Here is a 57,671-nt window from a genome sequence, read left to right as displayed (position 1 = left end):
CGGCGGAGCGAGCGGGGCGAGCCGAGGGACCCCTTCGATACAACTGTGGTACCCGAGGAGTCCTTCGGCTCGCCCGCCATCCGGGAGACAGCGGCGGTAGGAAGGGGTCGCTAGAGCCGGTTCGGGGACCCTGGCGAACGGGCTCTAGCGACCTGTCAGTGCGCGCATGTGCCCGACGGCCTCGTCCACAGGCACCTCGGTGCGTTCACCGGTCGCGCGATCCTTGATTTCGACCATACCCTTCTGCAGGCCCTTACCAACCACCACGATCGAAGGAACTCCCACGAGCTCGGCATCGGCGAACTTCACGCCGGGACTGGCCGTACGGTCGTCCAGGATCACCCGTACTCCCGCGCCGTCCAGCTCGGCGGTCAGGCGCTCGGCGGCCTCGGCGATCGAGTCGTCCTTACCTGCGACGACGATGTGCACGTCGGCCGGAGCGACCTCACGCGGCCACACCAGCCCCAGCTCGTCGTGATGCTGCTCGGCGATCGCCGCGATCAGGCGCGAGATACCGATGCCGTACGAGCCCATGGTGATCCGCGCGGGCTTGCCGTCGGCACCGAGCGCGTCCACCTCGAACGCATCGGTGTACTTGGTTCCGAGCTGGAAGATGTGCCCGATCTCGATACCGCGCGCCGCCACCAGCGGTCCGGAGCCGTCCGGAGCGGGGTCACCCTCCCGGACCTCAGCGGCCTCGATCGTGCCGTCCGGCACGAAGTCGCGACCGCACACCAGATCGACGACGTGATGGTCGGGCTTGTCGGCGCCGGTCACCCAGGCCGTGCCTGTGACGATGCGGGGATCCACAAGCAGCCGCACACCGTTGTCCTGCAGTGCATTCGGCCCGATATACCCCTTGACCAGGAACGCGTGCCGCTCGAAGTCCGCTTCCTCCAGCACGGCGACCTCGGCGGGCTCCAGGGACGCCTCCAGGCGCTTCATGTCCACGTCCCGGTCGCCGGGCACACCGACGGCCAGTAACTGCCAGTCCTGCTCGCCCGGCCTGCGCACCTTGACCATCACGTTCTTCAGCGTGTCGGCCGCCGTGAACGACCGGCCCAGCTCGGCTTGCGCGTTGAGGAAGTCGACCAGCGACTCGATGGTCGGCGTGTCCGGGGTGTAGTGCACATGCGCGGGCGGGAGCTCTTCCACGCGCTTCTCCTCGCCGGCCGGGGTGGACACCGCCTCGACATTGGCGGCGTAGCCCGAGGCCGTGCTGCGCACGTAGGTGTCCTCCCCCGTCGCGGAGTCGGCGAGGAACTCCTCGGAGGCCGACCCGCCCATCGCACCCGATGTGGCAGCCACGATCACGTAGCTCAGCCCGAGCCGTTCGAAGATGCGCTGGTAGGCGTCCCTGTGCAGCCGGTACGACCGATCGAGGCCCGCCTGGTCGAGGTCGAACGAGTACGAGTCCTTCATCACGAACTCGCGGCCGCGCAACAGCCCTGCCCTGGGGCGCGCCTCGTCCCGGTACTTGGACTGGACCTGGTACAGCATCACCGGGTAGTCGCGATAGGAACTGAACTCCCCCTTCACGGTGAGCGCGAACAGCTCCTCGTGGGTCGGGCCGAGCAGGAAGTCCGCGCCCTTGCGGTCCTTGAGCCGGAACACGTTCGGGCCGTACTCGGTCCACCGCCCGGTGGCCTCGTACGGCTCACGGGGAAGGAGCGCGGGGAACTGGATCTCCTGCGCGCCGATCGCGTTCATCTCCTCGCGCACCACGTTCTCGATGTTGCGCAGCACCGCGAGGCCGAGCGGCAGCCAGGTGAACCCGCCCGGTGCCACGCGCCGGATATACCCGGCGCGCACCAGCAGCTTGTGGCTGGGAACCTCCGCCTCGGCGGGGTCCTCGCGCAGCGTGCGCAAGAACAGCGTGGACATCCGGGTAATCACGTGCTCAGCTCCTCGTGACGGGCGCCTTCAGCCGGTGGTGCACAAGGGTATTGCACGCTCCCGCACGCGATGTGAGCAGGCCCGTGAGCCGGCTCGCACCGGCTTGCTCGCGGTCCCCGCCTTCCGCCCCGTCAGCCGCGCACCTCCTCGACGATCCTGGCGATGCGGCGCCGGCGGATCTCGTCAGTCGCGGCGTCGGCGACCCACTTGGTCAGGCTCTCCTGGCGGGCGCCGGGCAATGCGTCCCACCGGGCCCGGGCGTCTCCCAACGCCAGCAGGAGGTCGTCCGGTGGCGGGACGTGGTGCCGGTGGCTCACGAGCTCGAGTGTCATGGCGACGGTGTCTCCCGCGGCGACCCCGGCCATCTCGCAGTTCGCCCTGTTCAGTGGGATGTAGCGCTCCGTATCGGAGACCACGACCGCCGACCGGAACTCGTGGTCGTTCACCGTGACCCGCAACCACGGGCGCTCGTCGCCGAACACCCCGGCCACGTCCAGTTCGAGGGGCGCGAAGGCCGAGGACGCGGCACCTTCGAGTGGCTGGAGCGTCACCTCGACGGTCACGGGATCCATGCAGGCGATGATACGCGCCCACCGGCCCGCTCAGCGGTGCGTCGACCCGCCCGGGCACGCCCGGTGTACCGGCCTTTAAGGTGCCTGACGTGCTCGTACTGTTACCCCCTTCGGAGACCAAGGCCCACGGCGGCGACGGGCCTCCGCTGGACCTCGCGGCGCTGTCCTTCCCGGAGCTCACCGACACCCGCAAGCGGGTCGTCGACTCCCTCGTCGACCTGGCCGGTGATGTCGAGGCCAGCCGCGCCACGCTGGGACTGTCCGAACGGCAGGACGCGGAGATCGAGCGCAACGCGGCGCTGTGGTCGTCCCCGACGATGCCTGCGCTGTCCCGCTACACCGGTGTGCTCTACGACGCTATGGGACTCGACACGTTCGGCCCGGCCGAGCGGGCGCGCGCACGGGAACGGCTCGCCGTGGCCTCCGCGTTGTTCGGTCTCGTGGGAGCCGAGGACCCGATCCCGGCGTACCGGCTCTCCGGCGGATCCAGCGTTCCCGGCCTCGGCTCGCTGCGCGGCCTGTGGCGCCCGAACCTCGAACCGGTACTCGCAGGCCTCGGCAGCAGCGTGCTCGTCGACCTGCGATCAGGCCCGTACGCTGCGCTTGCCCGCGTCCCGTCTGCCGTGACTGTGCGGGTGGTCACCGACGACGGCACGGGAGCGCGCACCACCGTCAGCCACCACAACAAGGCGTACAAGGGGCGCCTCGCCGGCGCACTCGTGCGGGCGAGACAGGACGCGAGCACCGTCGACGACGTGGTCGGCATCGCCGCGGCGGCGGGCGTCAAGATCGAGCAGACGGGTGAGCGCACCCTCGAGGTACTCACCGACTGACGCACGGGAACGACCCTGCGCGGGACGGGACGGTCCGGCAATGCAGCCTGCCGAGCCGCGTTCCGGGCTCCCGGCGCCGTGCGGCCACGCGTTCTCGCGTACAGTGTCGAGAAGGCACGCTGAGACGGCCTCGGACAGAGCGGTCCGAACATACCTAGCCGGCGTGCGCGCACTATCCATCGACGACGCAAAGCGCGTCGGGTTCGTCCGGTGCATCAGCCCTTTCTCATCGATCGACTTCCTCGACGGTGTCCACGCGAGACGTGGCGGATCAGGGCCGCACGTGACGTGCCACTCCGGAAAGGTATCCGTGACCATTACTGCTGAGGCGCCGAACGCGCCTACCCCCGAAACCGACGACCGTTCGCACGACTCCGCCGAGACGTCCTCGTCGTTCGCCGACTTCGCCCTTCCCAAGCCGTTACTCGAGACGCTGCGGCGCACCGGCATCGAGAGCCCGTTCCCGATCCAGACGGCGACCCTGCCGGACGCACTCGCCGGGCGCGACGTGCTCGGGCGGGCACAGACCGGGTCGGGCAAGACCCTGGCCTTCGGGCTGGCGCTGCTCACCCGCCTGCACCAGGCCAGGCAGCGGGACGGCAGGCCGGGCAAACGTAGCCCGCGTGGGCTCGTGCTCGTGCCGACCCGGGAGCTGGCCATGCAGGTCTCCGAAGCGCTCCAGCCGCTCGGCAAGGCCGCCGGCCTGCACTGCGCGACGATCGTGGGAGGCATGTCGTTCCAGCGTCAGTCCCTCGCATTGGAGCGCGGTGCCGACCTGGTGATCGCCACCCCCGGCCGGCTGGCCGACCACACGCGGCAGGGCACGTGCTCGCTGTCCGAGGTCGCGTTCGTCACCCTCGACGAGGCCGACCAGATGGCCGACATGGGCTTCCTCCCGCAGGTCACCGAGATCCTCCGGATGACCCCGTCGGACGGTCAGCGCATGCTGTTCTCCGCCAGCCTCGACGGCGAGGTCGCCACCCTGGTGCGTGACCATCTCAGCAACCCGCGCGAGCACTCGGTCGCTCCGGCCACCGCGGGCGTGACCACCATGGAGCACCACGTGTTCACCGTGGAGCAGCGCGACAAGCACGCGGTCACTTCCCAGATCGCCGCGCGGGACGGGCGCACGATCATGTTCGTGCGCACCAAGCACCACGCCGACCGGGTGGCCGAGAAGCTGCGAAGTGACGGTGTCCCGGCCGTGGCGCTGCACGGCGGGAAGACGCAGGGCCAGCGCAACCGGGTACTGGCCGCGTTCCGTGCAGGCGCTGCGACCACGCTGGTCGCCACCGATGTCGCCGCGCGTGGCATCCACGTCGACAACGTGAGCCTCGTGCTGCACATCGACCCGCCCGGCGACGCCAAGGACTACCTGCACCGTGCGGGGAGGACGGCACGAGCAGGCGAGTCGGGCACCGTCGCCACCCTGGTCACACCGCAGCAGCGGCGCGCGGCACGGCGCATCATCAGCGGTGCGGGCGTGCAGCCCAAGGCGGCCTCGGTCCAGCCGGGCGACACCACGCTGGCCAGCGTCACCGGCGCCCGCAGGCCCACCGGTACCGCGGTTCCCGAGCCCCAGGTCGAGCAGAGCGGGCGCTCGCGCCCGAAGCCGGGCCGCGGGGTCGACGGGCGCGGGCACGGCGGGCATGGTGGCAAGGACCGCCGTGACACCCGGCACTCGCGCGGCCGGAACAACCGCAGCGGCGAGCGCGCCCGGCGCTGACCTCGAGATGTGATGCCGGCGCCGGGCAGGCGCCGGCATCACATTTCGATCAGCTCGAACGAGCAGGCGAGCTCGCACCCGAAGATCTTGCCGACACTCTCGGCCATGGTGCGCAGGAACGTGTCCGGGTCTGCCATCACGCCGCGCAACCCGGCGAGGTACGTTTCGTGCGCCTGCAGCGACTCCACAGCCTTGTCGAACGTGTCGGTGATGTCCACCGCGTGCGAGGCGTTCGGCGAGCTGTTCGCCGCCACCCAGCGCACCCCGTCCCAGGGTTCGAGCTCCTGCTCGAGCAGCTCGGGAAACACCCACCGGTTGCCCGCGTCCCGGACCGCGTCGATCGTCGCGGCCCCCACGTTGCGGTGGTCGGCCATGTTCTGGAACCCGCCCGGCCAGGTCTCCCGGTGATTGGTCGTGATCACCAGCTCCGGCTGATGACGCCTGATCGCCGTGGCGATGTCCTTGCGCAGCTCGAGGGAGTGCTCGATCACCCCGTCCGGGTGTTCGAGGAACTCGACCTTGTCGACGCCGACGACGGCCGCACTGGCCAGCTGCTCCCGCTCACGTAGCGGGCCTGCCTCGGACGGTTCCATGCTGTCGATCCCCGCCTCACCCCGCGTCGCCAGCAGGTAGACGACCTCGCGCCCCTCCTCGGTCCAGCGAGCGATCGCGCCGGAGGCCCCGTACTCGAGGTCGTCCGGGTGTGCGACGACGGCCAGCGCCTTGTTCCAGTCCGTCGGCATCGCGGCAAGTTCGGTCACGTACGGCCACCTCCATGACATCGGCACCGGTTCCCGGTGCGACACTGCACATCGACGAGTATGTCAGGCGCCCGATCGGACCGTGTGGCTGACAACGACTTCCCGCCGCCCGGCCCGACCTGGCCCCGAACCGGCCCGAATCGCCCCCTACCGACACTGCCGCCGAGATGCCGAGACGAGGAGTGTGCCGCCGTGAACGACCCGGCCGGCCAGCCGGAGCCCGCAGACCCGACACACCCTGCGGAGCACGTCTTCGCCTGGCTCGACGACGAGGCGGAGCGCCGCTCGCAGGCCGGCCTGGTTCGCCGCCTACGCCCCCGTTCGGCCACGGCGGAGGAGATCGATCTCGCCGGGAACGACTATCTCGGGCTCGCACGGGACAAGCGGGTCACCAGCGCGGCCGCGGCCGCCGCTCTGCGCTGGGGCGCAGGCGCCACCGGGTCGCGGCTGGTGACCGGTACCACCGAGCTGCACGCCGAGCTGGAACACGCGCTCGCCCGGTTCTGCGGTGCGGAGGCGGCCCTGGTGTTCTCCTCAGGGTTCACCGCCAACCTCGGCGCCATCACCACGCTCTCCGGCCGCGAGTCGGCCATCGTGACAGACAACTACATCCACGCCTCACTCATCGAGGGCTGCCGCCTCTCCCGCGCGGATGTCGCCGCCGTGGCGCACAGCGATCCCGAAGCGGTCGCGCACGCGCTGCGCACCCGGCGACACTCCCGCGCGATGGTGGTGACCGACTCGGTGTTCTCCGTGGACGGGGACAAGGCACCGTTGCCCGAGCTCTCCGCCGCCTGCCGGGAGCACGGCGCCGGGATGATCGTCGACGACGCGCACGGTATCGGCGTGCTCGGCGAGGGTGGTCGTGGCGCGGTGCACGAGGCCGGGCTGACCGCGGAGCCGGACGTCGTCACCACGATCACGCTGTCCAAGGCGCTCGGCGCACAAGGTGGCGCGGTGCTGGGGCCGCGTCGCGTCATCCGGCACCTCGTCGACACCGCGCGCAGCTTCATCTTCGACACCGGCCTGGCGCCGTCCAGCGCCGGAGCCGCGCTTGCGGCCCTGGGAATCCTGCGCGACGAACCTCAGCGCGCCACCCGTGTCCTGGACGTCGCCGCCGAGCTCGTCACCCGCCTGCGTGCCGCAGGCCTGAGCACGAGCGACCCCGACGCGGCAGTCGTCTCGGTACACGCACCATCACCCGAGCACGCCGTCGCCTGGGCCACGCGCTGCGCCGAGAAGGGTGTCCGCGTCGGCTGCTTCCGGCCCCCCTCCGTTCCCGACGGCGTCTCCCGGCTGCGCCTGACCGCACGTGCCGACCTCACCAGCACCGACCTGGACGCGTGCGTCGATGCCATCACGATGACCGCTCCCCAGGACGCCGCATCGTGATGTGCGGGATGCCGTCCTCGTCGTAGGGCTCACCCTCGGCGACGAACCCGAACCTTGCGTAGAAGCCGGTGGCGTACCGCTGCGACGACAGCACCACATCGACGGGGCCGACGTGATCGAGTGCAGCGGCAGTCAACCGCGCACCGACGCCCTCGCCCCGGGCATCCCGGCGCGTGCACACCCGGCCGATCCGCCACTGCCCGCCGTCCTCGAGGACGCGAAGGCAGCCGCGTACGCCGTCGTCGTCTGCGACCCAGAAGTGTGTCGTGCCCGGCAGCAGGTCCTTGCCATCCAGCTCGGCATAGGCGCACTCCTGTTCGACGACGAACACGTTCACGCGCAAGGACAGCAACTCGTAGAGGCGCGCGGCATCCAGGTCCGGTCCCGCGGCGCACTGCGGCTCGCTCATGCCACGTTCGTAGCAGAGTGGCACTCACCCACCGAGAATCGGTAGACCCCCCGGCTCGTGGTCGTCGTTGCGGCCACTGCCCTCGATGGCGTCGGTGAACGCGCTCACGTCGGTGTACACGCCCGGCTTGCCTGAGCGACCGCAACCCTCACCCCAGGAGACGATCCCGATCAGCGTGTCATCGACCATCAGCGGTCCCCCCGAGTCGCCCTGGCAGGCATCCACCCCACCCTCGGGATAGCCCGCACAGACCATGGTCTCCGGGTCGTAGTCGTCGTAGGCCTCGTCGCATGCGCTGTCCGGACGCACCGGAACCTCCGCGCTACGCAGATCCGTCGACCTGGTCCCGCCTTCGCTGGTACGCCCCCAGCCGTAGACCTCGGCTATCGTGCCTTCCGAGTAGACGTCGTGCTGGCCGGACCGCGCCACACGCGCCGACTCGTACGGAATCCGCCGCTCCAGCGTCAGCACGGCGATATCGGAGCCTTCCCGCACGGACCGGTAGTCCTCCGGGATCCACACGCGCTCGACGTCGCTGTCCATCCCGTTGCTGTCACGGGTGTCCTGCCGGCCTGCCACCACCGAGTACCTGTGGCGCGGCACGTTCGCCACGCAGTGCGCTGCCGTCAGTACCGTTCGATCGTCGATCAGCGTTCCACCGCAGTACTGCGTTCCGCCACTGTCCTCGAGGTAGACCACGTACGGGTGATCAGACACGCTGGCCCTGTCACCGCCCACAATGAACGGTTGCGCTCCGGCGTGATTCGCCGTCGCCGACGCGGTCGTCCCTCCGAACGCACCGAACACGCCGACGGTTCCGAGTACTGCGGCAGCGATCATGCTGGATACGAGCTTGCTTCTTGCCCGCACGACATCTCCTCGAACTGGATTCGCACTCCTGTTGCGGCCGGCCACACGCACCGGAGCCCGCCCTCGTGCACACGGCGACCGCCCGATGACCCTATCGACTCATACCCCGTTCCGCTGTCACTGAACTGGGTGTACTTGGGTGCCGTTCGCGCGGGGACACCATTGTCCCGCGCAGCACCACGAGCGGCGAGGCCGGACGGCGCACCTTCCCCGGCGTGTCGCTGCGGGTGGTCGAACGTGTGTGCGATATCATGGTGGTGTGTCGGAGTTCGTGCAGGTGGTTGGTCCGGCTGGGGTGATGTTCGTCCCGGCCGGGCAGGCGCCTGCGGTCGCGTTCACTCCCGAGGAGCAGGCCGAGATCCGGTGCCGCACCTTCACCGGGCAGCAGGTCGCCGACCTGGATGCCGAGCAGGTGATCGAGACGCTGGCCGCGGCCCGCCGGATCCGGGCGCACACCGATGCGATCGAGGCCCACGCCCTGGCCCGCCTCGACCAGCTGCGCGGTAGTGACCGGTACGTGGCCGATGAGGCCGCGCTCGAACTGCGGGTCTCGCGGCATACGGCGGCGCTGCGGCTGCACCGGGCGCGCCAGCTCACCGCCCGCATGCCGCGGGTGTTGGCGGCGATGGAAGCCGGCCAGATCGAAGCCCACGCCGCGGGACGCATCACCGAGGCGACCGACACGGTGGAGGACGAGCAGGCCCGCGCAGTGGACGAGCAGCTCGCCGAGAAACTCGAATCCGGGCGGGTGAGCCCCACGAATCCGGCCAACCTGGCCCGCGCCGCCCGCAGGCTCGTCGAACAGGCCGACCCCGACGGGCAGGCCGCCCGCGCCCGGCAGGCCCGTGCAGGCCGGAAGGTCGAGTTGCTGCCCGGGGAGGACGGGTTATCCACCCTGACGGCGGAGTTGCCTGCCGAGGTGGCGGCTTCGGCGTATGCCCGCATCGACGCGCTCGCCCGCAAGCAACGTCACCGGGGCGATGCGCGCACCCTGGACCAGCTGCGCGCCGACATCCACGCCAACCTCCTGCTGGGCCACGACCCCGAGGTGAGTGTGCCGGAGGCGGCGGCGACCGTGTTCCTGCACATGCCCATCGACACCGCACTCGGCATCAGCGACACCGGCTGCGACCTCTCCGGCTACGGCCCCCTCCCCGCACCCATCGCCCGCCACATCCTGGCCAGCGAGAACAGCGTGTGGCGCAAAGTCCTCACCGACCCCGCCAACGGCGCCGTGCTCGACGTGGGCCGCAGGCGCTACCGGCCCACCACCGCCATCCGCGACCTGGTGGCCGTCCGCGACACAGAATGCACCACACCCGGCTGCCACCGGCCCGCCCAGCACAGCGACTACGACCACCTGCACAGCTGGCACCACAACGGAACCACCACCCACACCAACGGCGGAGCCAAATGCCGCCGACACCACCGGCTGAAGGATCACCCCCAGTGGACCCTCCACCACAACCCCACCACCGGCACCAGCAGCATCACCACCCCCACCCGACGGCACTACACCGAGCACCGGCGCCCACCCGCCGCACCACCCGAACCAACCCCATCGGACACCCCCACCGACCGCACAACCAGCGGCACCGACCCACCCGGCGACCCACCCTTCTGACAACCGCGCGCAGTCGCGAAGCACAGGCCCGTGCACCGAGCTGATTACCCAGCGTTCGCCGGACGGGCACCGGACGCTACGGCAGCTTCCAGTCGAGAGGGTCGGCACCCTGCTCCTCGAGCAGCGCGTTCGTCCGGCTGAACGGGCGGGAGCCGAAGAAGCCGTAGTGCGCGGACATCGGGCTCGGGTGCGGCGACTCGACGCACCTGACCGCACTCGACTCCTGCTGGAGCAACGGTTTCAGGTTGCGGGCGTTGCGCCCCCACAGGATCGCCACCAGCGGCTTGTCCCGGGCGGCGAGCGCCCGGATGGCCTGCTCGGTGACCTCCTCCCAGCCCTTGCCCTGGTGCGAGTTCGGCTTGCCCGCACGCACCGTCAACGCCCTGTTCAGCAGCAGCACGCCCCGCTCGGACCACGGCGAGAGATCGCCCGTGCTCGGCGTCGGGTAGCCCAGATCGTCACGGTACTCCTGGAAGATGTTGACCAGGCTCTTCGGCAGGGGCCGGACATCCGGCGCGACCGAGAACGACAGACCCACCGGGTGGCCCGGCGTGGGGTACGGATCCTGGCCGACGATCAGTGCGCGCACGTCCTCGAACGGCTGCTGGAAGGCGCGGAGCACGTTCTCCCCCGCTGGGAGGTACTCGCGTCCCTGCGCGATCTCGGTACGCAGGAACTCGCCCATCGCCGCGATACGGTCGGCCACCGGAGCGAGCGCCTCAGCCCATCCTGCTTCCACGATCTCGGGTAACGGTCGCGCTGACATGGCTACGCAGCCTAGCGCCTTCACTCGACCACGAGAGGAACCACCGGCGATTCCTCACCGGACAGCGGTATCTGGTGCCGCTGCACCAGGTACGAGGCCACGTCCCTGAACAGCGGTGCCGCGGAGCTGCCCTCCGGCAACGTCGTGTCCGGCGCGTCCAGCATGATCGCGATCACGAACTGGGGGTCGTCCGCGGGGACGATACCGGCGAAGTTGATGTTGTACTTCGAGTCCGAGTACGACCCGGTCGCCGGGTCGACCTGTTGTGCCGAACCAGTCTTGCCGGAGATCTGATACCCGTCGATGTCCGCCTTCGGTGCCGTACCGCTGTTCTGACCGTCGCCCTCCTGGACCGTGGCACGCAGCATGTCCACCACCGTCTCGGCGGTGTCCGCGCTGACGACCCGGCTGGACTCCGGGTCCGGTTCCGGGACGCGCGTGCCGTCCGGCTTCTCGGTGGCCCGCACGATGCTCGGCTCCACACGGATGCCGTCGTTGGCCAACGCCTGGTACATACTCGCCATCTGCACGACCGTCATGGACAGGCCCTGACCGATCGGCAAGTTGCCGAAGGTGGTGCCGGACCACTGCTCGCGTGGCGGCACGTAACCGGCGCTCTCCCCCGGCAGGCCGATCCCGGTCCGCTGTCCCAGGCCGAATCGCTCCACGGTCTCTGCGAAGACGTCCGGGCCGAGCTCCCGGGCGAGCAGCAGTGTCCCGACGTTGGACGACTTGGCGAAGATCCCCGTCGTGGTCATGCCGAGCGTGCCGTGCGACCACGCGTCCCGCACCGTGTGATCGGCGACCCGGATCGACCCGGGAACGGAATGGACATCGTCGGGGTCGGTGATGCCGTTCTCGATCGCGGCCGCGGCTGTGACGACCTTGTTGACCGACCCCGGTTCGAACGGTATCGTCACCGCGTCGTTGCGCAGCTGGTCCTCGCTGACGTCGCCGAACTCGTTGGGGTCGAAGGTGGAGTCGTTGGCCAGCGCGTACACTTCGGCCGTCTCGGCGTCCATGATGACCGCGCTGCCACCGTCGGCTTTCGTACGCGAGACGTAGTCGGACAGTCGCTGCTGCAGGTCGTGTTGCACATCGGAGTCCAGGGTCAGGTGCAGGTCCGATCCCGGGACGGCGGGCCGCACGTCCCGCTCGCTGCCGGGGATCACCACCGCACGATCCCCCTGCCGGGTGTCCACGACCTGCTGGCCGGGCCGGCCCGCGAGGTCGTTGTCCCGCGCGCTCTCCAACCCGACCAGCCCGCGCAGGTTGTGCTTGGAGACGTCCTCGTCCTCCATGCGCCAGTTGGCGTACCCGATCACGTTCGAACCGAGACGACCGCCCGGGTATTCCCGGTGGGCCCGCTTCTCCTCGGCGATCTCCGGGTAGCGTTCGGTGATCTCGTCGGCTACCGACGGCGGGACCTTGTCGACGAGGTAGGTGAAGTCGGCGGGCTTGCGGAACCGGGCGAGCAGCTCCTGCTCGGATGTCAGCTCCGGCACCTGCTCGGCGATGTACTCCGAGATCTCCTCGATACGCGCGTCGAAGTCCATATCGGACTCGGGGTTGTCCCTGAGATGCTCGGTCCATTCCCGCCGCATGTTCCGGAGGTTGACCTGCAGGGTCCGCGTCTCGACGCTGAAGGCGAGCTCGATCCCGTCCCTGTCGTAGATCGCACCCCGCTCCGCTGGGATGTCCATCACGGTGGTGCGCTGACGCTCGGCCCGCGCGGAAAGCGCCTCGGCTTCGAAGGCCTGCACGTGTACCAGCTTCAACCCCGCGAAGCTGAGCACGACGACCAGGAGGATGCTCACCCCCTGGAAGCGGCTCATACTCCCCACCCGGGACGCACCCGAACCGACGCGACGTCGCAGCGGGACACGGCGGGACCGCGAGCGCGTACCGCCGACCCGCTTGGTCGTCACCTTCCTGGGTGCGTTTTTGGCGCGGCCGCTCCGCGCACCGCGGCCTCGCGCTCCACCCGGGCTCCTGCCGCCACGCATCATTACCCTCCGGTCCCGCCTTGCTGGGCCGCTCCACCCCCGGAGGAGTCCACGACTTCGGGATCACCGAACAGCCGGGTCTCGCCGTCCGGCTCCACGATGATGCGCGCCGGGTCACCGGACGGCACCATGCCCAGCTCGCGGGCGCGTTCGGCGAGCGAGGCGGCGGACTCCTGCCGGGTCACCTCACGTTGCAGTCGCTCGACGCGCTCCGCGAGACTCGCGTTCTCGGCCCGCACGGTCTCGAGCCGGTAGGAGTCCGCGATGGCCTGTGTGGACAGCCACAACGTCAACCCGAGTCCGGCTGTCAGCAGTCCCATCATGGTGAGCACGAAGGCGCTCCGGGACTTCGGGAGACACCGTTTCAGCAGCGCGACCACGGCGCCGCGCTCGGTCAGCTGCGTGATACGCATCGCGGGTGCGCCTGCGCCTCTGTCCAGCAGCGCTGTCGAGCGCTGTGCCCGCCGCGCGTATGCCTTCTCGGCGGCACTGCGGCGGCTACCGGAAGCCGGGGCGCTGCGCTTCGACGCCGGGGCGCTCGTCGCCGACTTCGACGTGGTGCGCGGCGCCGTGGAACGCGGCGCCGTAGCGCGACGTCCGGTGCGCACACCTGCGCGGGTACGCGTGGCGGCACGCTGCGTCGACCGCCTCGCCGACCCGCTGCCCTTCCCCGTCCGGCTCTTGCGTCGGGTGTCGCTGGTGCGTGCACGAGACCGTGCCGGTGCTGTCACGAGACCACCTCCCGATACCTGCTCATGCCGCCTCAGCGATCCGCTCCGCCGCGCGTAAACGCACGGAGCCCGACCGTGGGTTGCGTTCGACCTCGTCCTGCGAAGCCTGCTCCGCACCCCGGGTGAGCAGGCGCAGCTGCGGGCCGTGCCCGGCGAGCTCCACCGGAAGCCCTTCCGGGGTACGCGACTTCGCCCGCTCCACGAGGGCCTTCTTGACCATGCGGTCCTCGAGCGAGTGATAGGACAGCGCGACGAACCGGCCGCCGACCGCGAGCCGATCCAGCGCAGCGGGCAACGCCCCGCGCAGCGCGTCCAGCTCACCGTTGACCTCGATGCGCAGCGCCTGGAACGTGCGTTTCGCGGGGTGCCCACCTGTGCGCCTGCTCGCCGCAGGCACCGCTTCGGTGAGTAGCCGCACCAGGCGGGCGCTCGTGGTGAACGGTTCCTTCTGCCGCGCGGAGACCACCGCCTTCGCGATCCGGTGCGCGAACCGCTCCTCCCCGTACGAGCGCAGGATCCCGGCCAGCTCCCCTGCGGAGTACGTATTGAGCACGTCCGCGGCCGTCGGGCCCGTACCGGGGTTCATGCGCATGTCCAGCTCCGCGTCGCGGGCGTAGCTGAAACCCCGCTCGTGCTGGTCGAGCTGCATGGACGAGACACCGAGATCGAACAACACCCCCTGCACGCGCGCGATCCCGAGCTCGGTGAGCACCTCGGCGAGCGCATCGAAGACCGCATGCGTCAGCCGCACCCGGTCCCCGTACTTGGCCAGCCGTTCCCGGCAGTGCCGCAGCGCGTCCTGGTCACGGTCGAGCCCGATCAACGTCAGCGCGGGGTGCGCAGCCAGCAACGCCTCGGCATGACCACCCAGCCCGACCGTCGCGTCGACCATCACCGCATCCGGTCCGGACAGCGCGGGGGCGAGCAGTGTGAGCACGCGATCGAGCTGAACGGGCTCGTGCACGGGCACACCCGGGTCGTCGGCGTGCTCGTGCGGCGTCTCGCCGGTAGCCATCACACAGCCCCCTTCCTGCTGCGTCCGGCGTCTCGCCCGCACCACTCGGGAGCAGGCGGCACGACTTGCTGACTCGGATACCGCGTCTCGCGACAGCTGTGACGGATCGGCAGATGCCGTCAGGTCCCCGCCCGCTCCTCCGCGAACCTGGTGCCGGGGAAGTTGCACCAGGGTCATACGAGCGGACAGAGGCCTCACCGCATCCGCCTGCGAACCGAACCGCTCGGGCCGCGAACCCTCACCCCCCGACGGTGCGGGTGCGCTGCCCGGGCACTCAGCCCGTACTCCTGCGCCCGGCGCGGTCAGAACACACCAGGCAGCACCTCCTCCTGCGCCTTCGCGTAGCTGTCTTCGTGCTCCTCCAAGTAGTCCTGCCAGGCCTGGGCGTCCCAGATCTCCAACCTGGTGATCGCGCCGATGACCACGCACTCCTTGGTCAACCCGGCATACCGTCGCAGTTCAGGGGCAATGGCGATGCGACCTTGCGCGTCAGGGCGTTGCTCGTCCGTACCGGCGAACAGGTAGCGCTGGTAGGCCCGCACCGTCTCGTTCGTGAACGGAGCCTCGGCCACCTTGCGCGCCATCTGCTCGAACTCACCTCGGGGGAACACGTACAGGCAGTGGTCTTGCCCCTTCGTGACCATCAACCCACCTGCCAAGTCGTCCCGGTACTTCGCGGGCAGCGCCAGCCGCCCCTTGTCGTCGAGCTTGGGCGTGTGGGTGCCCAGGAACACGGCTCCCACCTCCCTACCGATCCGCGCCCTGAAGGATCGGCCACAGGGCTCCCATTCGCCCCACTGATCACCACCATACCCCACGAGTCACCACAGTCAACGTGGAAAGTCCCGCGTCGCGCGGACGGGTGTACCTGTTTCACCAGCTCACAGGGACTATCCCGGCGTGGGGGCAAGTGGGGAGCATCGCGTGGCGCGTCCGTCACCTTGACAGGAGGTACCGCGCGTGTGAATGGCACACAGGCGTCACGAAACGCCCGAACGGCACCGAACACGCCTGCAGGGCGGCGCCGGGCACGACGCTCGACACGGAGTGGGGAAGCGTGGGGAGCTCCGGCCCGCCCGCTACGACCCGACGCACGGCTCGGCGAACCCGACAACGGTCTGACACACTCATGGGGACGGGGGTCGTCGCCGCGGCATGCGGAAGCGAGAATGGGCTCTCGTCCGGTCGCCCGTACGTGTTGAACCACAATCACCGCACCGGTGTTGGTCACCTGGAGGTTGCGTGACGTCACGAGCCCAGTCCTCATCGCTGGCATCGACCACGAGCCCGAGCTCGGTGGCGCAGCCACACTCGAACGGCGCGACGGCGTCCAACGGCGCACACACAGCGACCACGACCCGGCAGGAGCGGGCTGCCACGCACACCCCGTTCGATACCGCCAAGGGCACCCGTGCCGACCACCACGTCGCCGGGTTCGCCGAGCTGCACGAGACCGTCGCCAAGATCGCCAGCAACATCGAGCGGGTCCTCGTCGGCAAGTCCGAGGTCGTACGCATCGCGATGGTGACGCTGCTGTCCGAGGGGCACCTCCTGGTCGAGGACGTCCCCGGGGTCGGCAAGACCTCCCTGGCCAAGGCGCTCGCACGGTCCATCGACTGCCCGGTCAGCAGGGTCCAGTTCACGCCGGACCTGCTGCCGAGCGACATCACCGGCGTGTCCATCTACAACAGGGAGACCAGCCAGTTCGAGTTCCGGCCGGGGCCGGTGTTCGCCAACATCGTTGTCGGAGACGAGATCAACCGCGCCTCCCCGAAGACACAGTCGGCGCTGCTGGAGTGTATGGAGGAACACCAGGCGACCGTGGACACGACCACCTACCACCTCGACCGCCCGTTCATGGTCATCGCGACGCAGAACCCTGTCGAGATGGAAGGCACCTACGCGCTACCGGAGGCCCAGCGGGACCGGTTCAGCGCCCGCGTGTCCATCGGCTACCCGGATCAGCAGGCCGAACTGGCCATGATCGACGAACACGCCGGACACGACCCGCTCGGTGAGCTACAGCCGGTCTCGGACGCCCGTCACGTACAGGCGATGGCCGAGACCGTGCGGCGCGTACACATCGCGGCGGAGCTGCGCCAGTACGCGGTGGAGCTGATCACCGCCACCCGGCACGCCGCCGAGGTCCGTCTCGGCGCCTCTCCCCGCGCGACCCTGCACCTGGTGCGCGCCGCCCGCGCGCAAGCAGCGCTGTCCGGCCGCGAGTACGTCGTTCCCGACGACATCCACGCGGTGGTCATACCGGTGCTTGCGCATCGGCTCGTGCTGACGACCGAGGCACAGGCGTCCCGGCAGACCGACGTCGACATCGTCCGCGCCGTGCTGCAACGCGTACCCGTACCGCGCGGAGCGCGATAACCGTGCTGGCGACGCTGCGACAGTACCTCCGCGCGAGCACTCGTGCGCTGCTGGGACTGACCACACGCGGACGGTGCCTGCTCGCCGCCGGCGTCGCAGCCGCCGTGTGCGCGTGGGTGCTCAACGAACGGGAGCTGCTGCGCGTAGCGACGTTCATCATCGCGCTGCCCCTGCTTGCCGTGCTGTTCCTGGCACTGCCACGCGTACGGATCCGCGCCGAACGGCTCGTACGCCCGGACAGGATCCCCGTGGGAGCCGAGTGCGCGGTGCGGTTGAGGCTGTGGCGCAGCGGCAGGCTTCCCCCCGTCCACACCGTCCTCACCGACGGCGTCCCCTACCAGCTCGGCTCGCGCCCGCGATTCGTCGTCGAACGCCTGCCGCGGGGACGCGTCGTCGAGCTCACCTACCCGCTACGGCCCGCGCTGCGCGGGGTGCACCGGATCACCGACCTGAGTGCGACGATGTCCGACCCGTTCGGGTTGTGCGAGCTCGACCACGACCTGCTCACGGCTTCGCCACTGACCGTCGTCCCCCGCACCGTGGAACTCACCGGCCTTCCGTTCGGCGCCGGTAACGAGTCCCACTACCAGGGTGCGGCCGCACGGGTGAGCGGCATGGGCGACCCGGACTCGATCGTGCGGCAGTACCGGCACGGTGACGACATGCGCCGTGTCCACTGGCCTTCCACGGCACGCCGGGACGAGTTGATGGTCCGGCTGGAGGAACGACCCCGGCAGGGACGTTCCACCGTCCTGCTGGACCGCCGCGCCGCGGCACACGCGGGAACCGGTCCAGCGAGCAGTGTGGAGTGGGCCGTGTCGTTCGCGGCGAGCACCGGCCTGCAGCTCCGACGTTCCGGTCGCGGGGTCCGGCTGATCACCGAGGACACCGTGCCGCTGGTGGACGTACCCTCTGGCGGCACCCCGGAGCACGACGAGCTCATCCTGGACAAGCTCGCGGCCGTGCAGCAGTCACACGAGCGCGATATCGGCGCGAGGGCGAGCCTCACGGACGGCGGCGCGCTCATCGCCGTACTCGGCAGCCTCTCCGACGAGGCCGTGCATCAGCTGTGCCGCGCGCACACCGGTGCTGGGCCGGCCGTGGCCGTCCTGCTCGACACCCCGTCCTGGTCCGGTGCCGCGCACCGCGAGACGGTTCCGGCAGAGCAGTCGGCACGCCTGTTCCGCGCCTCCGGATGGGCGACATGCGTGGTCGACTCCACCACGACCATCCCCGGTGCCTGGGCGGAGCTGTGCCGGTCGGCCCCGGGACGCCCGGTATCGGCGGGGGCACGATGACCGAGGCACATCCCGGCAACGCCGGCCCTGCCAGCCGCCGCTCGGCCGCAGTACGCGCAGCGCTGCCGGCAAGCGGGCTCGCCGCGGCGGCCACTATCGCATCCGCGACCGCGCTGACCAGCGTGATCGCCGGGCTCTCATGGCTGGTGCCGATCGCGGTGGCTGTCCTTCTCGTGGCGGGGACGGGATCGGCCGCCCGCCTGCTCGGGTTGCCTGCCGTCGTCGTCGGGCCCTGCCAGCTCATCGTCCTGTTGCTCGGTGTGACCGCGATGTTCGCCGAGCACGGCATCGCGGTGGCGGTGCCGGGACCGGCCGCTCTCGACGAGCTGCACACCCTGCTGCTCACGGCAGGCGAGGAGATCCGCACCGGTACACCCCCGATCGGCGCGAGCGGCCCGATCGTGTTGCTGACCACGCTGGCGGTCGGAGTCGTCGCGGTACTCGTCGACACGCTCGCCGTCCCGGCGAAGGCACCTGCCGCGGCCGGTCTCGCGCTGCTGTGCATCTACGCCATCCCGGCGTCGCTGTCGAACCAGATGCTGCCGTGGTGGTCGTTCGTGCTCGGCGCGACGGCCTTCGCGGCCCTGATCACGGTGCACGGCAGCCACCGGAGATGGCAGACCTTCCACCGCCACAGGTCCGCACGCGAGGCCGTCGCCGCGGCAGCACCGGTGCCTGTCACGCTGATGTCGCTCGCCGTGGTGCTCGGGCTCGTCTCCGGGGTCACCGTCACCTCCATCGGCACGGTCGGCCAGCTTCCCAGCGGCTCGGACGAGCAGGGCGGCGTGTCGTCCGGGATGGGGATCACCCCGTTCACGTCGTTGCGCGGCATGCTCAACCACGACGAGGAGCGGGAGATGTTCCGCGTTCGCGGGCTCGAGGACGACCGGCAGCTCATGCGCGCGTTCACATTGGACACCTACCGCCCCGACGAGGGCTGGTCCCTCGCCGACCGGGACTCGCTCCCTGCCGGCCTGCCCGCCACCGAACCCTTGCCCGTCCCCGGAGGGGCCAGCCGCAGCCCGGACACCGAGATCACCATTCAGCCGGTCGGGTGGGAGGACGTGTGGCTCCCGGTCTACGGTGAGCCGAGCAGCATCGACGGGATCGACGACCGGTGGCACTACGACACGATGAGCGGCACGGTCTTCAGCGAGCACCGGGAACGCCCGCCCACCTACTCGATCACGACCTCGCTGCGCGATGCCCGACCGGCCGAGCTACGCGCGGCGGAGCCGGACCCCGGAGCTCCCGCGAGCGTCTACACCGAGGTCGACGACGTGGACCCGCGCGTCGCCGAGCTCGCAGAGGAGGTCACCGCTGGCGAGGAGTCGACGTTCGACCAGGCTGCGGCTCTGTGGCGGTACTTCACCGAGGACGGCCGCTTCACGTACGACACGAGCACGGCACCGCCTTCCGAGGAAGCCGCGAACGACGCACTCGCAGACTTCGTCCTGTTCGGCAGGACCGGTTTCTGCGAGCAGTTCGCCTCGTCCATGGCCGTCATGCTGCGCGCGATCGACATCCCCGCCCGGGTCGCCGTCGGGTTCACCTCCGGCGAGAAGCAGGGCGAGCACCGCTCCATCACCTCACGGGACGCGCACGCCTGGGTCGAGGTGTACTTCGGTGAGCAGCACGGGTGGATGCCCTTCGACCCGACTCCGCTGGACGACGGCCGCAGCACCACGCCCCTCTACCTGGAGGGCCAGCGGGACTCGTCAGGCCGGGAGGACGACGCCGCGGCGCAGGGACCGCAGGAGCGCGACGGGAACACCGACGACCAGGCGGCGGCGCCGCCCGAGGACAGCACGACCGCAGGCAACCGGGTCGACGCGGGCTCCCTCCCGACCGGAGCGCCGCCGACCTGGTCACAGTGGCTCGCCGGTGTGTCGCTGGCACTGGCCACAGCACTCGGGTGTGCCGCGGTCCTCGCGGCACGCAGCACATCCAGGCTGCGCCGTCGGCCGGACGGGGTCCGCCCCGGTGCCCGGTACCTCTCCCTTGCCGCGCCGTGGCTTCCCGTCGGGGCGGCAGCCTGCGGTGTCCTCGGTCTGGCCATGCTGAGCTGGCAGCTGTCCGGCTGGCTCGCCTGGCTCGTGGCGGTGCTCGCGGGTGGCGCCGTAGCGCCGTGGTTGCTACGCGAGATCGGCCGCAGGCGCAGGCTACATACCCTGCTGAGCAGGCGGGCCGACGCCGCGGACGCCGCGTGGCAGGAGCTGATCGCGGAGTGCGCCGACCGCCGTATCCCGATCGGGATCGCGGACACCGTACGGGACGCTGCCCTGCGGATGGGCGAGGGCGGACGTCTCGGAGCCGATGGTCAGCAGCAACTACACGCCGTCGTCACGTGCCTGGAACGGTCCTGGTACGGCCCGGCCGGTGAGACGAGCGGCGACCTCGCAGCTGCGTACGAACGGTTGCGGGCGAGCCTGGCGAGCGCCGCTCCGGTGGACATGGCAGGCCGGTTGTTCCCGCGGTCGGTGGTCGGGTTCTAGCCCAGGGGCCTCCGGCGTGCGGGCGAACCCGCCTTGCTCGGCCTCGCTCGGTTCCGGGCGGCAGAGGGGTAGCCAGCTGCTCGCGGTGTCGTGAGTAAGCGTGATCAAGTGTGCGTGTTCGTGAGCGGATGAGGTTGGCCGGGGTTGGCGGGGCTGTCCGGGTGTGTTATCAGCAACGCGGTCGTGGTCGCGGAGGTGGTCAGTGGGGTCGGGCTGAGTGGGGAGGGTCGAGGATGCGGCGCATTCTGTCGGGCCCTTGTGTCATGATGATCGTCGTGGGATACGGGGACCGGTTGGCCCGCTTGGGGCTGTGGTGTCGGGCGGTGGTCGTCGCCGGGGATGGTGCTGGCGGCCGCCATGCGCGTGGGGCGGGCTGATGTCGTGGTTGGAGGTGCCTGACGGGTGGATCGTGCAGGCGTACCGCTATGCCCTGGACCCTTCGTCGCGGCAACGGCGGGCTCTGCTCGGGCATGTGAGTGCGGCCCGGTTCTGTTTCAACGACATGCTCGCGCTGGTGAAGGCAGTCCTGGACCAGCGGGCGGCGGAACGCAGCTACGGTGTCGCCGATGCCGATCTAACCCCGCCACTGGGGTGGTCGCTGCCTGCTCTGCGGCGTGCGTGGAACGCCCGCAAGCACGAGGTGGCGCCGTGGTGGAGCGAGTACTCCAAGGAGGCGTACAACACCGGTCTGGATGCGCTGTCTCGTGCCCTGGACGCGTGGTCTGCGTCGCGGGCGGGTGAGCGGGCAGGTGGTGTAGTCGGGTTTCCGCGGTTCAAGGCCCGTGCCCGGTCGCGGGCATCGGTGCGGTTCACCACCGGCACGATCCGGGTGGAGCCTGACAGGCATCACGTCACGCTACCGCGGTTGGGCCGGATCAGGACGCACGAGTCAACTCGCAAGCTCGCCCGGCGGATCGAGGCGGGCACTGCCCGTATTCTGTCGGCCACCGTGACTCGTGACAGTGCGGGTCGGTGGTACTGCTCGTTGCAGACCCTCGTTCGGCGACAGGTCACTCCTGCACCGAACGCCGGCACCGCACCGCATCGGGTGGTCGGTGTGGATGTCGGAGTCAGTGACCTGCTTGTGGCAGCGACCCCGGACGGCACCGAAACCATGCGGGTGCCGGCGCCGAAGTCACTTGCGGAGGCGCAGGCGCGGTTGCGGGTTCTGGGCCGCAGGTCCGCGCGCCAGCACGGCCCTTATGGCCCCGCGACCCGTCGGAAGCAGCGGCCGTCGCAGCGGTGGCGCCGCACACAGTCCCGTATCGGCAAGGCCCACGCTCGGGCCGTGAACCTCCGGCGCGACGTACTGCACAAGGCCACGACAGCGCTCGCCCGGCACCACGAAGTGATCGTGGTTGAAACGTTGAACGCAGCCGGAATGCGACGCAACGGCGGGGTTCGGACACGTGGCCTGAACCGTGCGCTCGCCGACGCCGCGCTCGCCGAGATCAGACGCATGCTCGGCTACAAGATGCGCTGGTACGGCTCCACCCTGGTGGAGGCCGACCGTTGGTACCCATCATCCAAGACCTGTTCGGCGTGTGGCGGGCGAAAGCCAAGCCTGGCCCTCGCCGAGCGGACCTACGTGTGCGAACACTGCGGCATGGTCCTCGACCGGGATCGAAATGCCGCGATCAACCTCGCCCGACTCCACGAGACCCGGCCGGGTGAACGGGGTCCCGCCGACAGTGGGTCGGTGGCAGGACGTGGAGCCACCCAGAAGACCAGCCCCGCGCAAGCGGGGAAGGCAGGAGGCCGTGAAGCGTCAACCCCGCACAGCCACACGGTTGATCAGACGGGGACCGCCGCTCCGCAAGGAGCGGCTGTCTAACCATGAGCACTCACACTCGCTCACAAGAAGGCAACGGTCAGCGGTCGTCGAACCGGTGCTTGAAGCGCTGCTCCATGCGCTGGGCGAACGAGCCACGCGAGGACTTGGACTTGCCCTCGTCCTTGCCGTCCGCGCCGTCGTCCGGCGCGACCTGGGGAGTACGCAGCGAGGCCAGCGCCACCACCACGCCGACGAACATCATCAGGAAGCCGAACACGCTCAGGTACGGCACCTCGGCGAGGCGAAGATCGAGCATGACACCGAGCGGCAGTAGCGCCGCACCGACGAGAAAGAGAGCGACTCCCAGGATCCGCTTACGGCGGTTCGGCCGCTGCATCCGGTTTCCGCGCACGCTCGATGCGAACTTCGGATCCTCGTCATACAGGGCCTGCTCGATCTGCTCGAGCATACGCTGCTCATGCTCGGAGAGTGGCATGTGTCCTCAACCTCCCGCAGCATGTCGCGCACGCCGCGCGGCGCAACTCGACGGATCCTGTCATTCACCAGCACTGCCTGGTGTCACTCTCCAGGATACGAGCACCTGGCGTACGCGACTACCCTAGCCGGCATTACACGTGTGTAGATTTCGTACCGAGCGTGGCAGTCCCCACGGCGGGTCAGCCGGATCCCTCGGAACTCTCCGGTGGTAGCAAGGACGCCGGATACACCGCCCCCGCACCGAACCTGGATCGTGCGCCGTCCGCGGCGACCTCGGCATCCCGCCACCGCGGCACATCGCTGGTGAAGCTTAACTGTTCGCCGTCGTCCTCGCTCACCAGCCCCTCCACTCGTACTCCGAGCAGCCTCACCAGGGCATTCGACGGGGTGTGCTGGATGAACAGCGCGCGAGCGCAGCCGTGGATCTCCCGCGAGACGTCTGTCGGCTCCACCAACGAACGCGATCGAGTGATCGTGGTGAAGTCCGCGAACCGCACCTTGATACTCACCGTTCTCGCGCGGATCCGCTTGGCGCGTATCCCCGCCGCGACTTTCTCCGACAGGCGCAGCAGCTCGCGGTACAGCACGTCCGGATCGTCCTGATCGGTGTCGAACGTGTGCTCCGCCCCGAAGGACTTCTCCACCGAGTCCGGCGTCACGGGCCGGGGATCGTGCCCCGACGCGAGCGCGTGCATCTGCTCGGCAGCGGCGACCCCGACCGCCCGCTTCAGCCGCGACACGGGGGTCGCCGCCACATCGCCGATCGTGCTGATACCCGCCCGTTCCAGCGCGGCGCGGGTGCGCCCACCGACCCCCCACAGCGCCGAGACCGGCAGCGGATGCAAGAAGTCGAGCACCTCGGAGCTCGGCACGACGACCGTCCCGTCCGGCTTGGCAAGCCCGGAGGCCAGCTTCGCCAGGAACTTCACCGGAGCGATCCCGACCGAGCAGGTGATCCCGAACTCCGCCACGACCCGCGCACGGATGTCCGCCGCGATCCCGGCAGGCGTGCTGTTCAGCCTGCGTAGCGCACCACTGACGTCGAGAAACGCCTCATCGAGGCTCAGCGGTTCGACCTGCGGGGTGAGCTCCCGGAACACGGCCATCACCCCGGCGGAGACCTCACTGTAGGCGCCACGCGTCGGTGTCAGGAAGGTCGCGCGCGGGCACAGCCTGCGGGCCTGCGCGACCGGCATCGCCGAGCGGATCCCGTACTCACGCGCCGGGTAGTTCGCCGACATCACCACCGAGCGCGGGCTCGAACCGGCCACAACGACCGGCTCCGCGACAAGCTCCGGATACGCGCGCAGCTCCACGGCCGCGAAGAAGGCATCCATATCGACATGCAGCACGCCGCATCCGGTGTCGTCCGGGAGCGGTCCGGCGTCGTCGCCTCCCCGCGGCAGGCGGAAACGGGAGGACTGCCCGTGCAGCTCCGAGCTTCGGCCCATCTGCTCACCCCGCGTTCATTCTCCCCGCGATCCCGCCGCGCGGCGAGCGACCACGTGGAGCCTGCTCGCGATGTCGCGCAGCGGCGGGGAAGCGGCCGCGGCGCGTTCGAACTCGGCGAGCTCGACGTCGGCCGAGTCGTGTGCCGAGTCGGACACCACTGCCTCACCCTGCAGCAGCACGATGTCCAGGCCCGCCGAGCGGTGCAGCTCGCGCAACCCGTCGACATCGAACCGCCGCTGCACGGTGTCCCCGTCGTCGGCGAGCACCCCGGTCGCCGATGCCTGCAACTCGCGTGCCTCGCCGAACTTCCCGGCGAGTGCCCGGTGCAGGATCGCTGCGTACTTGTTGGCCACCAGCACCGAGACGGCACCCTCGACCGACACGGTCGCGGCCACGGCCGCGAGCGTGGCCGCGGGGTCGTCGACGACCTCGAGCAGCCCGTGCGCGAGCACCAGGTCGGCGCTACCCGGCGGGACCTCCTCGGCGAGCGCGTCCGAGTCGTTCGCCACGACGGTGATCCGGTCACGTACGCCGACTTCCTCGGCACGCCGCTGCAAGGTCGCGATCGCGTTCGGGTTCGGCTCGACCACCGTGATCATACACCCCTGCAGGGCGAACGGAACGGCCCACACACCGCTGCCGCCACCTACGTCGACGACGAGGGGCTCGCTACGCCCCCGGGCACGCGCCCGGTCGAGCTCCGCCTCGAGGGCGTGCCCGACGGCGCTCGTTCCGAATGCAGTCGAGGTCTCGTTTCGCATGGCCTCTCACCGTTACCTGTTCCTGTGGACGGTACGCGCATCCGAGGCACCGTCACCTCGCCGCGCCGGGTATCTCGTGTACATGCCGATTCTCACCCGGCCTTCCGGGTCATTGCGTCGATCGTGTCATGCCGTGCGACGACACGCGTGACATCCCGATGAGCGCGTCGAACACATCGAGGTCACCGTCCCCTCACCGCGGCCGATCCCGAATCACCGTGCCAGATGTGCCACCACGGGCGGTGCGTACGCCCATGAACGGATACGCTCGTCACCGTGCAGACCGTGGCGGTACTCAGCCTGAAGGGCGGCGTCGGGAAGACGACCGTGGCGTTGGGGCTTGCCTCGGCCGCGCTTCGCAGGGGCAGCCGCGCCCTGGTCGTCGACCTCGACCCGCAGTGCAATGCCACCGCGACGCTCGACCCGCGGGACGTCTCCTACACCCTGGCCGATGTCCTCGCCACCCCGCGGCCGCCGGTGTTGCAGCAGGCGATCGCCACCAGTTCATGGAGCGAGGACCTCGACGTCCTCGCGGGCTCGGAGGACGTCGAGGCGCTCAACGAACCGTCACCGAACGCGCGCACCCTCGGCAGCCTGGCCCGGGCGCTCGCGGTGCTGGAGAACACCCCGCTCGAACGGCAGTACGACCTGATCATTCTGGACTGCCCCCCGTCGCTCGGCAGGCTCACCCGGTCCGCCCTGACGGCCTCGCACGGAGCGCTGCTGGTCACCGAGCCCACGATGTATGCCGTATCGGGCGCGCGCAGGGCCTTCGAGGCGATCGAGAACACCCGTACCGAACACAACCCGGAGCTGCGCGCGCTGGGGGTGCTGGTCAACAAGTTCCGCAACCGCTCCCAGGAGCACCACTACCGCATCCAGGAACTGCGTGAAGGCTTCGGCCCGCTTGTGATGCCGGTCGCCCTGCCCGACAGGCTCGCCGTGCAGCAGGCATCGGGCGCGTGCACAGCGATCCACGAATGGCAGACGCCTGGCGGGCGGGAGATCGCCCTGGCTTTCAACCTGGTGCTGGCACGTATCCTCCGTTCCTCCCGGCGGGGCAGGCACCACCTCCAGCCGCCGTCGGGCGAGGGCGACCCCGCCGAGTTCGACGGCGTCGAGGGAGATCTCGCCGGTACCGACGGCGACGTGCCCGGCTCCGCAGGGGCCGACGGTGCGGTCGCCGACCAGGAGGGGGCCGACAGGACAGGCACCGGCTCCGCATCGGCATGATGGACGGCGTGCTGTTCCGCTCGCTCATCCGCCCCGCGCTGTACCAGCTCGCCGGCAGGGACCCCGAGGTCGTGCACGACCGCACCCTCGCGGTACTGGCCGGGCTGAGTAAGGCCTCCCCGCTACTGGCCGGGCTGCGCCGTGTCTACGCCGTGGACGCGCCCGTGACCGTGTGCGGCATGCGCTTTCCGAACCCGGTCGGCCTGGCCGCCGGCATGGACAAGGACGGGCGTGCCCTGCACGCCTGGCCCGCCCTGGGCTTCGGGTTCGTCGAGGTCGGTACCGTGACCAGGCTCGCGCAGCGGGGCAACCCGAGGCCGCGGCTGTTCCAGCTGCCCCGCAGCGGGGCGGTGATCAACCGCATGGGGTTCAACAACGCGGGCGCCGAGGCGCTCGCCGAGCGGTTGGCGACCTCGGGTAAGCCCGCGGTCCCGCTGGGCATCAGCATCGGCAAGTCCAAGGTCGCCGATCTGGACCGTGCCGTGGAGGACTACACGGCGTCGCTGCGCGCGCTGCACGGTTACGCGGACTACATCGCCGTGAACGTCAGCTCGCCCAACACGCCCGGCCTGCGGCGGCTCCAGGACAGGGGCGCGCTCGCCGAGCTGCTCGGCGAGCTGCACGCCGAAGCAGGCAGGCTGGCACGATCCGGGGAAAGGCAACGCACCCCCGTGCTGGTCAAGGTTGCCCCGGACCTGACGGAGGACGCTCTCACCGAGCTGCTCGACGTCTGCTCCGAGCACGGCGTGGCCGGCCTCATCGCCACCAACACCACCCTGGCGCGCGACGGCCTGCACCCGGCCGAGACACGGACCGGTGCCGAGCCGGGCGGGCTGTCCGGGGCGCCGCTGGCCGCCCGGGCACGGCAGGTCGTACGCTTCCTGCACCACCAGTCCGCAGGCGAGGTACCCATCATCGGTGCCGGCGGTATCGCCTCTCCGGACGACGCGCTGCGCATGCTTGACGCTGGAGCCAGCCTCGTCCAGCTCTACAGCGGGTTCGTCTACTCGGGTCCCGCCCTGGTGCGCGGCATCAACACCACCATCGCGCGCAACCGTTGAGACAGCCCGGGCAGCGGACCCACCCCCTTGCCGAGTGCGGCTAGCCGAGCTCGCGCAGCGCGATCGCCAACCCTGCGAGGTGGTCGGTGGCCTCCACCAGGGACTGCCGCGTGGCATCCTGCCCGGATCCGGTCGCGGCAACGACGCGACCCGCGGCCGCGACGAGGCTCCCGTAGCCCTCCAGACCGTCCTCCAGCTGCTCGGCGAGGGTACGCACCGCGGCATCCAGCGCCGCGCGTTCCGAAGCCGGGGCGGCACTCCGGGCGCGCTCGACAGTCACGATACGGGAGGCGAGCTCGCGCAACGTCTGCGCGGCGTCCGCCGCGGTCGCGCGCACGCCCTCCGCCGTGCCTAGCGGCAACGCCTCGCCGGCACCGGACGCACCCGACGGCAGCTGGTCCAGCAGCTCGGCGAGCGAGGACTCCGCACGCGCGAGCCTGCACACCGGCTCGTACGCCGCCGAGTCAGCAGGCGGCAGCGCGGCGTGCCGACCGGCCGGGCGTGCAGGCGAGGTACGCAGGCGCCGCAGCCGCGCTCCGGAGCGCACGGCGAGGGCTCCCGAGACGATCGTTCCCGCCATGGCCAGGAAGGCGGCCACGGTCACCTGGGCGGCGTTGAGCACGGCCACCACCGAAGCCAGCGCGCACAGCAGCGCGACGACGGTCCATACCCCGATCCCCCGCGAGGCTCGCCGCTCCCGGCGCACGTGCCGTGCGGCAGGATCGTTCCACCGCGCGAGCGACTCCCGGATGTCGGCGATCACCGGCCGCGCCGGACGCCCCGGCGCCTGCCTCGAACCGCCAGGGCCGGCCGGGTGGGGTGAGCCGGTGGGCAGGGCCCCGCCCGGAGGCTCGCCTGTCACCCGGTCCTCACCCGACATCGCTACGCCCCGCTTCAGGACTGGTTCTGCTGCTCGGCCTCGACTCGCCTACGGATCTCCTCTTGCACACCCGAGCTCGCCTGCGTGGAGTCCCCGCTCGACGAGCCTGCGCCCGACTCGATCGACGCCGGAGCGTCCTGGCCGCCAGAGACCTGCCCCTGGCCGGACCCGCCGTGCATCGAGGCACGGATCTGCTCGAGCCTGCTGTGCCCGGCCAGCTGCGTGGTCGCCTGCTCGACCTCCATCATGCGCCCCTGAGTGGAGTTCTGCGCGAGCTCGGCCGAGCCCAGTGCGGTCGAGTACCGGGACTCGATCTTCTCGCGCACCTCGTCCAGCGAGGGGGTGTTGCTGGGCGCTGCCAGCTGGGTCATCTGGTTCAGCGAGGCAGAGACCTGCTCCTGCATCTTCGCCTGCTCCAGCTGGGACAGCAGCTTGGTGCGTTCCGCGAGCTTCTGCTGCAGTGCGTGCTGGTTGCGTTCCACGGCCTGCTTGGCCTGGTTCGCGGCCTGCAACGCCTCGTCGTGCAACGTCTTGAGGTCCTCGATGCCCTGCTCGGCTGTGACGAGCTGGGCCGCGAACCCCTCGGCCGCGTTCTCGTACTCCTTCGCCTTCTCCTCGTCGCCCCGCTCGCGGGCCTCCTCGGCCAACGTCAGTGCCTGCCGCGTCGACGACTGCAGCTTCTCGACCTCGGCGAGCTGGCGATTCAGCTTCATCTCCAGCTGGCGCTGGTTGCCGATCACCGACGCGGCCTGTTGGGACAACGCCTGGTGATTGCTCTGGGCCTCCTCGATGGCCTGCTGGATCTGCACCTTCGGATCGGCGTTCTCATCCACCTTCGCCGAGAACGCGGCCATGAGGTACTTCCAGAACTTCACGAACGGGTTGGCCATCTCCTCCGCCTGCCTTCTGTCTGCCGGTCTGTCCCGACCCGGTCCCGTCGTCGCGCTGGGCGTCGGCCCACCACCCGCTTGCACGGCATCGCACCCACCGCCGGGCGGCCCCGGCCGTCCACGGCGCCGGAACGGCCTGCCCGCGCCCACCCGTGCACGACCCCGCCGGGTCTCGTTCCATCGTGTCAGGTCACGATGCCGCGTTCCAGATCGCCCCGGGATATTTCCGGGCATACCCTGATCTTGACCCCGACGGACGCGGCGCGGCTATCAACCTCATGGCCGGATACAGCTAGACGGCGACGACGGGAGCCACTCCGGAACCGTGAATCGTCGACCTCAGCGCGGGACCCTGCGCGCCCGCGGACAGCGAGAACTCGGTGCCGTCGCCACCACGCGCCCCGTGCTCCTCGGCATGCGCGCGGCCCGCCTCTGCACCGTCCATCTCGGCGCCCTCGATCTCGGCGCCGTCGATCGCCATCGAGTCCAGCACGGACACGTCCGAGGCCACGGTGTGCAACAGGTCGGCGAGTGGAAGGTCGAGCGCCGTGCAGATGGCCGCGAGCAACTCGCTGGAGGCTTCCTTCTGACCTCGTTCGACCTCGGACAGGTAACCCAGGCTCACCCGCGCGGAGTGCGAGATCTCCCGCAACGAACGATGCTGGTTGGTGCGGGCATGGCGAAGGCGATCACCAATCGCCTCGCGCAACAGCACGGTCATCGCGGGCCTCCCTTCCGGCGACGCATACGACGCCAACACTACCTATAGTGAACCGAGCGCCGCATACCTCGACGAACGCTTCCGCCCAGGGCGAACGCACAGTTCAGGCCAGTTGTTCCCGCAGCACCCCGACGGCCGCTCGCACGGCGTCGGAGCGCACCCGGGCACGGTCGTGCGGCGACGACAGCGACCGGTACGTGTACACCCCGGGTCCGGCGAGGCCGAGGTACACGCTGCCACTCGGCACACCCTCGTGCGGTCCGGGGCCCGCGACGCCGGTGACGCCGATACCCCAGTCCGCGCCACAGCGTTGCCGGGCGCCGGTGGCCAGCGCGAGCGCGATCCGCGGGTGTACGGTGCCGTACCTCTCGAGAAGCTCGGCGTCGACGCCTGCCAGCGTTCGTTTCAACTCGGTGGCGTACACGACCAACCCGCCACGGACGGCGGCACTCGAGCCCGCGACCGAGGTGAGCTGCGCGCATACCCCACCCCCTGTGATCGACTCAGCGGTGGCGACGGTGTGTCCGAGATCACACAGCCGCGCGATCACCTCCGCCGTCTCGCCGTCGCCGGAACACGGGTCGCTCATGCCTGTCATCGGCGACTACTCGTCCACCGCGGTCGATCCCTCGCCGCGCCGCGCCCGCGAGCGCAACCGCACCGCACGGACCACGTAGTCGAGGCCGGTCAACACGGTGAGCACCACGGCGACGCCCATGGCCGCCCAGCTCACCGGGTCCAGCACGTCCGGCAGCGGCAGCAGGTACAGCAACAGCGCCACGATCTGGGCCGTCGTCTTCGCCTTGCCACCCCGGCTCGCGGGGATCACCCCGTACCGGATCACGACGAAACGCAGCAGCGTCACACCGAGCTCTCGAGCTGCGATGACTAGCGTCACCCACCAGGGCAGCTCGCCGAGCACGCTCAGTCCCACCAGCGCGGCACCGATCAGAGCCTTGTCGGCGATCGGATCGACGATCTTCCCGAAGTTGGTGATCAACCCGTGGCGCCGCGCGACCCAGCCGTCCACCTGGTCGGTGATGGCGGCCAGCCCGAACAGCCCCGTAGCCACCAGCCGCCAGCCGTATCCGTCCTCGGAACCGGCGAACAACGCGACGAGGAACAGCGGGACGAGGGCCAGCCGCAGGATGGTGAGCACGTTCGCCACGTTGACGGTCGACACCACCTCCCGATGGTCACCGTCCCCCTGCCCCTGGGGTTCGACCGCGTCACTCACGAAGCTGCCCGCTCGTCGCTGCCGGCACGGAAACCGGCGGCCCCGGGGCCGCGGCGACCGGCGACCGGCGCGCGCGAAAGCGCCCCCAAGGGGCCGATGGGACGGCGGTGGCCGCGAACGCTGTGGAGTCGCACAAAACCGGGGAATCGCAATCGTCGCGCAAGCACATCGATCAGGGTAGCCCCCATCCGGCGCGCCGTGTACGTCCGTGGCCGCCAAGCCGGCTTCCTCGCGCGCAACGCCCCGCCGCGGCGTCGTGGCCGGGACGCGGCCAGATAGGTTGGCCCCGTGCCCGACACACACGATCACATCACCATCCGCCGCGCCAGGATCGCCGACGTCCCGGGCATCAAGGCCCTCGTCGACTCCTACTCCGGTCGCGTCCTGCTGGAGAAGGAGCTGGTGACGCTCTACGAGGACGTGCAGGAGTTCTGGGTCGCCGAGCTCGACGGAGCCGTGGTCGGGTGCGGTGCACTGCACGTGCTGTGGGAGGACCTCGCCGAGATCCGCTCGGTGGCTGTGGACAGGTCGCTGCGCAGGCACGGCGTCGGGGACCTCATCGTCTCCCGCCTGCTCGAACTGGCCACCGAGCTGGGCCTGCCGCGCATCTTCGTGCTGACCTTCGAGACCGAGTTCTTCGCCAGGCACGGCTTCGTGCCGATCGACGGCACCCCGGTCTCCGCCGAGGTCTACGAGGAGATGCGCCGCTCCCGCGACCCCGGCGTTGCCGAGTTCCTCGACCTGCCGTTCGCCAAACCCAACACGCTGGGCAATACCCGCATGTTGCTGGAGTTCTGACCACCGGCAGCGCGGGCGGTCACTCCTCCACGTCCGGCTCGGCAGGGGCGCCGCGGATGAGCTGCATCGCCGACTCCACGTCATCGGGTTTGACGAGCACTTCGCGTGCCTTCGACCCCTCGGACGGGCCGACGATCCCCCTGCTCTCCAGCAGGTCCATCAGCCTGCCTGCCTTGGCGAAGCCGACGCGGAGCTTGCGCTGCAACATCGACGTGGAGCCGAACTGTGAGCTGACCACCAGCTCGGCGGCCTGCAGCAACACCTCCAGATCGTCGCCGATGTCCTCGTCGACCTCCTTCTTCTCCGCGGCTTTCGCGGCCGTGACGCCGTCGGTGTAGTCGGGCTCGGCCTGCTCCTTGGTGAACGCCACGATCCCGGAGATCTCCTCGTCGTCGACGAACGAGCCCTGGACACGCACCGGCTTGCCGGATCCCATCGGCAGGTACAGCGCGTCTCCCATCCCGATGAGCTTCTCCGCGCCCTGCTGGTCGAGGATGACCCGCGAGTCGGTCAGCGAGGAGGTACCGAACGCCAGGCGGGACGGCACGTTCGTCTTGATCAACCCCGTGACCACGTCCACCGAGGGACGCTGCGTGGCGAGCACGAGGTGGATACCCGCGGCTCGCGCCTTCTGGGTGATCCGCACGACCGCGTCCTCCACGTCCCGGGGCGCGGTCATCATCAGGTCGGCGAGCTCGTCGACGATTGCGAGGATGTACGGGTAGGGCCGGTACTCCCGCTCGCTGCCCGGTGGGGCGGTGAGCTCCCCCGCGCGCACCTTCGCGTTGAAGTCGTCGATGTGCCGCACCCGGCTGGCCTGCATGTCCTGGTAACGCTGCTCCATCTCCTCGACCAGCCAGGCCAGCGCGGCCGCCGCCTTCTTCGGCTGCGTGATGATCGGGGTGATCAGGTGCGGGATGCCCTCGTACGGGGTGAGCTCCACCATCTTCGGGTCGATGAGGATCATCCTGCACTCGTCCGGTGTCGCCCTGGCCAGCAGGGACACCAGCATGGAGTTGACGAAGCTGGACTTACCCGACCCGGTCGACCCCGCGACGAGCAGGTGCGGCATCTTCGTCAGGTTCGCCGTCACGAAGTGACCCTCGATGTCCTTGCCGAGCCCCATCACCATCGGGTGCGAGTCCTTGACCGCCTCCTGGGACCGCAGCACGTCGCCGAGGTGCACCTTCTCGCGGTCGGTGTTGGGAACCTCGATACCCACCGCCGACTTCCCCGGGATGGGGGCGAGCAACCGCACGTTGTCCGTGGCCACCGCGTAGGCGATGTTCTTCGTCAACGCGGTGATCTTCTCGACCTTGACCCCCGGGCCCAGCTCGACCTCGTAGCGGGTCACCGTCGGGCCTCGCGTGCACCCGGTGACCTCGGCATCGATGTTGAACTGGTCGAGCACTCCCCGGATCGCCTCGATCATGGCGTCGTTGGCCTTGCTGCGGCCCTTCGGGGCGTCCCCCTTGGTCAGCAGGTCGAGCGTGGGCAAGGTGTAGTCGCCCTCGACCGTCCGGGTCACCTTGATCGTCGGGTCGGAGTCGACCTTCTCGGTGGACTTCTTCTTCGACTCCTGCTTCGTCTCCAGCGTCCCGGACTCGTTGCGCTTCTCCTCGGCGGAGCCGGTGACAGCGGGCAGCTCGGCGGTGTCGGAGCCGGAACCGGTGGCCTGGCGCCTCCTTGCCGGCTTGCGAAGGCGCACCGCGTCCGTGTCGCCCTCCACCTGCTCCGCGGCCTGCTTCTTGGTCGCTCCGGCACCCGTCGAGGAGGCCTCCGCGGGTTCCTGGCCCCAGGTACGCAACCGGTGCGGGATCTGCCGCACCGGCGTCGCGGTGAGCACGAGCACCCCGAACACCAGCGCCAGCACCAGGAGCGGAACGGCGACCCACCAGGTCACCCCGCGCGCGAGGAACTCGCCGGACAGCCATCCGACCCAGCCGCCCGCGTGCATCATGTCCTCGTGGCTCTGCGGCCGGCCGAGGAACAGGTGCGCCAGCCCGAGGATGGCCACCGACATCATCAGCGGGCCGATCACCAGCCGGGGCCGCGCATCCGGTCGCGGCTCGGTGCGCATCAGCAGCACGGCGATCGTCACGAGCACCATCGGCAGGAAGTTCGCGCCGACACCGAGCACGGTGCGCGTGGCGATGTCGACCCAGTCCCCGACGGGGCCTGCCGCGCGCACCCACACGCCCACGGCCGCCACAAGCGCGAACGCGATCAGACCGAGGGCGATGCCGTCCCGGCGGTGCTCCGATTCCAGCTCGCGAGTGCGACCAATGGTGCGAGCGAGACCACCGATCCCCTTGGCGAGCATCGTCCAGCCTCCGCGCATCGTGCGGCCGAGGCCTCCTGACGAGCGCGTCTGCCGCTTGCGCGCGGTGTTCTTCCTGGTGTTGGAACCGGACCGTGCGCCACCGCCGGTGTTCCGCGAACGCGCCTTACCGCCTCCCGCTCGCGAAGGGTTGCGCCGTTTCGTACCGGTTCCGCTGGCCATACCCTGTGTGTATCAGAATCGCCCGGTCGTGTGCGGCCTGACAGGCCGTCCCCGGCGAAGGACTCTACGAGAACTTCGCCACGGCCGCCGCCGCACGGCCCAGGGTGTGCTGAATGACGCTTTCAGTCCGCGAGGCGGAGTGAAAGCGTCATTCAGCACACCGCTAGACGGAGATGACTGTGGGGACGATCATCGGACGCCTGCGGTAGGTCTGGGCGACCCATCGGCCGACCACGCGCCGCACGGCCTGCGCCACTCGATGGGTGTCGACGATGCCCTCCGCCTCCGTGCGCGACAGCTCCATCTCGATCATCGGGACCACGTCGTCCAGCGCCTTCGGATCGTCGGAGAACCCGCGCCCGGATACGGTGGGTGCGGACACGGCCTTACCGGTGTTGTGGTCGATCGCCACGTTGATCGCGATGAAGCCACCCTCGCCGAGTATCAACCTGTCGGACAGCGTCGACTCACTCACGTCACCGACCGAAAGACCGTCCACATAGACGTGACCGACATCGAAACGCCCTGTACGGCGCGCTTTCCCGTCGACGAGGTCCACCACGACGCCGTTCTCGGCGATCACCACGTTGTCGGCGTCCACACCGGTCTGGGTCGCGAGGTCGGCATTGGCGCGCAGGTGCTTCCACTCGCCGTGCACCGGCATCACGTTGCTCGGCCGGATCGCGTTGTAGAGGAACAGCAGCTCCCCGGCCGAGGCGTGTCCTGAGACGTGTACCTGGGCATTGCCCTGATGCACCACGTTCGCTCCCAGCCGCACCAGCGCGTTGACCACCCGGAACACCGCGTTCTCGTTACCCGGGATCAACGAGCTGGCGAGCACGACCGTGTCACCGCGGCGCAGCGTGATGTTGCGGTGCTCGGTGCGGGCCATCCGGGACAGGGCCGAGAGCGGCTCGCCCTGCGACCCCGTGGACACGAAGATGACATGCGACTCGGGCAGCCCTGCTGCCTCGTCGGCGTCGACAAGCAGCCCCTCTGGGACCTGCAGGAACCCGAGGTCCGCCGCGATGCCCATGTTGCGGACCATGGACCGTCCGACGAACGCGACACGCCTGCCGTGCCGGTGCGCGACGTCGAGCACCTGCTGGACCCGATGCACGTGGCTGGCGAAGCACGCCACGATCACCCGCTGCTGCACCTGGTTCAGCGTCCGGTCCAGCACGGGACCGATCTCGCGCTCCGGCGTGACGAAACCCGGGACCTCGGCGTTGGTGGAGTCGATGCACAGCAGGTCGACGCCTTCCTCGCCAAGGCGCGCGAATCCCGCCAGATCGCTGAGCCTGCCGTCGAGCGGCAGCTGGTCGAGCTTGATGTCGCCGGTGTGCAGCACCGTACCGACCGGCGTACGGATCGCCAGCGCCAGCGCGTCCGGGATGGAGTGGTTGACCGCGAAGAACTCGAGGTCGAACGTGCCGATCGTGCGGCGCTCCCCCTCCCCGACCTGGATCAGCGTCGGCTTGAGCTTGTGCTCCTTGCACTTGGCCTCGACGAGGGCGAGGGTGAACCGGGAACCGTACACCGCGAGGTCGGGCCGCATCCTCAGCAGGAACGGGATCGCCCCGATGTGGTCCTCGTGGCCGTGCGTGAGAACCAGGCCGTCGACCTCGTCGAGCCGTTCCTCGATCGCCCGGAAGTCGGGCAGGATCAAGTCCACACCGGGCTGCTCGTCCTCGGGGAACAGCACCCCGCAGTCCACAATGAGCATACGGCCCGCGAACTCGAAGACGGTCATGTTCCGCCCGACCTCGCCGATGCCGCCCAGCGCGTAGACGCGCAGGGCACTCTCCGGGGCCGGTGGAGGCGCGTTCGACGGCCCCGGCCCGGTTGTCTCGTTCTTCTCGCTCACTGTCGAATATTCCCCACGCTCGTGTGTGTCGTCGGTGTCACGTACGCGGCCTCGGAGTCGGTGTGCGCGACGCGCGCGGCGTGCCAGTCGGACTCCTTCGTCCCGAGCGGCACACCCGCCTGCGTGAGGTCGGCCGAGATCGCCTCGACGACATCCTCGCTCGCCGGCACGAGGGGCAGGCGCGGCCCACCGATCTCGAAGCCGCGCAGGCGCAACGCGGTCTTGGCGAAGACGACGCCACCGACCCTGGAGAACGCGCGGAGCACGGCCAGCATACCCCGGTGGTTCGTCCGCGCCGTCGAGGTATCACCGTTCTCGTAGGCCTCGATCATCGCGCGGATACGGCCCGCGACGACGTGGCCGATCACGCTGACCACCCCGGCCGCACCGACCGACAGCCACGGCAGGTTCAACGCGTCGTCGCCCGAGTAGTAGGCCAGCTGGGTGTTGGCGATGACCTCGCTGCCCGTCAGCAGGTCCCCCTTGGCGTCCTTGACCGCGAGGATGCGGGGATGCTCGGCGAGGCGGCGCAGCGTGTCCACCTCGATCGGGACGACCGAGCGCGGCGGGATGTCGTAGAGCATCACCGGCAGCTCGGTGGCATCGGCGACGGCGGTGAAATGCGCGTGCAGCCCCGCCTGCGTCGGGCGCGAGTAGTACGGGGTCACAACCAGCAGGCCGTGCGCCCCTGCCTTCTCGGCCTCCCTGGCGAGCTCGACGCTGTGCGCTGTGTCGTAGGTGCCTGCTCCGGAAACGACGGTGGCACGGTCCCCGACGGCCTCGACCACCGCGCGCACCATGTCCGCTTTCTCGCGGTCGCTGGTGGTCGGGCTCTCCCCCGTCGTCCCGTTCACGACGAGGCCGTCGTTTCCCTGCTCCACCAGATGCTCGGCGAGCTCACCTGCGCGCTCGGTATCCAGAACCCCCTCCGAGTCGAACGGAGTGGCCATGGCAGTGAGTACACGACCGAACGGTTGACCTGGGGCTGCACTGGGGAGTTGCGTGGTCGGCATGCCTTGACGTTACCTCGTGGGTCCAACGACTTCCGGGGCACCTTCGGGTGCCGGGCCGGCGTGCCGCTACTGCAGGTACCGGCTGACGCGCTCCTTCAGCTGCCCCCCGTCGCGGTGCGTCACCACGCACGCGACCCAGTAGAAGCCGTCCGGCTCGCCGTCCTCGTCGGTCTCGGTCCAGCGCCCCTCGGTCGGGATGATCGCGCGGGAGCTCAGCACCTTGGACTTGGGCCGGTCCTGGTACTCCGCGACGACCGCGTCGGAGTAGAAGCCCGTCTCACACCGCTGCTCGGCGTAGTCGGCCAGCGCCTCCTCCCCCGGATACTCGGGCACGACCTCCTCGTAGTTCCAGGTGGGGCCGCTCACCGCCGATGCGGAGTCGTAGACCTCGTAGTCATGGGGTTCGTCACAGTCCACCTGGTTCTCCCCGGTGATCCGGTGCCCTTCGGCGAACCGGCCGAAACCGCAGATTCCGCCGGAGCGCGCGTCGAACCCGAACGTGATGCCCCCGTCCGCTCCCCTGGTCAGGGTGGCCAGCCGGGCATCGTCCTCGCTCGGACTGCCGACCACGTACCCGGACACCGCGCCCGCGGCGAGCAGGGCGGCGGTGACCACGACGGCTCCGGCGACGGTCATCCTGCGTTTCACGGGCGAGGATCGCGTCGTGGGCGGCAACGCCGTGGCTCCGGCAGCGCCGGGCATCGTCGGCGCCGGTTGGGTGACCGTGGGGTGACCGTCCGGCGGTGTCGAGGCCGCGGCGCCCGAGCGCGCCACGGACAGCAAGCCCTGCGCCTGCTCGGCGGTGATGCGCCCCTCGGGACTGGCGGCGAGTAACCCCATAATCGCCGAGGCCAGCGGCCCCTGCACGCGGGTCAGGTACGGGACCTCGTTCATGATCGCGTGCAGCGTCGCCGCCGTCGACGCCCGCTCGAACGGCACGACGCCCTCCACGGCGAAGAACAGCGCCGCCCCCAGCGACCACAGGTCGGATGCGGGGACGGCCTTGCCGCCTGCCACCCGCTCCGGGGCCATGAACGCCGGGGAGCCGACCAGCGCCCCGCTGGTGGTCAACCGCGGGTCGTCCACGGCCTGGGCGATCCCGAAGTCGGTCAGCTTCACGCGGCCACCCGCGGCGACCATGATGTTCCCCGGCTTGACGTCCCTGTGCACGATCCCGGCGTGATGCGCCGACCGCAGGGCGGACAACACCTGCTCGCCCACCGCTGCGGCCTGCGACGGCGGCATCGGCCCGTGCGCGGCCACCAGCTGCGACAGCGTCGGCGCTTCCACCAGCTCCATCACGATGAAGGTGGCCGTGCCTTCGGTGATCACGTCATAGACGGTCACTACAGCGGGGTCGTTCAACCGCCCGCCGGTACGTACCTCTCGCAGGATCCGCTCGGCAAAGGTGCCCGCGTCGCGCTCACCGTCCGGCAGCCGCAGCTCCTTGACGGCCACCTCGCGGCCGATGACCGAGTCCCGCGCGCCACACCACGCCCATGCCGCCCCGCCCCAGCTCGGTGGTCAGGACGTAGCGGTCCGCCAGCACCCGGGCCTCCGCGCCGCCGCCTGCCCGCTCGCCGCCTGCCCCTGGCCGACCCTGACTGCTGGTCACCACACTCCTCCCAGTTACACCGGGGATCAGCCGGTGTGTACCTCGTGCCCGGACTCCTCGAGCGTGCGCACCGCGCGCTCCCGGTCGACCTCACGCACCAGTACGTGATCCGTGTCGTAGGTCGACAACGAGAACAGCGCCACGCCCGCTGCTGCCAGCTCGCTGGCGATGGCGGCGATGATCCCGGTCAGGGTGAATTCCAGCGGCCCACGTACCGACAGCAACCGCCAGCCGTGCTCAGCCGTTCCGGTTTCCGGTGCCAGCGCGCTCGGGCAGATCAGTGAGATCTCGGCGCCGGTCCGCGTCACCGACACCAGCTCCCCTGCCGCTTCCGCGAACAGGTCGGTGGGGACGGGGTCACGCACATCCAGCCGCACGATCGCGTACTCGGTCGGCCGCACATCGATCTCGAGCCTGCGCACGGGTTCAGCCCTCGGCGACCAGCGGCGAGGAAGCCACCTCCGTGCCGTCCGGCAGCGTGGAGATGGTGAAGTCGGCGAACACGTTCTCCGCGGCCTTCTGCAGGTGGCGCAGGCACTCCACGGCGAACCCGCGGATCTCGACGTCGGCGTGCTCGGTGGCGCGCATGGCGATGAAGTGCCGCCACGCCCGGTAGTTGCCGGTGACCACGATCCGCGTCTCGGTGGCGTTGGGCAGGATCGTGCGCGCCGCCTGCCTTGCCTGCTTGCGCCGCAGCGTCGCGCTCGGCTCGTCTGCGAACTTGGCCTCCAGCGCGGCCAGCAGGTCGTTGTAGGCGTCCTGGCTCGCCTGTGCAGCCGCCAGGAACTTCTCGTGCAGCTCGGGGTCGGAGGCGATCACCTCCGGCTCGACGAACGACGCGTCCCGCTCCGGAACGTAACGCTGCGAGAGCTGCGAGTAGGAGAAATGCCGGTGCCGGATCAGCTCGTGGGTCAGCGATCGCGAGATGCCGGTGACGTAGAAGGTCGCCGACCCGTGCTCGAGCACCGAGAGGTGACCGACGGAGATGATGTGGCTGAGGTAGCCATCGTTGGTCGCGGTCTTGGGGTTGGGTTTGCTCCACGACTGGTAGCAGGCCCTGCCCGCGAACTCGGCGAGCGCCTGGCCGCCATCGGCGTCCGTGGACCACGGAACGTCCTCGGGCGGGAAGAACTCGGTCTTGGCGATGAGCTGAACCTTCGGCGACACCGTCTCTGCCACTGTTAGCACCGACTCCGCATATCGACTGCAACGCCCGTTCGGGCCTCCCCGGGAAGCCTAGCCCCCACCGCTGACGCGGTGGGACGGACGTCCGGTTCGGTTGAGCGGCATCACTGCTCGCCTTGACTGGTGTCATATATGGTGTCAACGTGATGTCATGGATCTGGACCCGTACATCGCCACGCTTCGCGAGGACCTGACCGCCACCGCCGCGGCAGGCGACGACCACACCCGCCGGGTAGCGGCGACGCTGGCGGGCGCACTCGAACCGTCCGTCCGGCTCGCGCTGATGAACGCGCTGTCCGACCTCGCCGCGGAGGTGACCGCCCGGCTGGACGAGCACGTCGTCGACGTCCGGCTGGACGGGCGGGACGTGCGTGTTGTGGTGACCTCGCCCACCTACACCACTGACACCGCCGGCGCCACCGACGGCGAGCGCGGCGCAGGCACCGGCGGGCACGGCGCGTCGCACGGCGGTCCGGCCGCGGGGGCTGCCGGTCTCGGCGATGGTGGCGACATCAGCCGCATGACGCTGCGCCTGCTCGACCAGATCAAGGGCAAGGCGGAAGAGGCAGCCGCGGCGCAAGGTGTGTCGCTGAACACCTACGTGTCCCGAGCCGTGCAGAGCGCCGTGCAGGCGGGTACCGCGCGGCACGGACGTGCCACCGCGGCGCGGGAGGAGCACGAGACGCCCTCGTCCGGTTCCCACCTGCACGGTTGGGTACAGGGGTAACGGCGATGGCCGACCGGTCCGCGTACGGCACCGCCGGCGACGACACGACACGGCACGAGCGCATCCCGCTGGACGGTACGGCGGACCCGAGCGCTCCGCCCGATCTGGACATCGGCCTCGAGTCCGGCCGGGTGACGCTCGTCCTCGGCGGCCAGGCGGGCACCGAAGGGACCACCGGCGGCACGCGAGGCGTCGACGTCGAGGTCCGGCATGAGCCGGGCGCACATTCGCCCTGGGCGCGGGGTATGGCAGGCATGCTGAACTGGGTCGGTGAGCAGGTCGGCGAGCAGCTGGGATACGAGCTGCGCGGCTCGCCTGCCGAGGCGGTCGCCGCGACCCGGATCGAGAGGGCAGGCGACCGTGTCGTCGTGCGAGCCTCGAGTCACCTGCCGTTACGGCACATCCCGCTGGATGTCACGGTGTACGCGCCCGCGGGCGCACGGCTCCGGCTGCACGGTGGGTCGGCGCCGCTGACCGTCAGCGGCACGCTCGGTGGCGTGGACATCGTCACGGGCTCCGGCGACGTGTCGCTCGGCCACCTCGTCGAAGGCGGATCGGTGCGGACCGGCTCGGGCGACGTGACTCTCGAGTCGGCGGGCGGCCCGGTCGAGCTCCGCACCGGCAGTGGGGCGGTCCTGGCGTCCAGCCTGACCACCCCGGCGACCGTCGCGACCGGGAGCGGCGCGGTGCGTGTCGACCGCCTCGACGGCGACGCGCTGCTACGCAGCGGGAGCGGCGACCTCACGGTCGGTGACGCCGGTTCCGGTGAGGTCGAGCTGCACACGGGCTCGGGGAACATCCGGGTCGGCGTGCGGCACGGCTGCCTCGCCGAGGTGGATCTCTCGTCGGGCACCGGAACCGTCTCCAGCGACCTGGAGGTCTCGGCTACCGAGCCCGCCGGGGGCGTGGCCCTGCGGATCCGGGCACGCGCCCGTGCCGGATCCGCGTCGGTCGGCACCGCACCGGCACGGTGACCGCGCGACCGGCCGGTCATCCGGACCGGCGCAGTGCAGGTGCCAGGTCACCACGATCATCCACGCGCACGTCTTCGAGCCCGAGCCAGCCTGCCATGGTCGCCAGTTCCGCGGCCAGCTCGCCTGCCACTCGCCCGTGATCGACGCCGTCCTCCGCGAACGCCCCCCGCACCAGCAGCGTCCCCGCCGCGCGGTCGGCCTTGAGGTCCACCCTGGCGACCAACCTGCCGTCCAGCAGGAACGGGAACACGTAGTAGCCGTACCTCCGCCGCTGCCGGGGCACGTAGATCTCGATGCGGTAGTGAAACCCGAACACGCGCTGTGCGCGCTCCCTGTTCCAGATCAGCGGGTCGAAAGGGCACAACAATGCCCGCCCGGGGATCGTTCGCGGCACCCGAGCCTCCGTGTGCAGGTACGCCTGCTCCCGCCACCCGCGCACGGTGACCGGTTCGAGTACGCCTTCCTCGACGAGCTCGGCGACTGCCGTCTTGCTCATGCCCGGGCGGAGCCGGTAGTAGTCCCGCAGGTCGGGCTCGGTTCCGATACCGTGGGCACGTGCGGCGCGGGTGACAAGCTCCCGCGCCGCCGCCTCCCGGTCGGGCTCCGGCGCGTTCAGCACCTCGTCCGGAAGCACCCGCTCCGGCAGGTCGTACCGGCGTTCGAAGCCGCTCCGGGTGGCCGTGGTGAGCTCCCCCACCGCGAACAGCCACTCGCACACGCGCTTGACCTCGGAACGGTTCCACCAACCGCCCTTCGACCGGGAGCCGTCCACGCCGAGCTCGCGCTCCAACCTGCCCGCCCCGACCGGCCCGAGGTCCTTCACCGCCGCGCGTACCTCCTCGGCGAGTCCCGGAGCGCTGTTGGCGACGGAGGCCGGGTCATCGAGGTAGCGGCGTTGCAGATCGCGCATCCGGAACCGCAGGAGCGGCCAGTCCCGCACGGGAAGCAGGCTCGCCTCGTGAGCCCAGTACTCGACGAGCAGGCGCGGCTTCCGAGCGCTGTGCGACCACGCGGCGTCGTCGACGAGCTCGGGTGGGTACGGCCCGAGGCGCGCGAACAGCGGCGCGTAGTGCGCGCGTACGGCGACATTGACCGAGTCGAGCTGCAGCAGCTGGATGCGGGACAGGACGGAGCGCAGGTTCCGGCGGGTCGGCGTGCCGCGTGGCCTGCGATCCGCGAGACCCTGCGCGGCCAGCGCGACTCGTCGCGCCGCGGCGCTGGAGATCGTTCGCATGGCGGGTATGGTGCCATCGCCTGCCGACATCCGACCGGGACCACCGGGCGCGATAGGTTGCGGGGATGGCCCGTCCCGACGTTCACCTGGCACGCACCGACGACGCAGGCGAGATCGCCCGGATACAGCGCTACACCTGGCGCATCGCGTACGGCGAGATCGTCGGTGAGGCCGCGCTGGCATCCCTGGAGTCCGAGGAGGTCGAGGGGCACTGGCGGGAGGCGATCGAATATCCGGAGACCGATGTGTTCATCGCGACCGAAGGCACGTTCACCGTGGGATTCGCGGTGTCCGGCCAGGCACCGGAGGAGGACCTCGCCGACCCCGAAGGGCGGCTGCCGGACGACGCCGGGCAGTTCGGACTCATCGCCACGACACTCGTCGAACCCCGCTGGCAGCGCCGCGGGCACGGCGGGCGGCTGATCGCAGCTGCCGCGCGTGCGCTGCGGTCGCGGGGTGCCGACAGCGGCGTCACCTGGGTAGCCGAGTCCGACTCGGCCACGCTGAGCTTCTTCCGCAGCATCAAGTGGAACCCGGACGGGATGGTGCGCACATTGGACACCGGGGAACGCACGGTACGGGAGATGCGCCTCACCGGAACACTCGACCTGCGGGTGTCCTGAGCGGTACGGGCGACTCCCGGGCACTGATCACCCCGGTGACCGCTTCCGGGGTCCCTTCCCGGGGTCCCTTCCCGGGGGCCCTTCCCGGGGGCCCTACTGGGAGCGTTCCTCCAGCTCGATCGCGCGGCGCATCGTCTCCCTGGCTCTCCGGCGGTCGCCTGCGACGTCGTAGGCGTAGGCGAGGCGGTACCACCGGCGCCAGTCCTGCGGGTCGGACTCCAGCTCGGCCCGCCGTTGCTGGAACCACCCGTCCGCGGCATCGCGGTCCACCCGCCCGCTCGGCCTGCGTGGCAACCCGGAGGTATCGGGCAACGCACCTTCGGCCCGCAGCGTGCGCGCCAGCCGCTGGATCCGCAGCCCGGAGCGCCACGTGCCGACCACGACCCAGATGCCGAGCAGGGGCAGCAGCGCGACCCCCACGCCGAGCAGCACCGCCGCTGTCTCACCGGTGCGCAGCAACTCCACGGCGCGACCGGCGAGCAGGACGATGTAGAGCCCCATGGCCGCGGTGAGCACCGCGGCCATGAGCAGGTTCGTGTTCCGCACCCGCTGCGCCCTCAGATGTCCATGAGCTTGTCGAGACCGACCGTCAGTCCCGGACGCGTACCTACCTGCCGCACTCCCAGCAGCACGCCCGGCATGAACGAGGAGCGGTCCATCGAGTCGTGCCGGATCGTGAGCGTCTCCCCCGCGGAACCGAACAGCACCTCCTGGTGAGCGACGAGCCCCGCCAGGCGGACGGAGTGCACAGGGACCTCGGCCACGTCGGCGCCACGAGCACCCGGCATCGCCGAGGTCGTCGCGTCCGGGTTGGCACCGAGGCCTGCCTCGGTGCGGGCCTGCCCGATCAGCCGCGCGGTGTGCGCAGCCGTCCCCGACGGCGCGTCCACCTTCCTGTTGTGGTGCAGCTCGATGACTTCCGCCGTCTCGAAGTAGCGGGCCGCGAGCTCGGCGAACCGCATCGTCAGCACCGCGCCCAGCGCGAAGTTCGGTGCGACGAGCACCCCGACGCCGGACTCGTGCGCCCAGCCGGAAACCGTACCGAGCCGCTCCTCGTCGAACCCGCTGGTCCCCACCACGGCGTGGATGCCCGCCTCTACGCAGTACCGCAGGTTGTCCATGACAGCGTCCGGGTGGGTGAAGTCCACAGCCACCTCGGCCTCGCGCTCGGCGAGCGTGGACAGCGAGTCGGACTCGTCCACGGTGGCGACCAGCTCCATGTCCTCGGCGCCGTCCACGGCCTCGCACACCGTGGCGCCCATACGCCCGTTGGCCCCCAGCACACCCACTCGAATCATGGTTGCCTCATCACCTCGCACAGCTCATCGGACAGACCGTCGCGACGAGCGTACGCACCGACCACGGCAGCCGCGCGGTTCGGTCCCCCGGTCATCGGGAACGACCGGGGGACCGAACCGGGACAGCGCGTGTTCCGGACTAGCCGGAGCTCTCGGCCTCGTCCTCTTCGTTCACGACCACCAGGCTGATCTTGCCGCGCTGGTCGATGTCGGCGATCTCCACCCGGATCTTGTCACCGACGTTCACCACGTCCTCGACCTTGTCGATGCGCTTGCCGTTACCCAGCTTCGAGATGTGCACCAGGCCGTCCCTGCCGGGAACCAGCGAGACGAACGCACCGAACGCCGCGGTCTTGACCACGGTGCCGAGGAACCGCTCACCGACCTTGGGCAGCTGCGGGTTCGCGATCTCGTTGATCTTGTTGATCGCCGCCTCGGCCGACGGGCCGTCCGTGGCACCGACATAGATCGTGCCGTCGTCCTCGATCGAGATCTCGGCGCCGGTCTCCTCGGTGATGGTATTGATCATCTTGCCCTTCGGGCCGATGACCTCACCGATCTTGTCGACGGGAACGGTCACCTGGGACACGCGCGGGGCGTGCGGGCTCATCTCGTCGGGCTCGGCGATCGCCTCTGTGACGACATCCAGGATCGTCAGCCGGGCGTCCTTGGCCTGGTTCAGCGCGGAGACCAGCACGTCCGAGGGGATCCCGTCGAGCTTGGTGTCCAGCTGCAGCGCCGTGATCACGTCCTTGGTGCCGGCGACCTTGAAGTCCATGTCACCGAAGGCGTCCTCGGCACCGAGAATGTCGGTCAGCGCGACGTAGCGGCGTTCGGACTTGCCCGCGTCGTTGACGACCTCGTCGCTGACCAGGCCCATCGCGATACCCGCGACCGGCGCCTTGAGGGGAACGCCCGCGTTGAGCAGGCCCATCGTCGAGGCACACACCGAGCCCATCGACGTGGAGCCGTTGGAGCCCAATGCCTCGGACACCTGGCGGATCGCGTAGGGGAACTCGTCACGCTTGGGCAGCACCGGCACCAGCGCCCGCTCGGCGAGCATGCCGTGCCCGATCTCCCTGCGCTTGGGAGTACCGACCCGGCCGGTCTCCCCGGTGGAGAAGGGAGGCATGTTGTAGTGGTGCATGTACCGCTTGCTCGTGTCCGGCGACAGCGTGTCCAGGGACTGCTCCAAGCGGAGCATGTTCAGCGTGGTGATCCCCAGGATCTGGGTCTCCCCCCGCTCGAACAGCGCCGAACCGTGCGCGCGCGGCACAACGCCGACCTCGGCGGAAAGCGAACGGATGTCGGTGAGTCCGCGGCCGTCGATCCGTACCTGGTCACGCAGGATGCGCTGGCGGATGAGGTGCTTGGTCAGCCCGCGGAAGGCCTCGCCTGCCTCCTTGTCGCGGCCCTCGAAGGCCTCACCCTCACCGACGCCGACCTTGGCGAGCACGTCGGCCTTGATGGCCTCGGTGCGCTCGTCCCTGGCCTGCTTGCCCTCGGTGGCCAGCGCGCTGTCCAGCTCGTCGGTCGCCAGCGCGGCGACCGCCTCGTAGATGTCGGGCTGGTAGGAGGGAAACAGCGGGTACTCGTCGGTCTCGGCCGTCTCGGCCGCGGCGTCGGCCAGCCGCTGCTGTGCCTCACACAGCGACCGGATGAACGGCTTGGCTGCCGTCAGGCCGGCGGCGACGGTGTGCTCGTCGGGGCCGGTAGCGCCTTCGGCGATCAGGTCGAGGGTGTTCTCGGTGCCCTCGGCCTCCACCATCATGATCGCGACGTCGTCCTCGACGATGCGCCCGGCGACGACCATGTTGAAGGTCGCCCTCTCGAGCTGCTCCCATGTCGGGAAGGCCACCCACTGGCCGTCGATCAACGCGACCCGCACGCCGCCGACGGGGCCGGAGAACGGCAGCCCGCCGAGCTGGGTGGATGCGGACGCGGCATTGATGGCCAGCACGTCGTAGGGGTCGCCGGGATGCAGGCTCTGCACCGTGATCACGACCTGGACCTCGTTGCGCAGGCCGTCGGCGAACGACGGGCGCAGCGGCCTGTCGATCAGCCGGCACGTCAGGATGGCGTCGGTGGACGGGCGGCCCTCCCTGCGGAAGAACGCGCCCGGGATCCGCCCGACCGAGTACATCCGCTCCTCGACGTCCACCGTCAGCGGGAAGAAGTCCAGTTGTTCCTTCGGCTGCTTGGACGCCGTCGTGGCGGACAGCAGCATGGTCTCGTCGTCCAGGTAGGCGACGACCGAGCCTGCTGCCAGCTTGGCCATCCGTCCCGTCTCGAAACGGACGGTTCGGGTGCCGAACTTCCCGTTGTCGATGACGGCTTCCGTCTCGTGTACAACGGATTCAGTCATGTATGCGTATCTCCTCGTCAACGACGAGCAGCGCTGATACCCCACCTCCCTGGTGGGGTCGCGCCCGAGAGACGAAGCCGGCCATCGATCGAAGTCTCCGGGGCTGGTCTGCGCCGGTCTCTGCCGGTCTCTGCTCGACTGTTCTCGTCTGTGCTCGTCGACCAGGCTCACATTCCCGGAAACCACTACCGAGGACCGGCGAATGCGCTCTCTCGCGCGTTCCAGCCCTGCTCTGTGTGTTAGTTACCAGTGGCGCGCGGGGGAGCTGTCCCCGTCCGGTCCCGTCGGGCGCCGCGCGGACCGGCTCCCCCGCACCACTATCTCATCGCCGAAGGCCGAGACGCTGGATCAGCGTCCGGTACCGTGCGATATCCACCTTCTTGAGGTAGTCCAGCAGCCGACGGCGACGGCCGACCAGCAGCAGGAGACCCCGTCGAGAGTGATGGTCGTGCTTGTGCTCCTTGAGGTGCTCGGTGAGGCCGACGATGCGGGTCGTCAGCAGAGCGACCTGAGCTTCGGGAGAACCCGTGTCCGAGTCGTGCAACCCGTACTCGGCCAGGACGTCCTTCTTCTTCTGGGTGGACAGCGCCACTCGTATACTCCTTGCTCGTTACGTACCGTGCGTCCGCGGCGCACCGCGGACCTGGCTTCGCCTCCGGCGACCCGCCGAGTGCACCCGCGGGCACACGCGCCGCGGACCCCGTCCAGATCGCCGCCGGTCACGCCGTCACGGACTACAGCATGACCCGAATGTCCAGGGTAGCAGGTACGCCGGCGACGGCGTCACGGCGCGTGGCCGGGCGAGGGCCGCGCAAGCGACGGCTCACGTTCCCGCCAGCGCGAACCGTTCCAGCACCGTGTACCGCGGACCGTCCGGCCCCCGGTCACTGCGCATCAGCACGAGCTCACCGGCGAGCCAACCGGGTCCGTGGTACCCGGCCAGCAGGCGGCGCCACCCCTCGGCGTGCGCGGCAGCGGCCGCCCCCTTCCACCTCGCCAGCGTGAGGTGCGCGTGGTACCGGCGGTTGCGCTCGCCGGTTCCGGCACGCACGGCGACCGAACGCAACCGCTCGCTGTCACCGGTCACCCCGGTCCACAGCACACCGGGGAACGTGCCTGCCCCCTCCAGCCGCAGCCGTGGTGCGGCGTACCCGGCGAGCCTGTCGCGCAGCCACTCGGTACGCCGGTCCGGATCGTCCCGGCCGTAGAACGCGACCGTGACGTGCCACAGCGCCGGATCCACCCACCGCAGGCCACCCCGGTCCCCGCGAGCGCCCGGGCGGTGCCTGGCCAGCTCGAGCGCCAGGGACTCGGTGACCGGCCGTGGTGGCACGAAGGCGGCGAACAGGCGCATGGTTCACACGCTCGTCGCGGCCCTACGCAGGATATCGGCTACCGCGGGGAACTCCTCACCCAACATCTCGGCGGCCTCGACGAGGTCCTCACCATCGGTGATGTCGCGCAGTACCGCGAGCAACGTCGACTCCTCGAGACCCCGCTGCACCGGTAGGTCGTCACGTCCCACGCTGGGGTTGGAGACCCGCACCTCCTCCATCGCCTCGATCATCGCCTCGCGTACCCCGGAGGCCACCTCGGGGGTCAGGATCTTGCGCTCCAGCATGATCAACCGCGCCAGCACGGCCGGGTTGCCGATCTTCGCGCGGCGACCGCTCATGACCTGGCTGAGCATGGGTGCGCTGATCCCGAGGACATCGGCGAGGTGGGACTGCGAGACATCGAACGCGACAACCAGCCGCCGCACCCGGTCCCCCAGCGGCTCGCCGTACCACTGGCGCTGCAGCTCGATGTTCTTCTGGATGATGTTGGATGCCTCCACCGTGGCCTCTCCGCTTTATCCGTCACCACACACCTGGTGCGGGCGTTACACGACCCGCCGACCCGTACCGCACGACGTACCGCGCCGTGCCTGCCGAGGTCGCGGCCCCACGTCCACATGTGCCGCCGTATGGCATCGTGCCAGGCGTTCGCCCGCACGGGAGCCGAACCGGCGAATCCACCCGCATACATACCCCCATCGCGTAACCGTCGTCTCAGTCGACCCCGAGTGCCTCACGGGTCTGCTCGACATCGACGTCGATCTGCCGCACCAGCTCCGGCAGCGAGTCGAACCGCACCATGTCGCGCAGCCGGGAGACGAAGTCGAGTGCGACGTGCTGCCCGTAGAAGTCCTCCGTCACCCCGAGCACGAAGGCCTCCACGCTGCGTTCCCGGCCGGAGAAGGTCGGGTTGGTGCCGACCGAGACCGCCGCGGCGAGCGGCTGTCCCGGCTGCGACACGCAGTGGAACCAGCAGCTGTACACGCCGTCCGCGGGGACGGCGGCGTACGCATGGGTGGACAGGTTGGCAGTGGGATAGCCCAGCTCGCGGCCCCGCCCGTCACCACGGACCACGATGCCCTCCACCCGGTGCCAGCGACCCAGCGCCGCCGCCGCGGCCGCGACGTCGCCCGCGTCGATACACGAGCGCACGTACGTCGACGAGTACGTGATCTCGCCCTGGAGCAGCTCACCGGCGGCACTGCCGCCCCGCACCGAGGCCCCCTGCAGCTCGGCCCCGTAGGCCACGTACCCGAACCGCCGGCCAAGCTGCCTGAGCAGCTCGATGTCGCCCGCGGCCTTGGCCCCGAACGTGAAGTTCTCCCCCACAAGCACCACGGCAGCGTGCAACCGGTCCACAAGGATCTCGTGCACGAACTCGTGTGCGGTCAGCCGGGACAGTTCCAGGGTGAACGGCAGCACGCACAGCACATCCACGCCGAGCTCCTCGATGAGCTCCGCCTTGCGTCGCAACGTGGTCAGCTGAGCGGGATGGCTGCCGGGCCGCAACACCTCCGACGGGTGCGGGTCGAACGTCAGCACCACGCTCGGCAACCCGCGCTCCCGCGCGACCTCCACGGTGCGCCGGATCAGTTCCTGGTGGCCGCGATGCACCCCGTCGAATACGCCGATGGTGACAACACAGCGACCCCAGTTGCCGGGAAGGTCCTCGAGTCCACGCCAACGCTGCACGACCACGAGCGTATCGGTGACCGGTTACCGCACGTGAGCCGGTTCGGCTGCGCTGTGACACATCGCTGTGACACATCGAGCTCCGGTCAGGTCGCCGGGGATCTGCCCGGCCGCCGGGAACGCGAGCGTCACGACGCCGGAGCGAGCACCACGAGCAGCTTGCTGCGGTGACTCTCGTCCGTGGCCAGTGCAAGGGCGTGGCCGTCCTCGTCCACGAAGGCGTACGTCCCGTCGCGACCGGTGGCGGGAACGCGTTGCCCGTGCCGCACCGCCCGTGCGGTGGACGCCCCCACCTCGACGGTGGTAAACGCGGTGGCGACCGCCTCGTCGAGGTCCAGCGAGAGCGTGGGGTGCTCGGAGAGCTCGTCGAGCGAGCGGGCCTTGGCCAGGCCGAACGGCCCGACCGTGGTGCGCCGCAGCGCCGCGAGGTGGCCCCCGACACCGAGCGCGGCGCCCAGGTCACGGGCGAGCGCGCGGACGTACGTACCCGACGAGCAGTCCACGAGCACGTCCAGCTCGACGCGCCCGGAACGGGTCTCGGAGGTGCCCCGCAGCGCGAGCCGATCGAACCGGTGCACCGTGACGGGACGCGGGTCCAGCTCCACCTGCTCGCCCGCGCGGACCCGCTCGTACGCCCGGACACCGTCGACCTTGACCGCGCTGACCGCGCTGGGCACCTGCTCGATCGGGCCGGTCAGCTCCGTGATGACCGTGTCGATGGCGCCTGCGGTCACGGCCCCGAGATCGCCCGGCTCCGCAGCGGTGAGCACATCGCCCTCGGCATCGTCGGTGCTGGTGCTGGCCCCGAGCGCGATGGTTGCCAGGTACGACTTACGGTCCAGCGACAGGTGCCCGAGCAACTTCGTTGCCCGCTCGATGCCCACGACGAGCACGCCGGTCGCCATCGGGTCCAGAGTGCCCGCGTGACCGACCTTGCGGGTTCCCATGATCTTCCGGGTACGCGCGACGACGTCGTGCGAGGTCATGCCCGCGGGTTTGTCGACGACGAGCAGCCCGGGCTCCGCGCCGGGTCGAGGGTGACGGTGCATCGCCAGAACCGTACCCGCGCACCGGGCCCCGCGGATGCGGGGGCCGGGCACCCACGACCGGGCTCGCGAGGGACCGGACCCTGCCGGCGTCACGTCCCCGGAGCCGGCCGACTGTCCCAGGATCGCCTGCGCAGGCGCACGGGGACCGCGTCGCCGCGCGCCTGCGCGGCGAGCACCGCGGCACGGGCCCGGACCAGCCACACCCACATCCGGAACGTCGACACCGCGAGCATGGCCACGACAGCGAGGAACGCCGCGCGGAAGCTGCCGCCCGTCCACTCCAGCAACAGGCCGATGGCCAGCGCGGCGATCGTGGTTGCCAGGAACCCTCCCATGTTCACCACGCCCGTCGCCGTGCCTACCCGGCCCATCGGGTTGTAGTCGCGTGCCAGCGCGAAACCGATCATCGAGGCGGGGCCGCCGAGCGAGAGGAAGCCGAAGCACACCGCCACGACAGCGTGCGGGACCGTTCCCGGCCAGGAGAGCAGCACGGCCCAGGCGGCACCTGCCCCGGCCAGGTACCCGACGACCAGCACCATACGCAGCTCCGGCCTGCGGCCGATGAAGGCACCCACGGCGGGCCCGCCCAGCATCGCGCCGAGCACCAGGATCATGACCATGCTGCTCGCGGCGGTCGGGCTCAGCCCTTGGGCACGCACCAGGTACGGCACACCCCACAACAGCACGAGGACGTTCGGGGCGAACATCGTGGAGAAATGCGTCCAGAAACCCAACCGGGTACCCGGCACGCGCCACGCTCCCGCGATCTGCCTGCCGATCGCGCGCACCGAGACGGGTTCCCGCACCGGCTGCGCGGCGACCTCCGGCCGGGTGTCGACCACGCGCCACAGCACCACCGCCGCGTAGGCGAGAGTGAGCGCACCCACCGACAGGAACGTCACCATCCATCCCGGACCGGTCAGCAGCAAGGCCAGTGGCACGGTGGCTACGAGGTTGCCGAGGAACCCCAGCGCGCCCGTCAACGCGGCCACCAGCGTGTACTGCCTGGCGGGGAAGTGACTCGCCGTCAGCCGCAACACCGACACGAAGGTCAGAGCGTCCCCGAACCCGAGCACTCCCCGCGCGAGCAACGCGAGCAGGTAGGTGTCCGCGACCGCGACGAGGATCTGCCCGGTTCCGAGGAACAGCGCTGCGGCGGTGAGTACCCGGCGCGGACCGAACCGGTCGACGAGCACACCGGTCGGCACCTGCATGGTGGCGTACACGCCGAGCTGCAGGACGGTGAACACGCCGAGTGCGGTCGGGCCGATGTCGAACCGCTCCGCAGCCTCGAGCCCGGCTACGCCGAACGAGGAACGATGGAACACGGCCAGGACGTACACCATGGCCGCGCTGCCCCATACGAGCCAGGAGCGCCCGCTCGCGGGCGTGGTCGGCACTCCGGGTGACGCCATGCCGTTCCCACACCCTTCCGCATCGCGAGCTGGACCATATCCGTATATCGGGCTGTTCACCACACGCGGCTCACCCGGCATCGTCCGGCGGCTCGCGACCAACCCGGCAGGGACCGCGCCGGGGAGTTGTACCGGCGTCCCAGAAGGGGTCAGCGTCCTGGACCCGCCGATCCTTCCCGATCCGCACGTGCGCTTGACCACATCGTGCGCCGCGGGCACGCGCGCGGACCGGCCGCCGCCTGCCCCGATACGATCGCCGGGACCGATCGCTTGGGCCGGACGCTGCCCACAGCGTGGCTGATGACCAGCCGTCCGAGACGAAGGTGTGCATGACCGACTACGCGATCCTGCTGTTACCCGCCGCGAACCGGGTCTACGCCGACACGTCCCCGCGCCTGCTGCGCGGCGAGCTCGCCGTGCTCGGGGCACGCGGGCTGGACGCGAGCATCGACGAGGTCGCCGAGAGGCGGATCGCCGGGGTGGACTACGTCACGTTCCGCACACCCGAGCCGTTGAGCGGCAGCGACATCGCGATGCTGTCGAACCTGTCCACGGTCTACGCCCTGTTCGAGGTGCTCGGCACGGGGTCCGAGGCAGGACCGACCCCGGAGAAGATCCCGGAGACGGCCCCGGACACGGCCGCTGACACGGCCGCTGACACGACAGGCCGGGGCGCGGGGGGTGCTCCCCTGCTGCGCCCCGTACCACTGGCGCCGCTGGACCGGTTCGACTCCGACCTGCTGAGCATCCAGAAGTACGCGGGCAAGACCAACGAGCTGTTCACCAAGCTCCTGGTCAACATGACGTGCATGGCGCTGGAGCGGCCCGCCACGATGTTGACCTCGACGCTGCGCGTGCTCGACCCGCTGTGCGGGCGGGGCACCACGCTCAACCAGGCCATGATGTACGGCTTCGACGCGGCGGGCGCCGAGGTAGACGGTAAGGACTTCGACGCCTACGAGCTGTTCATCAAGACGTGGCTGAAGAACAAGCGCGTGAAGCACGCGGCCGACTCGGGCCAGCTCCGCAAGGACAAGACCCGCCTCGGTCGGTGGTTGGACATCACCTACGCGCCGACCAAGGAGGAGTACAAGGCAGGCGACACGCGCTCGGTGAGCTTCCGCGGCGTCGACACGCTGGCGCTGGACCGGGTGTTCCCGTCCCGGTCGTTCGACATGATCGTGACCGATGCCCCGTACGGCGTGCAGCACGGCAGCCGCCAGCAGGGCACGTCCGCGCCCAGCCGTAGCCCGCGGGACCTCCTGGCAGCGGCGCTACCGACCTGGATGCGGCTGTTGCGGCCGGGCGGGGCCATCGGGATCTCCTGGAACACCAGGGTGCTGCCCAGGGAGGAACTGGTCGGCATGCTGCGCTCCGCGGGGCTGACGGTGCACGACGGTCGGCCCTTCGACCAGTTCCGTCACCGTGTCGATCAGGCCATCGTCCGGGACCTCGTCGTCGCTACCCTGCCCAGCCACCGGACCACGGGCTGAATGACGCTTTCACTCCCCGTGGAAGGCTGAATGACGCTTTCAGTTCACCAAATGGAGTGAAAGCGTCATTCAGCGCGGCTCCTCCGCCTCGTCGGTCGCGTCGACCTCGGCGGTCTCGTCCTCGGCGGTCTCGTCCTCGGCGGGGTCGAGCCGGTACGGATCGGGGTCGCCCGCGGGCTCCGCACCCGTCGCCCGGCGCGCGACCTCGGCATCGGCCTCCTTTGCCTGCGCGAGCAACTCGTCGATGCGGCGCGCATCCGCGGGGATGCTGTCCGCGACGAACGTCAACGTCGGCGTGAACCGCACCCCGATCTGCTCGCCCACCTTGCTGCGCAGGACCCCTCGCGCCGACTCGAGCGCGGCCTCCGCGCCCGCGAAGTCCGGATCGGCATCCAGGTTCTCCCCGAGTACGGTGTAGTACAGGGTTGCATCGCGCAGATCACCGGTGAGCTTGGTATCCGTGATGGTGACGTTGCCGAGCCGCGGATCCTTGATCTCGTGCTCGATGGCAGCGGCCACGATCCGCCCGATACGCTTGGCCAACCGCCGGGCTCGAGCGTTGTCCGTCATCGCCCTCTCCAGATCTCATCGCGACGGTGCGCGACCACGATCGTGCACCAACCCATTCACTTCGTCACTCGTCGTTCGGGCCGAGCCACCGCCTGCGCGCAGACAGCAGCTCGAACTCGGGCAGCCCGGCGACATGCCGCTCGCAGGCATCGAGCAGGTCCTGGACACGCCTGGCGTCGGCCGCGACAGCGGCGACCCCGAGCATGGCTCTCCTGTGCAGGTCGAGGTGCCCGCTCTCGGCCACGGCCACCTCGAACCGCCGTCGCAACTCGGCGATCACCGACCGTACGGCAGACCGCTTCTGCTTCAGTGAGTGGACGTCACCCAGCAGCAGGTCGAGCTCGAGCGCGCCTATGTACATGGGCCCACCGGAGTCCCTGACCGCGCCGCGCCCGGCGGCACCGGCTACGCGCTCGGTGCGCACCGAGCCGTCCGGCACCGCCGGGTCGTGACGCTACTCCCGCGGCTTCTCGCGGTACTCGTAGGTCTCGACGACGTCGTCGACCTTGATGTCGCTGTACTTACCGAGCGTGAGACCACACTCGAAGCCGTCGCGAACCTCGACCACATCGTCCTTGAACCGCTTCAGCGAGGAGATCGGCAGGTCTTCCGCGATCACCACGTTGTCGCGGAGCAACCGCGCCTTGGCGTTACGCCGGATCTGACCCGATGCGACCCGGCAACCGGCGATGGTGCCGACCTTGGAGGACTTGAAGACCTCACGGACCTCTGCCCTGCCGAGCGAGACCTCCTCGTACACCGGCTTGAGCATGCCCTTGAGGGCGTTCTCGATCTCCTCGATCGCCTGGTAGATCACCGTGTAGTAGCGCACATCGACGCCCTCGCGGTTGGCGATCTCGGTCGCCTTGCCTTCCGCTCGCACGTTGAAGCCCATCACGATCACGTTGTCCGCGATCGCCAGGTTGATGTCGCCCTCGGTGATCGCGCCGACGCCACGGTGGATGATGCGCAGCTCGACGTCGTCCCCGACGTCCAGCTTGGTCAGCGAGCTCTCCAGCGCCTCGACGGTACCCGAGTTGTCACCCTTGATGATCAGGTTGAGCTGGCGGGTCTCCTTGAGGGCCGAGTCGAGGTCCTCCAGGCTGATCCGCTTACGCTGCGCGGCGTTGGCCGCGTTGCGCGCACGGGCCTGGCGACGCTCGGCGATCTGCCGTGCCGTGCGGTCCTCCTCGACCACGAGGAACGTGTCTCCCGCTCCCGGCACCGAGGTGAACCCGATGACCTGCACCGGGCGGGACGGCAAGGCTTCCTTGACGTCCTCGTTGTGCTCGTCGACCATCCGCCGGACACGGCCGTAGGCATCGCCTGCGACGACCGAGTCGCCCACGCGCAGGGTTCCGCGCTGCACGAGCACCGTCGACACCGGTCCCCTGCCCCGATCGAGGTGCGCCTCGATCGCCACGCCCTGGGCGCGCATGTCCGGGTTGGCACGCAGGTCCAACGCCGCGTCCGCGGTCAGCAGGATGGCTTCGAGCAGGCCGTCGAGGTTCTTGCCCTGCTTGGCCGAGATCTCCACGAACATGGTCTCGCCGCCGTACTCCTCGGCGACCAGCCCGTACTCGGTGAGCTGCTGGCGGATCTTGTCCGGGTTGGCACCCTCCATGTCGATCTTGTTGATCGCGACCACGATCGGGGCCTTCGCGGCCTGTGCGTGGTTGATCGCCTCCACCGTCTGCGGCATCACGCCGTCATCGGCGGCCACCACGATCACGGCGATGTCCGTGGAGCCCGCACCGCGCGCACGCATCGCGGTGAACGCCTCGTGCCCGGGGGTGTCGATGAAGGTGATCAACCGGGAGACGCCCTCGAGCTCGGTGGGAACCTGATAGGCGCCGATGTGCTGGGTGATGCCGCCTGCCTCACCCTCGGCCACGGTGGACGAACGGATCGTGTCCAGCAGTTTGGTCTTACCGTGATCGACGTGTCCCATCACCGTGACGACCGGCGGCCGGTACTCCAGGTCCTGCTCGCTGCCGGCGTTCTGGCCGAAGGAGATGTCGAAGGACTCGAGTAGCTCGCGGTCCTCCTCCTCGGGGCTGACGACCTGGACGCTGTAGTTCATCTCCGTGCCGAGCAGCTCCATGACCTCGTCGGATACCGACTGGGTCGCGGTCACCATCTCCCCGAGGTGGAACAACACCTGCACCAGCGACGCCGGGTTGGCGTTGATCTTCTCGGCGAACTCGGTCAGCGAAGCGCCGCGCGGCAGCCGGATGGTCTCGCCGCTGCCTTTCGGCAGGCGCACGCCACCCACGCTCGGCGCCTGCATGTTCTCCATGTACTCCTGGCGCTTCTGCCGCTTCGACTTGCGGCCCTTGCGGGCGGGTCCGCCCGGCTTGCCGAACGCGCCCGCGGTACCGCCGCGACCGCGCCCCGGCGCACCCGGACGCGGGCCGCCACCCGCAGGCGGGCCACCGCGACCGCCACCGGAGCCGCCACCGGGGCCGCCGCCTGCACCGCCACCGGGGCCGCCGCCTGCACCGCCACCGGGACCGCCACCAGGGCCACCGCGGCCGGGCGGTGGTCCACCGCGACCGCCGCCGCGTCCACCGCCTGCACCGGTGCCCGCGCCGGGACCGCCCCGGGTTCCGGTGCCGCCGCCCCCGCGGCCA

At 70.1% G+C, this 57,671-nt stretch carries 51 protein-coding genes and 1 pseudogene (1 of these 52 cut by a window edge); 15 read left to right on the top strand and 37 right to left on the bottom strand.

Annotated elements, in window-relative coordinates; genetic code table 11:
* Positions 1-144: 144 nt before the first annotated feature.
* On the bottom strand, positions 145-1,896 hold the full coding sequence (locus CHB84_RS07130; RefSeq protein WP_089300713.1) for a proline--tRNA ligase: 1,752 nt from the start codon (positions 1,894-1,896) through the stop codon (positions 145-147).
* 131 nt (positions 1,897-2,027) lie between these two features.
* On the bottom strand, positions 2,028-2,468 hold the full coding sequence (locus CHB84_RS07125) for a DUF1905 domain-containing protein (protein WP_089300712.1): 441 nt from the start codon (positions 2,466-2,468) through the stop codon (positions 2,028-2,030).
* Between the two features lie 89 nt (positions 2,469-2,557).
* On the opposite strand from CHB84_RS07125, the gene yaaA reads away from it, so the two are divergent.
* Together yaaA and CHB84_RS07115 are read left to right on the top strand one after the other, a co-directional pair.
* Positions 2,558-3,301 (top strand): peroxide stress protein YaaA, encoded by a 744-nt coding sequence (yaaA, locus tag CHB84_RS07120; protein ID WP_089300711.1) that lies wholly within the window; start codon positions 2,558-2,560, stop codon positions 3,299-3,301.
* A gap of 310 nt (positions 3,302-3,611) precedes the next feature.
* Positions 3,612-5,027 (top strand): DEAD/DEAH box helicase, encoded by a 1,416-nt coding sequence (locus CHB84_RS07115; RefSeq protein ID WP_245818604.1) that lies wholly within the window; start codon positions 3,612-3,614, stop codon positions 5,025-5,027.
* Positions 5,028-5,065: 38 nt separating this feature from the next.
* Here CHB84_RS07115 and CHB84_RS07110 read toward each other — a convergent pair whose 3' ends face one another.
* Positions 5,066-5,770 carry a PIG-L deacetylase family protein gene (locus CHB84_RS07110; protein ID WP_425432285.1) on the bottom strand — a complete coding sequence of 235 codons (705 nt, stop codon included), beginning with the start codon at positions 5,768-5,770 and terminating at the stop codon, positions 5,066-5,068.
* A gap of 210 nt (positions 5,771-5,980) precedes the next feature.
* Between CHB84_RS07110 and CHB84_RS07105 the strand changes: the two genes are divergently transcribed.
* On the top strand, positions 5,981-7,180 hold the full coding sequence (locus tag CHB84_RS07105) for an 8-amino-7-oxononanoate synthase (RefSeq protein WP_245818603.1): 1,200 nt from the start codon (positions 5,981-5,983) through the stop codon (positions 7,178-7,180).
* On the opposite strand, the gene CHB84_RS07100 is transcribed toward CHB84_RS07105, so the two are convergent.
* Together CHB84_RS07100 and CHB84_RS07095 are read right to left on the bottom strand one after the other, a co-directional pair.
* Positions 7,146-7,589, bottom strand: coding sequence for a GNAT family N-acetyltransferase (locus CHB84_RS07100; RefSeq protein ID WP_089300827.1), 444 nt, complete (start codon positions 7,587-7,589; stop codon positions 7,146-7,148). The two genes, CHB84_RS07105 and CHB84_RS07100, sit on opposite strands and share 35 nt — an antisense overlap.
* A 24-nt stretch (positions 7,590-7,613) precedes the next feature.
* Positions 7,614-8,459, bottom strand: a complete 846-nt coding sequence (locus tag CHB84_RS07095; RefSeq protein ID WP_245818602.1) for a serine protease — start codon at positions 8,457-8,459, stop codon at positions 7,614-7,616.
* A gap of 259 nt (positions 8,460-8,718) precedes the next feature.
* Between CHB84_RS07095 and CHB84_RS07090 the strand changes: the two genes are divergently transcribed.
* On the top strand, positions 8,719-10,083 hold the full coding sequence (locus tag CHB84_RS07090; protein WP_089300708.1) for an HNH endonuclease signature motif containing protein: 1,365 nt from the start codon (positions 8,719-8,721) through the stop codon (positions 10,081-10,083).
* A gap of 76 nt (positions 10,084-10,159) precedes the next feature.
* Here the strand turns inward: CHB84_RS07090 and CHB84_RS07085 are convergent, their stop codons facing one another.
* The 5 genes from CHB84_RS07085 to mraZ form a co-directional block, all read right to left on the bottom strand.
* Positions 10,160-10,849 (bottom strand): uracil-DNA glycosylase, encoded by a 690-nt coding sequence (locus CHB84_RS07085; RefSeq protein ID WP_089300707.1) that lies wholly within the window; start codon positions 10,847-10,849, stop codon positions 10,160-10,162.
* A gap of 20 nt (positions 10,850-10,869) precedes the next feature.
* Positions 10,870-12,858, bottom strand: coding sequence for a peptidoglycan D,D-transpeptidase FtsI family protein (locus CHB84_RS07080; protein ID WP_425432283.1), 1,989 nt, complete (start codon positions 12,856-12,858; stop codon positions 10,870-10,872).
* Positions 12,858-13,463, bottom strand: a complete 606-nt coding sequence (gene ftsL, locus CHB84_RS07075; RefSeq protein ID WP_141134602.1) for a cell division protein FtsL — start codon at positions 13,461-13,463, stop codon at positions 12,858-12,860. The genes CHB84_RS07080 and ftsL overlap by 1 nt, the downstream gene beginning before the upstream one ends.
* A gap of 145 nt (positions 13,464-13,608) precedes the next feature.
* Positions 13,609-14,601, bottom strand: coding sequence for a 16S rRNA (cytosine(1402)-N(4))-methyltransferase RsmH (gene rsmH / locus CHB84_RS07070; RefSeq protein WP_245818600.1), 993 nt, complete (start codon positions 14,599-14,601; stop codon positions 13,609-13,611).
* A 302-nt stretch (positions 14,602-14,903) separates the two neighbouring features.
* Complete coding sequence (gene mraZ / locus CHB84_RS07065) at positions 14,904-15,335, bottom strand: division/cell wall cluster transcriptional repressor MraZ (protein WP_089300703.1); 432 nt, start codon at positions 15,333-15,335, stop codon at positions 14,904-14,906.
* A gap of 709 nt (positions 15,336-16,044) precedes the next feature.
* On the opposite strand from mraZ, the gene CHB84_RS07060 reads away from it, so the two are divergent.
* From CHB84_RS07060 to tnpB, 4 genes are all read left to right on the top strand, one after another.
* The gene (locus CHB84_RS07060; RefSeq protein WP_089300825.1) at positions 16,045-16,980 is read left to right on the top strand and encodes an AAA family ATPase; all 936 of its coding nucleotides are present in this window, start codon (positions 16,045-16,047) and stop codon (positions 16,978-16,980) included.
* A gap of 2 nt (positions 16,981-16,982) precedes the next feature.
* Positions 16,983-18,278 carry a DUF58 domain-containing protein gene (locus CHB84_RS07055; RefSeq protein WP_245818599.1) on the top strand — a complete coding sequence of 432 codons (1,296 nt, stop codon included), beginning with the start codon at positions 16,983-16,985 and terminating at the stop codon, positions 18,276-18,278.
* Positions 18,275-20,773: a transglutaminase TgpA family protein gene (locus tag CHB84_RS07050; RefSeq protein ID WP_089300823.1), complete on the top strand. Its 2,499-nt coding sequence runs from the start codon at positions 18,275-18,277 to the stop codon at positions 20,771-20,773. Before CHB84_RS07055 ends, CHB84_RS07050 begins: the two co-directional genes overlap by 4 nt.
* Before the next feature lie 376 nt (positions 20,774-21,149).
* Positions 21,150-22,607, top strand: coding sequence for an IS607 family element RNA-guided endonuclease TnpB (gene tnpB, locus CHB84_RS07045; RefSeq protein ID WP_089300702.1), 1,458 nt, complete (start codon positions 21,150-21,152; stop codon positions 22,605-22,607).
* A gap of 37 nt (positions 22,608-22,644) precedes the next feature.
* Here tnpB and CHB84_RS07040 read toward each other — a convergent pair whose 3' ends face one another.
* From CHB84_RS07040 to CHB84_RS07030, 3 genes are all read right to left on the bottom strand, one after another.
* Entirely contained in the window at positions 22,645-23,043 is a 399-nt protein-coding gene (locus CHB84_RS07040) for a DUF3040 domain-containing protein (protein ID WP_089300701.1), read from the bottom strand.
* 181 nt (positions 23,044-23,224) lie between these two features.
* Positions 23,225-24,496 carry a DNA polymerase IV gene (gene dinB, locus CHB84_RS07035; RefSeq protein WP_089300700.1) on the bottom strand — a complete coding sequence of 424 codons (1,272 nt, stop codon included), beginning with the start codon at positions 24,494-24,496 and terminating at the stop codon, positions 23,225-23,227.
* Positions 24,497-24,511: 15 nt separating this feature from the next.
* Positions 24,512-25,258, bottom strand: coding sequence for a methyltransferase domain-containing protein (locus tag CHB84_RS07030; protein ID WP_089300699.1), 747 nt, complete (start codon positions 25,256-25,258; stop codon positions 24,512-24,514).
* A gap of 276 nt (positions 25,259-25,534) precedes the next feature.
* Between CHB84_RS07030 and CHB84_RS07025 the strand changes: the two genes are divergently transcribed.
* The gene (locus CHB84_RS07025; protein ID WP_089300698.1) at positions 25,535-26,491 is read left to right on the top strand and encodes a ParA family protein; all 957 of its coding nucleotides are present in this window, start codon (positions 25,535-25,537) and stop codon (positions 26,489-26,491) included.
* An 8-nt stretch (positions 26,492-26,499) separates the two neighbouring features.
* Positions 26,500-27,552, top strand: a complete 1,053-nt coding sequence (locus tag CHB84_RS07020; protein ID WP_089300822.1) for a quinone-dependent dihydroorotate dehydrogenase — start codon at positions 26,500-26,502, stop codon at positions 27,550-27,552.
* Between the two features lie 40 nt (positions 27,553-27,592).
* Here the strand turns inward: CHB84_RS07020 and pspM are convergent, their stop codons facing one another.
* The 5 genes from pspM to pgsA form a co-directional block, all read right to left on the bottom strand.
* Positions 27,593-28,414, bottom strand: coding sequence for a phage shock envelope stress response protein PspM (gene pspM, locus CHB84_RS07015; protein ID WP_141134601.1), 822 nt, complete (start codon positions 28,412-28,414; stop codon positions 27,593-27,595).
* Positions 28,415-28,446: 32 nt separating this feature from the next.
* Entirely contained in the window at positions 28,447-29,322 is an 876-nt protein-coding gene (locus tag CHB84_RS07010) for a PspA/IM30 family protein (RefSeq protein ID WP_089300696.1), read from the bottom strand.
* Positions 29,323-29,614: 292 nt separating this feature from the next.
* Complete coding sequence (locus CHB84_RS07005) at positions 29,615-30,043, bottom strand: helix-turn-helix domain-containing protein (protein WP_089300695.1); 429 nt, start codon at positions 30,041-30,043, stop codon at positions 29,615-29,617.
* Between the two features lie 103 nt (positions 30,044-30,146).
* Positions 30,147-30,641: a CinA family protein gene (locus CHB84_RS07000; RefSeq protein WP_342743941.1), complete on the bottom strand. Its 495-nt coding sequence runs from the start codon at positions 30,639-30,641 to the stop codon at positions 30,147-30,149.
* 6 nt (positions 30,642-30,647) lie between these two features.
* Positions 30,648-31,280, bottom strand: a complete 633-nt coding sequence (gene pgsA, locus CHB84_RS06995; protein WP_089300694.1) for a CDP-diacylglycerol--glycerol-3-phosphate 3-phosphatidyltransferase — start codon at positions 31,278-31,280, stop codon at positions 30,648-30,650.
* Positions 31,281-31,568: 288 nt separating this feature from the next.
* Between pgsA and CHB84_RS06990 the strand changes: the two genes are divergently transcribed.
* Positions 31,569-32,078, top strand: a complete 510-nt coding sequence (locus CHB84_RS06990; protein ID WP_176439822.1) for an amino-acid N-acetyltransferase — start codon at positions 31,569-31,571, stop codon at positions 32,076-32,078.
* A gap of 19 nt (positions 32,079-32,097) precedes the next feature.
* Here CHB84_RS06990 and CHB84_RS06985 read toward each other — a convergent pair whose 3' ends face one another.
* The 6 genes and pseudogenes from CHB84_RS06985 to thyX all read right to left on the bottom strand — a co-directional run bounded on the left by CHB84_RS06985 (position 32,098) and on the right by thyX (position 40,255).
* Positions 32,098-34,581 (bottom strand): FtsK/SpoIIIE family DNA translocase, encoded by a 2,484-nt coding sequence (locus CHB84_RS06985; RefSeq protein WP_089300693.1) that lies wholly within the window; start codon positions 34,579-34,581, stop codon positions 32,098-32,100.
* A gap of 163 nt (positions 34,582-34,744) precedes the next feature.
* Entirely contained in the window at positions 34,745-36,448 is a 1,704-nt protein-coding gene (locus tag CHB84_RS06980) for a ribonuclease J (protein WP_089300692.1), read from the bottom strand.
* Positions 36,445-37,461 (bottom strand): 4-hydroxy-tetrahydrodipicolinate synthase, encoded by a 1,017-nt coding sequence (dapA, locus tag CHB84_RS06975; protein WP_089300691.1) that lies wholly within the window; start codon positions 37,459-37,461, stop codon positions 36,445-36,447. The genes CHB84_RS06980 and dapA overlap by 4 nt, the downstream gene beginning before the upstream one ends.
* Before the next feature lie 66 nt (positions 37,462-37,527).
* Positions 37,528-39,076 (bottom strand): annotated as a pseudogene (locus CHB84_RS06970) (serine/threonine-protein kinase).
* Between the two features lie 26 nt (positions 39,077-39,102).
* Positions 39,103-39,498 (bottom strand): ACT domain-containing protein, encoded by a 396-nt coding sequence (locus CHB84_RS06965; RefSeq protein WP_089300690.1) that lies wholly within the window; start codon positions 39,496-39,498, stop codon positions 39,103-39,105.
* Positions 39,499-39,502: 4 nt separating this feature from the next.
* Complete coding sequence (gene thyX, locus CHB84_RS06960) at positions 39,503-40,255, bottom strand: FAD-dependent thymidylate synthase (protein WP_089300689.1); 753 nt, start codon at positions 40,253-40,255, stop codon at positions 39,503-39,505.
* Positions 40,256-40,412: 157 nt separating this feature from the next.
* Here thyX and CHB84_RS06955 point away from each other — a divergent pair, with 157 nt between their 5' ends.
* Positions 40,413-40,988 carry a toxin-antitoxin system HicB family antitoxin gene (locus CHB84_RS06955; protein WP_089300688.1) on the top strand — a complete coding sequence of 192 codons (576 nt, stop codon included), beginning with the start codon at positions 40,413-40,415 and terminating at the stop codon, positions 40,986-40,988.
* Positions 40,989-40,993: 5 nt separating this feature from the next.
* The gene (locus CHB84_RS06950; protein WP_089300687.1) at positions 40,994-41,962 is read left to right on the top strand and encodes a DUF4097 family beta strand repeat-containing protein; all 969 of its coding nucleotides are present in this window, start codon (positions 40,994-40,996) and stop codon (positions 41,960-41,962) included.
* 16 nt (positions 41,963-41,978) lie between these two features.
* On the opposite strand, the gene CHB84_RS06945 is transcribed toward CHB84_RS06950, so the two are convergent.
* A complete protein-coding gene (locus tag CHB84_RS06945; RefSeq protein WP_245818598.1) occupies positions 41,979-43,196 on the bottom strand; it encodes a winged helix-turn-helix domain-containing protein in 1,218 nt (405 codons plus the stop codon).
* A 65-nt stretch (positions 43,197-43,261) separates the two neighbouring features.
* Here CHB84_RS06945 and CHB84_RS06940 point away from each other — a divergent pair, with 65 nt between their 5' ends.
* Positions 43,262-43,819, top strand: coding sequence for a GNAT family N-acetyltransferase (locus CHB84_RS06940; protein WP_089300685.1), 558 nt, complete (start codon positions 43,262-43,264; stop codon positions 43,817-43,819).
* A gap of 93 nt (positions 43,820-43,912) precedes the next feature.
* On the opposite strand, the gene CHB84_RS06935 is transcribed toward CHB84_RS06940, so the two are convergent.
* The 9 genes from CHB84_RS06935 to CHB84_RS06895 all read right to left on the bottom strand — a co-directional run bounded on the left by CHB84_RS06935 (position 43,913) and on the right by CHB84_RS06895 (position 52,975).
* Positions 43,913-44,344 carry a hypothetical protein gene (locus CHB84_RS06935; protein ID WP_089300819.1) on the bottom strand — a complete coding sequence of 144 codons (432 nt, stop codon included), beginning with the start codon at positions 44,342-44,344 and terminating at the stop codon, positions 43,913-43,915.
* A 32-nt stretch (positions 44,345-44,376) separates the two neighbouring features.
* A complete protein-coding gene (gene dapB, locus CHB84_RS06930; protein WP_089300684.1) occupies positions 44,377-45,117 on the bottom strand; it encodes a 4-hydroxy-tetrahydrodipicolinate reductase in 741 nt (246 codons plus the stop codon).
* Between the two features lie 139 nt (positions 45,118-45,256).
* Entirely contained in the window at positions 45,257-47,482 is a 2,226-nt protein-coding gene (locus tag CHB84_RS06925; RefSeq protein WP_089300683.1) for a polyribonucleotide nucleotidyltransferase, read from the bottom strand.
* A 322-nt stretch (positions 47,483-47,804) separates the two neighbouring features.
* Positions 47,805-48,074, bottom strand: a complete 270-nt coding sequence (gene rpsO / locus CHB84_RS06920) for a 30S ribosomal protein S15 (protein WP_089300682.1) — start codon at positions 48,072-48,074, stop codon at positions 47,805-47,807.
* 231 nt (positions 48,075-48,305) lie between these two features.
* Positions 48,306-48,836 carry an RNA 2',3'-cyclic phosphodiesterase gene (thpR, locus tag CHB84_RS06915; RefSeq protein WP_089300681.1) on the bottom strand — a complete coding sequence of 177 codons (531 nt, stop codon included), beginning with the start codon at positions 48,834-48,836 and terminating at the stop codon, positions 48,306-48,308.
* Positions 48,837-48,839: 3 nt separating this feature from the next.
* Entirely contained in the window at positions 48,840-49,319 is a 480-nt protein-coding gene (locus tag CHB84_RS06910; RefSeq protein WP_089300680.1) for a helix-turn-helix domain-containing protein, read from the bottom strand.
* Between the two features lie 214 nt (positions 49,320-49,533).
* A complete protein-coding gene (locus CHB84_RS06905) occupies positions 49,534-50,511 on the bottom strand; it encodes a bifunctional riboflavin kinase/FAD synthetase (protein WP_089300818.1) in 978 nt (325 codons plus the stop codon).
* Between the two features lie 128 nt (positions 50,512-50,639).
* A complete protein-coding gene (gene truB / locus CHB84_RS06900) occupies positions 50,640-51,560 on the bottom strand; it encodes a tRNA pseudouridine(55) synthase TruB (RefSeq protein ID WP_089300679.1) in 921 nt (306 codons plus the stop codon).
* A gap of 89 nt (positions 51,561-51,649) precedes the next feature.
* Complete coding sequence (locus CHB84_RS06895; protein ID WP_089300678.1) at positions 51,650-52,975, bottom strand: MFS transporter; 1,326 nt, start codon at positions 52,973-52,975, stop codon at positions 51,650-51,652.
* 329 nt (positions 52,976-53,304) lie between these two features.
* Here CHB84_RS06895 and CHB84_RS06890 point away from each other — a divergent pair, with 329 nt between their 5' ends.
* Positions 53,305-54,468, top strand: a complete 1,164-nt coding sequence (locus CHB84_RS06890) for a TRM11 family SAM-dependent methyltransferase (protein ID WP_089300677.1) — start codon at positions 53,305-53,307, stop codon at positions 54,466-54,468.
* A 69-nt stretch (positions 54,469-54,537) separates the two neighbouring features.
* Here the strand turns inward: CHB84_RS06890 and rbfA are convergent, their stop codons facing one another.
* The 3 genes from rbfA to infB form a co-directional block, all read right to left on the bottom strand.
* Entirely contained in the window at positions 54,538-55,038 is a 501-nt protein-coding gene (gene rbfA / locus CHB84_RS06885) for a 30S ribosome-binding factor RbfA (protein ID WP_089300676.1), read from the bottom strand.
* Between the two features lie 64 nt (positions 55,039-55,102).
* The gene (locus CHB84_RS06880) at positions 55,103-55,399 is read right to left on the bottom strand and encodes a DUF503 domain-containing protein (protein ID WP_089300817.1); all 297 of its coding nucleotides are present in this window, start codon (positions 55,397-55,399) and stop codon (positions 55,103-55,105) included.
* 93 nt (positions 55,400-55,492) lie between these two features.
* On the bottom strand, positions 55,493-57,671 hold the 3' portion of the coding sequence (gene infB / locus CHB84_RS06875; protein ID WP_089300675.1) for a translation initiation factor IF-2. It continues 833 nt past the right edge of the window; 2,179 of the gene's 3,012 nt are visible here — the last part of the coding sequence; its start codon lies off the right edge, out of view; the stop codon is at positions 55,493-55,495.

Origin of the sequence: Haloechinothrix alba (assembly GCF_900188115.1) — a bacterium.
Lineage (GTDB): Bacteria > Actinomycetota > Actinomycetes > Mycobacteriales > Pseudonocardiaceae > Haloechinothrix > Haloechinothrix alba.
Note: the sequence above shows the minus strand (reverse complement) of the source record. Positions and strands in the feature narration are given on the sequence as shown.

Coding starts and splice junctions, on each gene's coding strand:
- thpR (WP_089300681.1), bottom strand. CDS start 48,836: ATGCGCCTGTTCGCCGCCTTCGTGCCACCACGGCCGGTCACCGAGTCC.
- CHB84_RS07050 (WP_089300823.1), top strand. CDS start 18,275: ATGACCGAGGCACATCCCGGCAACGCCGGCCCTGCCAGCCGCCGCTCG.
- CHB84_RS07010 (WP_089300696.1), bottom strand. CDS start 29,322: ATGGCCAACCCGTTCGTGAAGTTCTGGAAGTACCTCATGGCCGCGTTC.
- truB (WP_089300679.1), bottom strand. CDS start 51,560: ATGCACCGTCACCCTCGACCCGGCGCGGAGCCCGGGCTGCTCGTCGTC.
- dapA (WP_089300691.1), bottom strand. CDS start 37,461: ATGCCGACCACGCAACTCCCCAGTGCAGCCCCAGGTCAACCGTTCGGT.
- CHB84_RS06925 (WP_089300683.1), bottom strand. CDS start 47,482: ATGACTGAATCCGTTGTACACGAGACGGAAGCCGTCATCGACAACGGG.
- CHB84_RS07125 (WP_089300712.1), bottom strand. CDS start 2,468: ATGGATCCCGTGACCGTCGAGGTGACGCTCCAGCCACTCGAAGGTGCC.
- CHB84_RS06880 (WP_089300817.1), bottom strand. CDS start 55,399: ATGTACATAGGCGCGCTCGAGCTCGACCTGCTGCTGGGTGACGTCCAC.
- CHB84_RS07085 (WP_089300707.1), bottom strand. CDS start 10,849: ATGTCAGCGCGACCGTTACCCGAGATCGTGGAAGCAGGATGGGCTGAG.
- CHB84_RS06895 (WP_089300678.1), bottom strand. CDS start 52,975: ATGGCGTCACCCGGAGTGCCGACCACGCCCGCGAGCGGGCGCTCCTGG.
- CHB84_RS06890 (WP_089300677.1), top strand. CDS start 53,305: ATGACCGACTACGCGATCCTGCTGTTACCCGCCGCGAACCGGGTCTAC.
- tnpB (WP_089300702.1), top strand. CDS start 21,150: ATGTCGTGGTTGGAGGTGCCTGACGGGTGGATCGTGCAGGCGTACCGC.
- CHB84_RS06955 (WP_089300688.1), top strand. CDS start 40,413: ATGGATCTGGACCCGTACATCGCCACGCTTCGCGAGGACCTGACCGCC.
- rbfA (WP_089300676.1), bottom strand. CDS start 55,038: ATGACGGACAACGCTCGAGCCCGGCGGTTGGCCAAGCGTATCGGGCGG.
- CHB84_RS07040 (WP_089300701.1), bottom strand. CDS start 23,043: ATGCCACTCTCCGAGCATGAGCAGCGTATGCTCGAGCAGATCGAGCAG.
- CHB84_RS06985 (WP_089300693.1), bottom strand. CDS start 34,581: ATGGCCAGCGGAACCGGTACGAAACGGCGCAACCCTTCGCGAGCGGGA.
- CHB84_RS07100 (WP_089300827.1), bottom strand. CDS start 7,589: ATGAGCGAGCCGCAGTGCGCCGCGGGACCGGACCTGGATGCCGCGCGC.
- rsmH (WP_245818600.1), bottom strand. CDS start 14,601: ATGGCTACCGGCGAGACGCCGCACGAGCACGCCGACGACCCGGGTGTG.
- CHB84_RS06935 (WP_089300819.1), bottom strand. CDS start 44,344: ATGGCCGCGGTGCTCACCGCGGCCATGGGGCTCTACATCGTCCTGCTC.
- CHB84_RS07030 (WP_089300699.1), bottom strand. CDS start 25,258: ATGCGAAACGAGACCTCGACTGCATTCGGAACGAGCGCCGTCGGGCAC.
- CHB84_RS07080 (WP_425432283.1), bottom strand. CDS start 12,858: ATGATGCGTGGCGGCAGGAGCCCGGGTGGAGCGCGAGGCCGCGGTGCG.
- CHB84_RS07000 (WP_342743941.1), bottom strand. CDS start 30,641: ATGACAGGCATGAGCGACCCGTGTTCCGGCGACGGCGAGACGGCGGAG.
- dinB (WP_089300700.1), bottom strand. CDS start 24,496: ATGGGCCGAAGCTCGGAGCTGCACGGGCAGTCCTCCCGTTTCCGCCTG.
- CHB84_RS07110 (WP_425432285.1), bottom strand. CDS start 5,770: ATGCCGACGGACTGGAACAAGGCGCTGGCCGTCGTCGCACACCCGGAC.
- CHB84_RS06950 (WP_089300687.1), top strand. CDS start 40,994: ATGGCCGACCGGTCCGCGTACGGCACCGCCGGCGACGACACGACACGG.
- CHB84_RS06945 (WP_245818598.1), bottom strand. CDS start 43,196: ATGCGAACGATCTCCAGCGCCGCGGCGCGACGAGTCGCGCTGGCCGCG.
- dapB (WP_089300684.1), bottom strand. CDS start 45,117: ATGATTCGAGTGGGTGTGCTGGGGGCCAACGGGCGTATGGGCGCCACG.
- CHB84_RS07005 (WP_089300695.1), bottom strand. CDS start 30,043: ATGACCGTGCTGTTGCGCGAGGCGATTGGTGATCGCCTTCGCCATGCC.
- CHB84_RS06940 (WP_089300685.1), top strand. CDS start 43,262: ATGGCCCGTCCCGACGTTCACCTGGCACGCACCGACGACGCAGGCGAG.